Annotated in this window: 52 protein-coding genes, 5 tRNA genes, 2 pseudogenes and 1 riboswitch (2 of these 60 cut by a window edge); of the genes and pseudogenes, 45 read left to right on the top strand and 14 right to left on the bottom strand. The window is 42.0% G+C overall.

What is annotated here, in order from left to right; genetic code table 11:
* Window positions 1-368 carry the 5' portion of a sensor histidine kinase gene (locus F909_RS01255; protein WP_005154727.1) on the bottom strand. Its footprint begins 1,198 nt before the window's first position, so only the first 368 of its 1,566 coding nucleotides appear in the window; it begins with the start codon at window positions 366-368; its stop codon lies off the left edge, out of view.
* Window positions 369-386: 18 nt separating this feature from the next.
* Window positions 387-1,022 (bottom strand): response regulator transcription factor GacA, encoded by a 636-nt coding sequence (locus F909_RS01250; RefSeq protein WP_005154729.1) that lies wholly within the window; start codon window positions 1,020-1,022, stop codon window positions 387-389.
* A gap of 209 nt (window positions 1,023-1,231) precedes the next feature.
* Between F909_RS01250 and pbpG the strand changes: the two genes are divergently transcribed.
* The 3 genes and pseudogenes from pbpG (at window position 1,232) to F909_RS01240 (ending at window position 3,612) form a co-directional block, all read left to right on the top strand.
* Window positions 1,232-2,296, top strand: coding sequence for a D-alanyl-D-alanine endopeptidase PBP7/8 (gene pbpG, locus F909_RS01245; protein ID WP_157407617.1), 1,065 nt, complete (start codon window positions 1,232-1,234; stop codon window positions 2,294-2,296).
* Between the two features lie 151 nt (window positions 2,297-2,447).
* Window positions 2,448-2,795, top strand: a pseudogene (locus tag F909_RS21695) (DUF6915 family protein); the annotation flags it as partial.
* Window positions 2,796-2,841: 46 nt separating this feature from the next.
* Window positions 2,842-3,612 (top strand): hypothetical protein, encoded by a 771-nt coding sequence (locus F909_RS01240; RefSeq protein WP_005154733.1) that lies wholly within the window; start codon window positions 2,842-2,844, stop codon window positions 3,610-3,612.
* Between the two features lie 70 nt (window positions 3,613-3,682).
* Here F909_RS01240 and thrC read toward each other — a convergent pair whose 3' ends face one another.
* From thrC to xerD, 4 genes are all read right to left on the bottom strand, one after another.
* Entirely contained in the window at window positions 3,683-4,822 is a 1,140-nt protein-coding gene (thrC, locus tag F909_RS01235; RefSeq protein ID WP_005154735.1) for a threonine synthase, read from the bottom strand.
* Window positions 4,823-4,930: 108 nt separating this feature from the next.
* Window positions 4,931-6,232, bottom strand: coding sequence for a homoserine dehydrogenase (locus F909_RS01230; protein ID WP_005154736.1), 1,302 nt, complete (start codon window positions 6,230-6,232; stop codon window positions 4,931-4,933).
* A gap of 392 nt (window positions 6,233-6,624) precedes the next feature.
* Entirely contained in the window at window positions 6,625-7,440 is an 816-nt protein-coding gene (locus F909_RS01225; RefSeq protein WP_005154739.1) for a DsbC family protein, read from the bottom strand.
* A 134-nt stretch (window positions 7,441-7,574) separates the two neighbouring features.
* The gene (gene xerD, locus F909_RS01220; protein ID WP_005154749.1) at window positions 7,575-8,495 is read right to left on the bottom strand and encodes a site-specific tyrosine recombinase XerD; all 921 of its coding nucleotides are present in this window, start codon (window positions 8,493-8,495) and stop codon (window positions 7,575-7,577) included.
* A 204-nt stretch (window positions 8,496-8,699) separates the two neighbouring features.
* Between xerD and F909_RS01215 the strand changes: the two genes are divergently transcribed.
* The 6 genes and pseudogenes from F909_RS01215 to ftsW all read left to right on the top strand — a co-directional run bounded on the left by F909_RS01215 (window position 8,700) and on the right by ftsW (window position 14,138).
* Complete coding sequence (locus tag F909_RS01215; RefSeq protein ID WP_005154750.1) at window positions 8,700-8,960, top strand: FeoA family protein; 261 nt, start codon at window positions 8,700-8,702, stop codon at window positions 8,958-8,960.
* The gene (gene feoB / locus F909_RS01210; protein ID WP_005154752.1) at window positions 8,957-10,810 is read left to right on the top strand and encodes a ferrous iron transporter B; all 1,854 of its coding nucleotides are present in this window, start codon (window positions 8,957-8,959) and stop codon (window positions 10,808-10,810) included. Before F909_RS01215 ends, feoB begins: the two co-directional genes overlap by 4 nt.
* Window positions 10,811-10,864: 54 nt before the next feature.
* Window positions 10,865-11,116: a DUF6587 family protein gene (locus F909_RS01205; protein WP_005154753.1), complete on the top strand. Its 252-nt coding sequence runs from the start codon at window positions 10,865-10,867 to the stop codon at window positions 11,114-11,116.
* A gap of 66 nt (window positions 11,117-11,182) precedes the next feature.
* Window positions 11,183-11,475, top strand: a pseudogene (locus F909_RS0120470) (hypothetical protein).
* A gap of 99 nt (window positions 11,476-11,574) precedes the next feature.
* Window positions 11,575-12,927: a UDP-N-acetylmuramoyl-L-alanine--D-glutamate ligase gene (murD, locus tag F909_RS01200; RefSeq protein ID WP_005154754.1), complete on the top strand. Its 1,353-nt coding sequence runs from the start codon at window positions 11,575-11,577 to the stop codon at window positions 12,925-12,927.
* Window positions 12,928-12,944: 17 nt separating this feature from the next.
* Window positions 12,945-14,138 carry a putative lipid II flippase FtsW gene (gene ftsW, locus F909_RS01195; RefSeq protein ID WP_005154755.1) on the top strand — a complete coding sequence of 398 codons (1,194 nt, stop codon included), beginning with the start codon at window positions 12,945-12,947 and terminating at the stop codon, window positions 14,136-14,138.
* 50 nt (window positions 14,139-14,188) lie between these two features.
* Here the strand turns inward: ftsW and gluQRS are convergent, their stop codons facing one another.
* The 5 genes from gluQRS to thiC all read right to left on the bottom strand — a co-directional run bounded on the left by gluQRS (window position 14,189) and on the right by thiC (window position 19,322).
* Entirely contained in the window at window positions 14,189-15,052 is an 864-nt protein-coding gene (gene gluQRS, locus F909_RS01190; RefSeq protein WP_005154756.1) for a tRNA glutamyl-Q(34) synthetase GluQRS, read from the bottom strand.
* 129 nt (window positions 15,053-15,181) lie between these two features.
* Window positions 15,182-15,715: an RNA polymerase-binding protein DksA gene (dksA, locus tag F909_RS01185; protein WP_004802178.1), complete on the bottom strand. Its 534-nt coding sequence runs from the start codon at window positions 15,713-15,715 to the stop codon at window positions 15,182-15,184.
* A 189-nt stretch (window positions 15,716-15,904) separates the two neighbouring features.
* Window positions 15,905-16,717: a 3',5'-cyclic-AMP phosphodiesterase gene (gene cpdA / locus F909_RS01180; protein ID WP_005154758.1), complete on the bottom strand. Its 813-nt coding sequence runs from the start codon at window positions 16,715-16,717 to the stop codon at window positions 15,905-15,907.
* A 22-nt stretch (window positions 16,718-16,739) separates the two neighbouring features.
* Window positions 16,740-17,351 carry an NUDIX domain-containing protein gene (locus tag F909_RS01175; protein WP_005154760.1) on the bottom strand — a complete coding sequence of 204 codons (612 nt, stop codon included), beginning with the start codon at window positions 17,349-17,351 and terminating at the stop codon, window positions 16,740-16,742.
* Between the two features lie 75 nt (window positions 17,352-17,426).
* A complete protein-coding gene (gene thiC / locus F909_RS01170) occupies window positions 17,427-19,322 on the bottom strand; it encodes a phosphomethylpyrimidine synthase ThiC (RefSeq protein ID WP_005154762.1) in 1,896 nt (631 codons plus the stop codon).
* 85 nt (window positions 19,323-19,407) lie between these two features.
* Window positions 19,408-19,528: riboswitch (TPP riboswitch) on the bottom strand.
* A 147-nt stretch (window positions 19,529-19,675) separates the two neighbouring features.
* Between thiC and phoU the strand changes: the two genes are divergently transcribed.
* On the top strand, window positions 19,676-20,398 hold the full coding sequence (phoU, locus tag F909_RS01165) for a phosphate signaling complex protein PhoU (protein WP_005154764.1): 723 nt from the start codon (window positions 19,676-19,678) through the stop codon (window positions 20,396-20,398).
* A gap of 294 nt (window positions 20,399-20,692) precedes the next feature.
* On the opposite strand, the gene F909_RS01160 is transcribed toward phoU, so the two are convergent.
* Both F909_RS01160 and argH read right to left on the bottom strand, forming a co-directional pair.
* Window positions 20,693-20,965, bottom strand: a complete 273-nt coding sequence (locus tag F909_RS01160) for an oxidative damage protection protein (RefSeq protein WP_005154766.1) — start codon at window positions 20,963-20,965, stop codon at window positions 20,693-20,695.
* A gap of 9 nt (window positions 20,966-20,974) precedes the next feature.
* On the bottom strand, window positions 20,975-22,408 hold the full coding sequence (gene argH / locus F909_RS01155) for an argininosuccinate lyase (protein ID WP_032878335.1): 1,434 nt from the start codon (window positions 22,406-22,408) through the stop codon (window positions 20,975-20,977).
* Here argH and F909_RS01150 point away from each other — a divergent pair.
* The 30 genes from F909_RS01150 (at window position 22,399) to F909_RS01005 (ending at window position 51,856) form a co-directional block, all read left to right on the top strand.
* Complete coding sequence (locus F909_RS01150) at window positions 22,399-23,541, top strand: sensor histidine kinase (protein WP_005154769.1); 1,143 nt, start codon at window positions 22,399-22,401, stop codon at window positions 23,539-23,541. The two genes, argH and F909_RS01150, sit on opposite strands and share 10 nt — an antisense overlap.
* Window positions 23,542-23,598: 57 nt before the next feature.
* Window positions 23,599-24,339, top strand: a complete 741-nt coding sequence (locus F909_RS01145; protein ID WP_005154770.1) for a LytR/AlgR family response regulator transcription factor — start codon at window positions 23,599-23,601, stop codon at window positions 24,337-24,339.
* A 111-nt stretch (window positions 24,340-24,450) separates the two neighbouring features.
* A complete protein-coding gene (hemC, locus tag F909_RS01140; RefSeq protein ID WP_005154773.1) occupies window positions 24,451-25,368 on the top strand; it encodes a hydroxymethylbilane synthase in 918 nt (305 codons plus the stop codon).
* The gene (locus F909_RS01135) at window positions 25,368-26,144 is read left to right on the top strand and encodes a uroporphyrinogen-III synthase (RefSeq protein WP_005154776.1); all 777 of its coding nucleotides are present in this window, start codon (window positions 25,368-25,370) and stop codon (window positions 26,142-26,144) included. Before hemC ends, F909_RS01135 begins: the two co-directional genes overlap by 1 nt.
* Window positions 26,141-26,968 carry a hypothetical protein gene (locus F909_RS01130; protein ID WP_005154778.1) on the top strand — a complete coding sequence of 276 codons (828 nt, stop codon included), beginning with the start codon at window positions 26,141-26,143 and terminating at the stop codon, window positions 26,966-26,968. The genes F909_RS01135 and F909_RS01130 overlap by 4 nt, the downstream gene beginning before the upstream one ends.
* 6 nt (window positions 26,969-26,974) lie before the next feature.
* The gene (locus F909_RS01125; RefSeq protein WP_005154782.1) at window positions 26,975-28,168 is read left to right on the top strand and encodes a hypothetical protein; all 1,194 of its coding nucleotides are present in this window, start codon (window positions 26,975-26,977) and stop codon (window positions 28,166-28,168) included.
* An 8-nt stretch (window positions 28,169-28,176) separates the two neighbouring features.
* The gene (locus F909_RS01120; RefSeq protein ID WP_005154784.1) at window positions 28,177-28,614 is read left to right on the top strand and encodes an acyl-CoA thioesterase; all 438 of its coding nucleotides are present in this window, start codon (window positions 28,177-28,179) and stop codon (window positions 28,612-28,614) included.
* A 389-nt stretch (window positions 28,615-29,003) separates the two neighbouring features.
* On the top strand, window positions 29,004-29,330 hold the full coding sequence (locus F909_RS01115) for an H-NS histone family protein (RefSeq protein WP_005154792.1): 327 nt from the start codon (window positions 29,004-29,006) through the stop codon (window positions 29,328-29,330).
* A gap of 177 nt (window positions 29,331-29,507) precedes the next feature.
* Window positions 29,508-30,251, top strand: coding sequence for a type II secretion system protein N (gene gspN, locus F909_RS01110; RefSeq protein ID WP_005154795.1), 744 nt, complete (start codon window positions 29,508-29,510; stop codon window positions 30,249-30,251).
* Window positions 30,251-31,087 carry a type II secretion system protein N gene (locus F909_RS01105; protein ID WP_005154797.1) on the top strand — a complete coding sequence of 279 codons (837 nt, stop codon included), beginning with the start codon at window positions 30,251-30,253 and terminating at the stop codon, window positions 31,085-31,087. Before gspN ends, F909_RS01105 begins: the two co-directional genes overlap by 1 nt.
* Window positions 31,088-31,128: 41 nt before the next feature.
* Window positions 31,129-33,387: a type II secretion system secretin GspD gene (gspD, locus tag F909_RS01100; protein ID WP_005154798.1), complete on the top strand. Its 2,259-nt coding sequence runs from the start codon at window positions 31,129-31,131 to the stop codon at window positions 33,385-33,387.
* 63 nt (window positions 33,388-33,450) lie between these two features.
* Window positions 33,451-34,068, top strand: coding sequence for an FHA domain-containing protein (locus tag F909_RS01095; protein ID WP_005154800.1), 618 nt, complete (start codon window positions 33,451-33,453; stop codon window positions 34,066-34,068).
* A gap of 70 nt (window positions 34,069-34,138) precedes the next feature.
* Window positions 34,139-34,804 carry a phosphoglycolate phosphatase gene (locus F909_RS01090; RefSeq protein WP_005154802.1) on the top strand — a complete coding sequence of 222 codons (666 nt, stop codon included), beginning with the start codon at window positions 34,139-34,141 and terminating at the stop codon, window positions 34,802-34,804.
* Window positions 34,805-34,913: 109 nt separating this feature from the next.
* Window positions 34,914-36,407, top strand: coding sequence for an anthranilate synthase component I (gene trpE, locus F909_RS01085; protein ID WP_005154804.1), 1,494 nt, complete (start codon window positions 34,914-34,916; stop codon window positions 36,405-36,407).
* A gap of 99 nt (window positions 36,408-36,506) precedes the next feature.
* Window positions 36,507-36,582, top strand: a tRNA-Thr gene (locus tag F909_RS01080).
* A gap of 53 nt (window positions 36,583-36,635) precedes the next feature.
* Window positions 36,636-36,719: transfer RNA gene (locus tag F909_RS01075), tRNA-Tyr, on the top strand.
* Window positions 36,720-36,752: 33 nt separating this feature from the next.
* A tRNA-Gly gene (locus F909_RS01070) sits at window positions 36,753-36,828 on the top strand.
* A gap of 11 nt (window positions 36,829-36,839) precedes the next feature.
* Window positions 36,840-36,914 (top strand) — tRNA-Thr (locus F909_RS01065).
* A 162-nt stretch (window positions 36,915-37,076) separates the two neighbouring features.
* On the top strand, window positions 37,077-38,267 hold the full coding sequence (tuf, locus tag F909_RS01060) for an elongation factor Tu (protein WP_004802222.1): 1,191 nt from the start codon (window positions 37,077-37,079) through the stop codon (window positions 38,265-38,267).
* Between the two features lie 56 nt (window positions 38,268-38,323).
* A tRNA-Trp gene (locus F909_RS01055) sits at window positions 38,324-38,399 on the top strand.
* Window positions 38,400-38,475: 76 nt separating this feature from the next.
* Complete coding sequence (gene secE, locus F909_RS01050) at window positions 38,476-38,916, top strand: preprotein translocase subunit SecE (RefSeq protein ID WP_004802225.1); 441 nt, start codon at window positions 38,476-38,478, stop codon at window positions 38,914-38,916.
* Between the two features lie 7 nt (window positions 38,917-38,923).
* Entirely contained in the window at window positions 38,924-39,457 is a 534-nt protein-coding gene (gene nusG, locus F909_RS01045; protein WP_005154809.1) for a transcription termination/antitermination protein NusG, read from the top strand.
* 111 nt (window positions 39,458-39,568) lie between these two features.
* Complete coding sequence (gene rplK / locus F909_RS01040) at window positions 39,569-39,997, top strand: 50S ribosomal protein L11 (RefSeq protein WP_004637639.1); 429 nt, start codon at window positions 39,569-39,571, stop codon at window positions 39,995-39,997.
* Between the two features lie 3 nt (window positions 39,998-40,000).
* Complete coding sequence (gene rplA / locus F909_RS01035) at window positions 40,001-40,696, top strand: 50S ribosomal protein L1 (RefSeq protein ID WP_004656290.1); 696 nt, start codon at window positions 40,001-40,003, stop codon at window positions 40,694-40,696.
* Window positions 40,697-40,947: 251 nt separating this feature from the next.
* Complete coding sequence (gene rplJ, locus F909_RS01030; RefSeq protein WP_004802230.1) at window positions 40,948-41,454, top strand: 50S ribosomal protein L10; 507 nt, start codon at window positions 40,948-40,950, stop codon at window positions 41,452-41,454.
* A 48-nt stretch (window positions 41,455-41,502) separates the two neighbouring features.
* Entirely contained in the window at window positions 41,503-41,868 is a 366-nt protein-coding gene (rplL, locus tag F909_RS01025) for a 50S ribosomal protein L7/L12 (protein WP_004802232.1), read from the top strand.
* Window positions 41,869-42,177: 309 nt separating this feature from the next.
* The gene (gene rpoB / locus F909_RS01020; RefSeq protein WP_005154810.1) at window positions 42,178-46,266 is read left to right on the top strand and encodes a DNA-directed RNA polymerase subunit beta; all 4,089 of its coding nucleotides are present in this window, start codon (window positions 42,178-42,180) and stop codon (window positions 46,264-46,266) included.
* Between the two features lie 153 nt (window positions 46,267-46,419).
* A complete protein-coding gene (gene rpoC, locus F909_RS01015) occupies window positions 46,420-50,613 on the top strand; it encodes a DNA-directed RNA polymerase subunit beta' (protein ID WP_032878338.1) in 4,194 nt (1,397 codons plus the stop codon).
* 164 nt (window positions 50,614-50,777) lie between these two features.
* Window positions 50,778-51,143 (top strand): hypothetical protein, encoded by a 366-nt coding sequence (locus tag F909_RS01010; protein ID WP_004774021.1) that lies wholly within the window; start codon window positions 50,778-50,780, stop codon window positions 51,141-51,143.
* A gap of 353 nt (window positions 51,144-51,496) precedes the next feature.
* Window positions 51,497-51,856 (top strand): YMGG-like glycine zipper-containing protein, encoded by a 360-nt coding sequence (locus F909_RS01005; protein WP_004774022.1) that lies wholly within the window; start codon window positions 51,497-51,499, stop codon window positions 51,854-51,856.
* Window positions 51,857-51,918: 62 nt separating this feature from the next.
* Here the strand turns inward: F909_RS01005 and F909_RS01000 are convergent, their stop codons facing one another.
* Entirely contained in the window at window positions 51,919-52,404 is a 486-nt protein-coding gene (locus F909_RS01000) for a DUF4442 domain-containing protein (protein WP_005154814.1), read from the bottom strand.
* Window positions 52,405-52,517: 113 nt separating this feature from the next.
* Here F909_RS01000 and F909_RS00995 point away from each other — a divergent pair, with 113 nt between their 5' ends.
* From F909_RS00995 to htpG, 5 genes are all read left to right on the top strand, one after another.
* Entirely contained in the window at window positions 52,518-53,393 is an 876-nt protein-coding gene (locus tag F909_RS00995; RefSeq protein WP_005154815.1) for an alpha/beta fold hydrolase, read from the top strand.
* Between the two features lie 121 nt (window positions 53,394-53,514).
* The gene (locus F909_RS00990; protein WP_005154818.1) at window positions 53,515-54,936 is read left to right on the top strand and encodes a Na+/H+ antiporter family protein; all 1,422 of its coding nucleotides are present in this window, start codon (window positions 53,515-53,517) and stop codon (window positions 54,934-54,936) included.
* 418 nt (window positions 54,937-55,354) lie between these two features.
* Complete coding sequence (locus tag F909_RS00985) at window positions 55,355-55,939, top strand: OmpW/AlkL family protein (protein WP_005154823.1); 585 nt, start codon at window positions 55,355-55,357, stop codon at window positions 55,937-55,939.
* A gap of 132 nt (window positions 55,940-56,071) precedes the next feature.
* Window positions 56,072-56,425: a lysozyme inhibitor LprI family protein gene (locus F909_RS00980; RefSeq protein WP_005154828.1), complete on the top strand. Its 354-nt coding sequence runs from the start codon at window positions 56,072-56,074 to the stop codon at window positions 56,423-56,425.
* Window positions 56,426-56,538: 113 nt separating this feature from the next.
* On the top strand, window positions 56,539-57,671 hold the 5' portion of the coding sequence (htpG, locus tag F909_RS00975; protein ID WP_005154837.1) for a molecular chaperone HtpG. It continues 787 nt past the right edge of the window; the window shows 1,133 of its 1,920 coding nt (coding positions 1-1,133); it begins with the start codon at window positions 56,539-56,541; its stop codon lies off the right edge, out of view.

The raw sequence follows: 57,671 nt of genomic DNA on the forward strand, positions 1-57,671 counted from the left end.
GCATTTAATAATATCGCAGAAGAAAAAATAATAATGACGTAAAGCAAGCTCAGTTGCAGATTTGGACCACCCGCAGAGAAGGTGATTAAACTTAAACAAATGACATCAATCAGAAAGATAAAAATCAGTTGCTTGGAGGTTTGTATCGGAAGCAGTTGCAGTAAAAAAAGCTGAAAAATATTGAGTGCGATATAGCAAATCAGCGTATAGAAATATAAAAAAGGGTAAATATAGTTGCTAGACAGCTGTTCAGCAGTCAGTAAATAAATTAAAAGCAGGCTAATTGAAATAATGAGCCGATAGCCACTATACCAAACGCCGAGCCGATAGACTGTCTGTGAAACTGATGACGCAATTTTCCCTAACATAGGCGCTTACTGTTATTTTTAAGGTTTAATGAGCCCATAGCGAATTGCAAGATGGGTGAGTTTGACATCACTATCAATCGCTAGTTTTTCAAAAATACGATAGCGATAGGTGTTTACAGTTTTAACGCTTACGAACAATTTGTCAGCAATCTCTTGAGCACTGATACAGTTCACCACCATCATGGCAACTTGCATTTCACGCTCTGAGAGCGCATCAAAAGGAGATTGTTGTGTATCAGAGAGATATGAGCTGGCCAGTTGTTCAGCAATATCTGCACTAAAGTATTTTCCACCTTGCATCACTTTATTGATAGCTCGAACCATTTCCGTAATTGGAGCACCTTTGGTGATATAACCTTTTGCACCAGCTTTAAGTAAGAGCGATGGATACGGCTCTTCGGCAAGACCACTGACAGCAATGACTTTGGTTTCAGGCGCAGTCTGTAACAAACGGCGTGTGGTTTCTACGCCGCCAATGCCTGGCATATTCACATCTAATAGCACCACTTGAGGGTGTTTTTGACGCACCAAAGCAATCGCTTCCTCTCCTGATTCTGCTTGTCCGATGACTTCAACATCAGGGTGGTCTTCCAACATACGACAAATTCCTGTGCGTACGAGTTCATGATCATCAACAACGAGAACAGTGATCAAGAAGACCTCCTTTTTTCAAAAAACTGGTTTTTTGTTACATAAAGCAAAATTAGCTTGCAATGAAACGACAAAATTAGCAATCCTATTCTTCGTTTTTAGCGAATAGTTGTACACAATTGTGTCTATAAAAGCTTTACCCGATTTGTTCAAATGTAAGGCATAATGGTATTAAGCGCAAATGTGCAGCGTCCTGAGTTGAGTATTGTGTCGTGAAAAATTCTAAAAAATCTATCATGCATGTTTTAAGCATGTCTATCTTGTGGGCTTTAAGCTCAACAAGTTTTGCAGAACTGGTTGTGAATAACAATCCAGCTTCTTCGCGTGTGAATGGTTCGGCTTCAATGAATTGGTCTGCAAGTGATGCAAGCCAGTTGATGGAAGATGATGAACCATTGGAAATTGGTCCACAAGGTTCAACCTCTGTTACTACTACATTACGTAATGGTGGTTCGGCCACGATTAGCTCTTCTACTGCACAGCAATCAACGTCGCAGATTCGAGATACTTTTGGTTACAGTAGTCAGCCTTCTGTCAATGCACGCGCTGCTTTGGTGATGGACGCACAGACAGGCGAAGTGCTGTACAGTAAAAATAGTAATATGTCGGTGCCAATCGCATCGATTACCAAATTAATGACGGCTGTGGTCACGGCGGACGCTCGTTTGAACATGTCGGAAGAAATCACGTTACAGGCGATTGATTTTGCGGGTGCAGGAGGTAAGAACTCAAGTTCAACCTTACGCGCTGGTGATACCATGAATCGTGCAGAAGCACTTCTATTTGCATTGATGAAGTCTGAAAATCCAGCAGCTGCTGCTTTAGCGCGTACTTACCCAGGTGGTCGTTCAGCCTTTATTGCTGCGATGAATGCAAAAGCGAGGCAATTAGGCATGACTGCAACACGTTATGCTGAATCAACGGGCTTAGACCCACACAACGTCTCTTCAGCGCGTGATTTGGGCATTCTCGTTAGTACTGCTTCACAATATGGCTTGATTCGTCAATTTTCTACGACACCAACCTATGATTTCAATTTAGGCTATCGTGTACTGAAATCAAATAATACCAATGCGTTGGTGCGTAATGGTGGCTGGAACATTAACTTGTCAAAAACAGGTTATATCAATGAAGCAGGTCGTTGTGTTGTCATGCATACGACAGTAAATTCACGTCCAGCAGTGGTGGTGTTATTGGGCGCACCAAGTTCGCAAGCACGTAACAGCGATGCGACCAATCTATTAAGCTGGTTAAGTACTTTACCAAAACGCGTTTAGTTCTTTATAGTCAAAAAACTCCTCTTTATGGGGAGTTTTTTTATGCCTGAATAATGCGACACAACTTGTCTTATTTCAATAAATTATGTTCGTTTTTTAAGCTAAAATCGGCTAATGTGTGCATACATCAAAGAAATGATGATAGACCATTATGAATGCGATGCAACATGCACGGATTTCTGCAAAACGCTGAGGTGGGGAACCCAAAGACTACGATGAATTACATGCATTCATAGATAGTAGCAAAGGCCTATGCAGTGATGCGCGACACCGAATTTTACAGACCTTGTTGGGCATAAATTCGGTTGTGGTCCCTGTGTTTGGACATAGCTTTCAAAATAGCGCAGGCAAATCGATTGATCTGAACGGTTTGTGTGCACGTGATCATTTATTGATGGATCACCAACAGCGCTTTATTTCGACATTCAATGACTTTGTAAATGTGATAGATGCAAGACAATTGCCTAAAAACTTTGAACAGCATTTAGAACAATTACATCAAATAAAAAAAACAACTCAATGATAAATGAACGAAGGGGAACAACATGACGACTTACGTGATTCGTGCCAAATACTTTGGTTATAACGATGAAGTTTTTTACGTGGCAGGTAATCGTATTGCCAATGTTTTTGGTGATAAAGCTCAAGCCGAGGCCGCATATAAAAAGCTAGAAATTGATGGGGCGCGAGATTTTGCTCTGTATGAAGTGGAATCCCTTTTTGATGCAGATGAAGCTTTGTTAAAACAACTGGATGATTTTGTATTCTCACGTTGTGGTGAACATGTCTGTGAAGATGGGGATATTTCAGATGATGTGTTACCTGAAAGCTTAAGCGATGAAGATACTTTTGAATTTATTCAATTGGCAGGAATGCAAAAATTTCAACTGGTACAGTTTGAACATGAGGCTCGGTTTTATGCGCTTTGGTCAGTCAAAAAACAGAAATGGGTGGAAGAGCATGACGAGTTTTTTGCCAGTCTAGCTTATGCAGATCAACCTGAACAATTAAAAACGAATGTAGGAACTATTTTTGCAGATTATGACTATGGCGATATTCAGCTTAAAGGCTCACTTGATGAGTTGTCTGATCAGCCTGTGCTCTTACAGGCAATGATCACAGCGCAATCGGGTTTGAAATACGATCAGAAAAGCCAAGTTTTAACGATTATGCAGGGTTGGGAAGAAGAAGCTTTATATGCGGTTAATCCTTTACTCAAACAGCCATTATTTGAAATCAAAGAAATTGAGCTTGAAGAAATTCAGAGGATTGAAAAAGAATTAACTGCACAATATAGCTATGATGATTACGAATAACTTTTTCTTTCTATGATTACCAATAAAAAACCAGTTGCAGGCAACTGGTTTTTTATTTCAGTATGTATGCTTACATATTTGAAAGAATAGAATCTTTTACTTGATCCATGGTCGCATCAATCGACAACATCACGGCATCAGCACATTGCTTGATTGCAGTGTCAGGATCTTTTAAGCCATTGCCTGTCACTGTACATACAATCACAGAACCTTCAGCAATTTTACCTGCTTTAAGATCGCGGATTGCACCACCAATTGATGCTGCTGAAGCTGGTTCTACGAATACGCCTTCATACATTGAAAGTAAGCGTTGCGCTTCCAGGATTTCAGCATCAGTCAGTTCATCAAACCAACCTTTAGAATCACGGACTACGGCTTTGGCATGGTTCCAGCTTTGTGGATTACCAATACGAATTGCTGTTGCAACTGTTTCTGGATTCTCCACCGGTGCGCCACGTAAGAATGGCGCAGCACCAGATGCTTGATAACCGACCATTGTTGGTAAGCCTTCTGGTTTAGGACCTGTGAATTGATCAGTTGTAGCATCATAAATCACTTGCTCAAACTGATCCGCTGGTTGATTGGCAACCGCTTCGGTATAACCCATCCAGTGTGCGGTGATGTTACCCGCATTACCGACAGGCAAGCAGTGATAATCAGGTGCGCGGCCCAATGCTTCTACAATTTCATAAGCAATGGTTTTCTGACCTTGCAAACGATACGGGTTGATCGAGTTTACAATCGTTACAGGTGCTTGATCAGCGACTTCTTTGACCAGACGCATACCGTCATCGAAGTTACCGCGAATTTGCATGGTGATCGCGCCGTACATCATTGCCTGCGCCATTTTACCCATCGCAATTTTGCCTTCTGGGATCAATACGAATGCTTTGATACCTGCACGTGCTGCATAGGCTGCTGCTGCTGCTGAAGTATTCCCTGTAGATGCACAGATAATCGCTTTAGAGCCTTCTTCAACTGCTTTTGTCACCGCCATGGTCATACCACGGTCTTTAAATGAACCTGTTGGGTTCAGACCTTCGTATTTCACATAGATTTCTACGTTTTTGCCAATAATACGTGGAATGTTCTCTAGTTTAATCAGTGGGGTATTCCCTTCACCTAAAGAAATTGCGCGTGTAGTTGCAGACACAGGTAAACGGTCACGATAACGATCTACAAGACCAGTATAACGATTGGCATTCGACATGATGGTGTTCCAATATGAGGTAGAGAGAAAATCCCTCCCAACCTCCCTTTGGAAAAGGGAGGAGTTCCCCCTCTTGAATAACGAGGGGTGAGGGGAGATTTAAACTGATTAACTATCGAGCGATTCTAAACGAATTCTTACGATTTCGCCACGAATTACAGGTAATGCTTGAATTTGTGCTAGTGCTTCATCCATTTTAGATTCAACGATCGGATCGGTTAAAATCACGATAGGAATCAAGTCTTTTAAGCGTGATTGCTGCATGATGGCATCAATACTGATTCCAGCACGGCTGAGAATCGTAGTGACATCAGCCAATACGCCAGTCTGATCTTCAGCATTGAGACGGATGTAATAACCAGTGGTCATTTCTTCACGACTCAAGATTGGCACATTGGTCAATGCTTCAAAAGCAAGCTGAGGAATTGTTCCAGCGCCATCTTCGGTATATGAAATATCACGCACGATATCAATCACGTCAGCAACCACAGCAGAAGCTGTTGGACCTGCGCCAGCACCAGCACCATAATATAAGGTTGGGCCAACGGCATTGGCTTGAACCAAGACGGCATTTTTAACGCCATTTACATTGGCAATCAATTCTTCTGCAGGGATCAGGGTTGGATGTACACGTAACTCAATGCCTTTGTCAGCACGGCGTGCAATGCCTAAATGCTTGATACGGAAACCAAGTTCTTCTGCATATTTCACATCTTGAGCTGTGATTTTGCTGATACCTTCGGTATAGACCTTATTAAATTGCAATGGAATACCAAAAGCACATGACGCCAAAATCGTCAGCTTATGGGCCGCATCAATCCCTTCAACATCAAAGGTTGGGTCAGCTTCGGCATAACCAAGTTCTTGCGCTTCTTTTAAAACGTCTTCAAAGGCACGGCCTTTTTCACGCATTTCAGTCAGAATGAAGTTGCCTGTACCGTTAATGATGCCGGCAAGCCATTCGATATGGTTGGCTGCAAGACCTTCACGGATCACTTTAATGATTGGGATACCGCCAGCAACCGCTGCTTCATAAGCAATCTGAACGGCATTGTCTTCTGCTGCCTTAAACAGTTCATTACCATGTTCAGCCAGTAAAGCTTTGTTTGCAGTGACAACCTGTTTACCATGCTTAATGGCTTCCATGATGACTTCATAAGCAGGATGAATGCCACCCATGACTTCGACCACCATATCAACATCTGGTTGACGGACGATCTCCATCAAGTCATCGCTTTGTTTAATGCCTTCGAGTTGTAAATCTGGACGTGGACGGCGTGTGCCTACGTGTGTAATTTGAATTTCTCGACCGGTACGGCGTTTAATTTCCGCAGCATTTTCTTGTAGTAATTTAAGGGCTCCACCACCTACAGTACCAAGACCGAGTATCGCCAGACGAACTGGTTTCACGTCACACTCCATTTTATTCAATCATTTTAATGAAGCTTGATCATAGCTAAAAAAATGCACATACACTAGGGTCTGTTGTCACTTTATAAATGAATTGCGTTGAAGGCTGAGAATCCATCAGACTAGGCATGAAACGTAGGGAATGGCATTCCCTTGCCAAGTTTCATAACGACGTATGAGGGAGTTTTAGCCACAACCCAGTGGGACAGGGAGATTTTTGGCGCTTCTGCGTTATGTCTTGTTTATTTAGAATGACTAAATTTCACAATCCATGCCTTGTATCGCCTAAAAATCTCCTCTGTCGCAATCATAGATAAAGTGGTAACAGACCCTATTACGATCATCTTTAATCTGTCGCCCGAGTCTTAGTCATTTTGAGGAGATGTTTTCGGTTATTTGTTTAAGCGTTGAGCGATTTCTTCAGGGGTCATATAACCACCTAAATACTCACCTTCGACGTTATAAATCGCTGGTGTACCATTCACACCCATGTTCAGACCCAACTGATATTGGTCACGTACTGGATTCTTACATTCAGCTGCAGATACAGGTAAACCCTTAGCGGCTTGATCAAAAGCAGCTTTACGATCTTGGCTACACCAGATTGCCTGCATGGTTGGCATGAACTGTTCACCACGCGGCCAAGCGATATAACGTACTTCAATCCCTTTGGCATTAATTTCAGCAAGGTGCTCGTGCAGTTTATGGCAATATGGGCAGCTTGAATCTGTGAAGACGTAAATGACATGCTTCGCTTTACCACCTTGCGCTGGATAAACGATTAAATCTTCAGTCTTGAGTGAAGCCAGATGTTTTTTATTTTCGGTTGCTTGAAGTGCCTCGCTGACATTGTGCAACTGTTTGTCACCTAAACGAACCACATCCCCTTGAATAATGTATTGTCCATCCGCAGTGGCATAGACTGAACCCATCCCTTCTAGGCTAACCCAGTAAAGGTTTGGAACCTCAGTTTTCTTGATTACAAGAATTTTGGCATTGATGTTTGCCGTTTTAAAATGCTTTTCTAAAGTTGAAACCAAGCGCTGTTGCGTATTGCGTTCATTTAATGTCGATGCTTCACCTGTCGCAGGCGCACTTGCTGTGAGTGCATCTTGTTTTTGTGCTGAATTTTCTTTTGAGCAAGCACTTACTAATAATGTTGATGCTAATGTACAAGCAATTACAAGCTGAGACCGAGTAAACAACATAGAGAACCTTTTTTGTACGAATTCATTTGTATAAGGGGCTTAGCATAACAAAAAAAATGAATCACTTCGTTAAATCTTGCATAGGCTCTGTGAACAGAATCAAGTTTTAGCTGAATCCTAGATAAAAGGTGGTTTTAACCCCGTGGATGGTATTTGCCATGCAACTCCTGCATCCGCTGCTGAGCGACATGGGTATATATTTGAGTAGTAGAGAGGTCGCTATGCCCAAGCAGCATTTGCACGACGCGTAAATCTGCACCGTGATTAAGTAAATGGGTGGCGAAAGCGTGACGCAACGTATGGGGTGATAACTCCGCTTGAATATTGGCTTGTAAGGCATAACGCTTAATTGCATACCAAAAATTCTGGCGACTCATGATACCGCCATGTTGGGTAAGAAACAGATAATCGGTGCTGCTTTTATATAATTGCGGGCGTGATTCGACTAAATATTTTTCAATCCAGTCACAGGCAAATTGCCCGAGTGGCACCAGACGTTCTTTATTGCCTTTACCTGTAACGCGTAGAAATCCCTGTTTTAAATTGATCAGTTCAAGTTTTAAGTTGAGTAATTCCGAAACACGTAGACCACATGCATATAGCACTTCGAACATGGCACGGTCGCGTAGACCCAAAGCAGTGGTAATGTCTGGTGCATTGATCAAAGCCTCGACATCTTGTTCAGATAAATCCTTGGGTAAGGCACGACCAATTTTAGGGGAGTGGTGGGTGGCAACAGGATTGTCATCCCGAAGTTTTTGCTCTCTTAAAAATTTATAAAACTGTCTGAGCGCGGATAAGCAACGGGCAATCGAACGGGGACTTTTCCCTGCTTTGGTGAGGGCGATAAGAACATCAGCAATGTCATCACTGGACCATTCTGGTAATGCTGAGCTTTGATGTAATTCGCTACATTGAATCAGATCGGATAAATAAGCATTTCGTGTATGTGGACTGACGGTTTGTGCGACAAGATAATCTCGAAAACCTTGTAAAAAACTGAGTTGGGCTGGAATAGTAATCGCAGCGGGGATGCGTGGCTTTTTATTGAGCATAATGGGCCTAAAACGATAATCTATGAAAAAGTACATGTGCTTTTTAGGCGTGATATACCCTAATTTATCCTTGATTTCATTGCACTGTAAAAGAAAATTGAATTGTTGTCGATCTGTCACAAAGCTAAATGCCATTGAGATTGTTTTTGGTAATTATTCTCATTTGCTTGTATACTATCATAAAGAGAGTAAAGGGTTAGAGCGGTGCGATTGTCAGCATTAAAAGTCAAGCAAATAGCGGTGATCACGAAAGTGAATCGCTTGGTCGATGAGACAGAACAGCCAGATTTAGTTGCAGTTCGTTTAGAAAGTTTAGGCTTTGTGCCTGGTACGCAAGTGCAAGTGATTACCAAAGGTATTTTTGGTGGTGATCCGATTCTAATCCAGCTCGGTTTTACGCGTTTTGCATTACGAAAAGCTGAAGCGGATAAAATTGAAATTCAACTTGAAGGAGCACCTGCATGAGTGATGCGTTACGTGTTGCCCTTGTGGGAAATCCAAACTGCGGTAAGACATCTTTATTTAACCATTTAACAGGTACGCGCCAAAAAGTTGCCAACTATGCTGGAGTAACAGTTGAGCGTAAGGTTGGACATTTTCAGCTGCCGTCTGGAAAGTCTGTACGTGTCTTGGATTTACCAGGGACTTATAGTCTACAGGCGACTAGCCCAGACGAAGAAATCACTCGTGACGTCTGCCAAGGTAAAATTGCAGAAGAAGGTCAACAAGATGCTTTCTTGTGTGTGGTCGATGCAACCAACTTAAAACTACATCTTGGTTTGGTGTTGGAAATTATTGAGCTTGGTCGTCCGATCCTTGTTGTTTTGAACATGATGGATGAAGCGCGTCGTCGTGGTATTCAGATCAATACTCAAAAGCTTTCTGAGCGTTTGGGTGTACCTGTTGTTGAAACTGTGGCGGTACGTAATTCAGGTATCGAGAACCTGTTGCACGCATTAGATCAGGAAAAATATACGGTTCCACAAACAGAGTTGAGCGGCTTGAAGGGCGACCACCATCAGAAAATCGAAGTGATTTTTAAAGATGTGGTGAACTTTGTCGATCAAGAAGATAAGCGTACCGATTTCCTCGATAAGATTTTCTTACATCCAGTTCTCGGTTTACTTAGTCTTGCGATTATGATGTTTATCGTATTCCAAGCCGTATTTGCTTGGGCTGCACCGTTTATGGATGGGATTGAAAGCTTCTTTGCATGGTTTGGTGAGAAGCTCGGAGAGTATATCTCACAACCCTTGCTGCATAGTTTGGTTGTCGATGGGATTATCGCAGGTGCGGGGAGTGTGGTTGTGTTCTTGCCACAAATTTTGATTTTATTCTTCTTTATTTTGGTTTTAGAAGAATCAGGTTATTTACCGCGTGCAGCCTTCTTGCTTGATAAATTGATGTTCAAAGCAGGTTTAAGTGGCCGAGCGTTTATTCCATTACTTTCAAGCTTTGCCTGTGCAGTTCCTGGGATTATGGCAACACGTAGTATTAGTGATCCACGTGATCGTTTTACCACGATCATGGTTGCGCCATTGATGACCTGTTCTGCACGGTTACCCGTTTATGCCTTATTGATTGCTGCCTTTATTCCAAGTCAAACGGTCTGGGGCATTTTCAACCTACAAGGTCTGGTTTTATTTGGCTTGTACATGTCTGGTATTGTCAGCGCACTTTGTGTTGCGATCGTGATGAAATTTTTGCAAAAAGATAAATCACAACATGCACTTTTGCTTGAGCTACCAAGTTACCGTATTCCTGATTTGAGAAGCGTTGGGATTGGCTTGCTTGATCGCGGTAAAATCTTCTTAAAACGTGTCGGTGGCATTATCTTTGCCCTGTCGATTTTGCTTTGGTTCTTATGTACGTTCCCACAAGCACCAGAAGGGGCAACCATACCTGATATCGATTACAGTTTTGCTGGGATGTTGGGGCATTTGTTACAACCGATTTTTGCACCAGTAGGCTTTAACTGGCAGATAGTGGTTGCACTTATTCCTGCGATGGCAGCACGTGAAGTTGTAGTTGCAGCTTTAGGTACCGTCTATGCACTATCCGGTGCCGATGATGATGCAATCTCGCAGGGACTTTCTCATTTAATTAGTGCGGATGGCACAGGTTGGTCATTAGCAACAGGTTTATCATTGTTGGTATGGTTTATCTATGCGCCGCATTGTTTGGCAACGTTAGCAACGGTACGCCGTGAGACAGGTTCATGGAAACATGTTGCTGTGATGACTGCGTATTTATTTGGTTTGGCGTATTTAATGTCTTTCTTGACCTATCAAATTGTATCAAGCATTTGGGGTTAAGAAATTCCACCTAGCCTCCCTTTAAAAAGAGAGGCAATCATTGGAGAGACGGTTATGTTTGAGTACTTGATTGTTGCTGTATTGGTACTGTGGAGTGCTGTTGTCGTATTCAAAAAGGTGTTCCCTCAAACATCAAATTCAGCCTTTCTGAGTTTGTCGAATTTTTGCCAGCGTTTAGGTTGGCAGCGTTTGGCGGGCTGGTTAAAACCTAAAATGGCTGTGGGGTGTGGCGGTGGCTGTGGTTGTTCGACCGATGAGGCTGAGAACAAAAAAGTAGAACCCATTCAAACGGTTAAATGGCGTTAATACAATTCAAAATGCCCATCTCAAGATGGGCATTTTTGGAAAAAAGAAAAAGTGAATCAGACTTAAATAAGCAAAAAACAATCATTAAGTTCAAAGCATAAATTGATTGCACTGGGTTTCATGCTGGTGATGACGCTGCTTTATCTCTCTACTTTGTCTAAAGGTCTGAATATTTATAAAGAAGCCCTCTCTTGGCTTATCTCATGTTTAATCTTGATTTATCTGTGATTGAGACCTCTGAATTGATCGCACTTAAAATCAGGCAATATGCATTTAAATCTGTAGATTGGTTAGGTGCTGTGATCTTGGCTTTATTAGGGATGAGCTTTTTTATACCTGCTGAAGCTTTTACGCACTGACACAAAAAAGATTGAATAAAACCAAAACTGAAAAAGCATTTAAAACAGTAAAGTGCTAACATTTTTGCCATTCTGTAATCTGCAAAAAATGGGGCGAAAATGTTAATACAACGTGGTGGATTAAAAGTTGTTGCTGGCTTGGGTATTTCTGGTGTGTCAGCAGTCAATTTTCTACATGAGCAGGGCTACCAAGTTGCAGTAACAGATTCGCGAGCCACCCCGCCAGGGCATGATCAGATTCCAGCAGGTGTGCGTACCAGTTTTGGTCAATTGGACAGTGAGCTTTTATTGCAAGCAGAAGAAATTATTCTTAGTCCAGGACTTGCACCCCAACTTCCAGAAATTCAACAAGCAGTTGAAAAAGGCATCCCAGTGGTCGGTGATATTCAATTATTACGCCGTGCTACAGAAGTGCCAATCATTGCGATTACAGGATCAAATGCAAAAAGTACAGTCACCACGTTAATTGGCTTGATGGCACAAGAGGCGGGCAAAAATGTGGCTGTCGGTGGTAACTTAGGTCGTCCAGCATTAGATTTATTAAAAGATAAACCTGATTTAATTATTTTAGAGTTATCGAGCTTCCAGCTTGAAACCACATCACACTTGAATGCAGAAGTTGCTGTGGTGTTGAATATGAGTGAAGATCATTTAGATCGTCATGGTGATATGTTGGGTTATCACAAAGCCAAACATCGTATTTTTCAGGGCGTGAAAAAAGTCGTTTATAACCGTGACGATAATCTAAGCCGTCCATTGGTTCCAGATGTTACCCCAATGCAAAGTTTTGGTTTGAATGCACCTGATTTAAATCAATATGGTGTGCTGCGTGATGCCGATGGCAGCATGTGGTTAGCTCGAGGAAGAGAGCGTTTGCTTAAAACCTCTGAGATGTATATTCAAGGGATGCACAACGTTGCCAATGCATTGGCGTGTTTGGCATTGGGCGAAGCAGTTGGTTTACCCCCAGCTTCAATGTTTGAAACGCTTAAGCATTTTAAGGGCTTAGAACATCGTTGTGAATATGTCGAAACCATTGATGGTGTGCGCTATTACAATGACTCCAAAGGAACCAATGTTGGGGCGACGCTGGCTGCAATTGATGGTCTTGGTGTCGCAATTGAAGTGAAAAAAGGCAAACTGGCTTTGATTCTTGGTGGTCAAGGCAAAGGGCAGGATTTCAAACCTCTCCGTGATGCGATTCAAAAATATGTGAAATCAGTGGTTCTCATTGGTGAAGATGCTGCGGTGATTGAACAGGCGATTCAAGGTACAACTGTGATTCAGCATGCAACCAGTTTAAAAGAAGCGGTAGCACTGGCTCAAAAAGCCACTCAAGCAGAAGATGTGGTTTTACTTTCACCCGCCTGTGCGAGCTTTGATATGTTTAAAAGCTATAATGATCGTGGGCATCAATTCGTGGCATGTGTAAATGCCTTGAATGAAAAATAAGAACTGGGAATAGAACTATGGCTGACTTAGCCCAAAATACGGTACAGAAGATTTCGCAATTGCTGAATCGTTTACCTAAGCTACCCGCGGAAATGACGGCACGAAATATCCTGATTTTTTCTGTGATTTCGTTGCTATGTTTCGGTTCAATCATGGTTGCATCAGCGTCTATGCCGTACGCGGAATATATCCATGAGAGTCCTTTTTACTTTTTGATTCGTCATGGTATTTCAATTGTGGTTGCTGCGGTGGTGGCATTTTTAACCTATCGAGTTTCATTGAATCTTTGGTTTAAAAATGCATTTCCTTTATGGCTCATTACCATTGTTTTGCTCTTGGCGGTATTGGTGGTCGGTTCGGAAGTCAATGGTGCACATCGTTGGATTAAGGTGGGTGGTTTTACCCTACAGCCGACTGAAATTGCTAAAATTGTGATGGCGATTTTTACTGCGGATTATGTGGTACGCCGCGCCAAAGAAGTACGAACGCATTGGAAAGGTTTACTACGCTTAAGTGGTGTCATGGCCTTAACGGTTGGTTTTATTGTGGCTGAGCCAGACTTAGGTGCAACCGTCGTGATTGTATTAATGATGGTGGGTGTATTCTTTTTAGCAGGAGCGCCAGCAACACAGTTCTTGATCATGCTTGGTGCGATCTTTGCGGGTGTGAGTGCGTTGATTATCTTCGAGCCATTCCGCTTCCAACGTTTGATTTCCTTTACTAACCCTTGGGCAGATCCATTGGGAGTAGGCTACCAGCTCTCAAATGCATTGATGGCCTTTGGTCGAGGTGAGTGGTTTGGTACGGGTTTAGGACACAGTGTGCAGAAGCTTTCATACTTACCTGAAGCGCATACGGACTTTATGTTGGCTGTATTAGGTGAGGAATTCGGCTTCTTTGGTGTGTTTATTGTGATGCTGCTGTCATTTACCATGTTGGCCTGTTGTATTCGTATCGGTCATCGTGCCTTGCAACATAACTATTTGCGTGCAGGCTATTTAGCCTATGGAATTAGCATTATTTTTCTGATGCAGATTCTGGTGAATGCAGGCATGAATATGGGCTTGATGCCAACCAAAGGTTTGACTTTACCATTTATTAGTTATGGTGGTACATCGTTGATGATGTGTGCAGCGATGATTAGTTTGATTTTAAAGATTGATGCATCAACACAAGAGTTAAACCCATTAAAAGAAGAATCGAATTTCTAAATTGGTTTAGATTAAAAAAGCCCTGACAATGTTTAGGGCTTTTTTACGGCTTACTGAAAAGTTCCTGCCAAATGAATGCCGAGCGGGATTGAGTTTACATCCCATTGTTGCACGGCTTGTTGCAGCATGATGCGTGGTTGATCCAGTTCAACTTTGGATTGTCCTAAGGCTAAAATAGCCTGAAGCAGCAGTTCTGGTGCTTTGTTGATGTCCAATGCTTGGGCTAGATTTTGCTTAGATAGTTTTTGTCCTTGATCGTTCATGGCAAGAGGAAGGTGCATATAGCTTAAACTTGGATAATCAAGCAAAGAGCCCAACCAAATTTGTCGGGCTGTATTATCGAGTAGATCTGCGCCACGGACCACATGGCTAATGCCTTGCAGATAGTCATCCACGACCACTGCGAGTTGATAGCTGATAATGCCATCACGGCGTTTTAATACGAAATCACCGAGATCCTGTTGTAAGTTAGAACATTGCTGGCCTTGTAAGCGATCTTGAAAGCAAATGAGCTGGTCAGAAACTTTTAAGCGAATGGCTTGATCAACAAAATCGAGATTGAGGTCGCGGCAGGTGCCGATATAGATATAATTTGAACCCAACATCTTACGCGTACATTGACAAGCGTAAATCGCTTGTGATTGCTTGAGTTGCTCAAGCACCTGCTCATAAAGATTTAAACGATCTTTTTGAAAAATAATTTCTGCATCTGGCTCAAATTGAAAAGCATCAATACAAGCAAGAATGTGAGCTTCGCTGTTGGGATAAATGCGAGGAATGTCGGTATCTTCGATACGGACCAACCATTTACCTTGATTGGCTTTGGCATCACAATAACTGGCGACAGCAGTCAGTAAGGAACCAAAATGCAATGGACCAGTAGGCGATGGCGCGAATCGTCCGATGTAAGACATAAAGATTAAATGGTCGTGTGTTTTAATCCTCCCGAAACCCCTCCTTTATAAGGAAGGGAGTACTCGAACATTATAAATTTCTCAATTGTCAGTACTCCTCCCTTTTTAAAGGGAGGTTGGGAGCGATGATTAACCGTTGTTTTGCTTTTCTTTGATTTCTGCCAAAGTTTTGCAATCAATACATAAAGTCGCTGTTGGGCGAGCTTCTAAACGACGTAAACCAATTTCGATACCACAGGTTTCACAGAAACCATAGTCTTCGTTTTGAATTGCTTCGATCGATTGTTCGATTTTGCGAATGAGCTTGCGTTCACGGTCACGTGTGCGTAGTTCAATTGCAAATTCTTCTTCTTGCGTTGCTCGGTCATTGACGTCAGGAAGCGCACTTGATTCATCTTGCATGGTGTTCAAGGTGCGATCAACTTCAGACATTAACTCAGCTTTCCATGCATTTAAAATTTGGCGGAAATGCTCAAGTTGTCCTTCAGACATATATTCTTCATTTTTCTTTGGCTGATAAGGCGCAATTCCAAATAAGCTCGCAGTTGTACCGCTTTCTGAAGCTTTAGGTTTGGTTTTGCGTGTACGTTTCACAGCCAATTTTTGATCGTCGATCACTTCTGTCTGTTCGTCCAAGACTTGATTTTGGTTGTCATTCGCCATATAGGGCATTCCTCATCTTACACGTACTATCTATACGCAAAAAATATGGTGATATGCAAGTGTTTTTATAGAAACCTAAGATGGTTTTTTCCATCAAGGGTCGACATCATATAGAGTTTTTGGACAAGATGGTAGTCATTCCCGTCCAGATTTTGTGAGAAATCGACAATGTAATTTGTAATCAAAAGTTTAGTCATAGCCTAAAACTTCAGAACTGTTCATTCGCTGCGAAGTTGAGAGACGATAGACCTGAGTTTCCAGTTCACCGTTGGCTTTTAGGCGAATATAGCGGTAGCCAGGATGTTCCTCATCCAAGGCAAACTTATCGCTTTTGGGCTTGAACTGAATACAGGTGGACGGAGTCGATAAAAACTCAATGCCTTGCCATGTATTGATTGAGTCTTGATGCACATGACCACATACGATTGCTTTGACATTTGAAAAAGGCTGGATGGTTTCCAGTAAGTCGGATGAATTTTTAAGTTTATGCTGATCAATCCACGCAGATTGCATGGCAAAAGGATGATGGTGACACGCAATAATGACATGGCGATCATGGTGTTGTGTCAGCAACTGGGTGAGCTGTTGCAATTGTGCTTCAGCAATTTTTCCATCAATCCGCTTTGGCTGTGCGCTATTGAGTAGGATAATGCACCATTGACCTAACTCAATCACGGTCGGTTTCTGATCTTTTTCATGGAATGGAAAATGCGTTACATCGTCATGGTTGCCAGGGGTATGAAAAAAGGGGATTCCCAAGCTTTGCATATGTTGTACATAGCGTTTATACGTCAAAGGTGTTGGCGATTGAGCTAAGTCACCTGTGTGTACAATCAAGTCAATATGAGGATGTTGCTGGCGCATCAAGTCGATTACAGCATGAAAACTTTGTTCGGGTTGCATCCCGACAAACTCTAAATGTGGATACTCTAATAAATGTGTATCAGTAATCTGTATCATCACAAAATCTTGTTGCGATAATGATGAGACTTGGAAAGTCACCGTCTTTAGCCCCTTCAGATTTTTATCTTTGTTGTATGTGTTGAGACAACCACTGTAATGCCATGATTACAGGTGCATTTCTCAACCGCCCGTTAATTAATAATGCTTCTAATTCGGAATAGGCAAATAGATGAAGCTGAATATTTTCACCTTCATCTGGCATCCCAAAAACGCCCCCGTCCTTTGGTAAATCAACTTCTGCAACATATAAGTGAAAAAATTCAGAACATGCGCCCACAGAAGGGTAGAAGCTAAATAAGTGTTTTAATTCAGTGATCTTACAACCAGACTCTTCTAAGCTTTCACGGCGGATACAACTTTCTGGAGATTCATCTCCATCGAGTACTCCGGCAATAACTTCGAGTTGCCATGGTGAAACTGGATCATTCAATGCACCGACACGAAATTGTTCAATCAGTGCAAATCGTTGTTGTTGGTCATTATAAAGTAAAACGCCAGCAGCTTCTGGACGATGAACCAATTCACGCTGAATTAAAGGTGAGTAATCTTCTCGATGAAATAATCGATGTTTTAAGCTCACTTTCTCAACTTGAATGAACCCTCGAAACAAAGGCTCTCGAGATTCTATCGTAACGTCGGTTGCTGAGTAGCTGGCGTGGTCAAGAATAGTCATCTTCAATCAGGATGAGATTGTACATATCTCATCCTAACCGAGAATGATTCGCAGGAAAATCTTTTTTTAGTCGATTTACACCTTGTGGTACAATTTTTGACCATGTTCCTGATAAGCGGTTTTCATGGCATTGAGACCTGCTTCAACTTCTTTTTCAGCATCATTTGACTGTTTGGCATTGTGCTGGTTTTGCGCATAATCTCGCACATTCTGGGTGATTTTCATTGAACAGAATTTTGGACCGCACATTGAACAGAAGTGCGCTGATTTATGGGCTTCTTTGGGAAGCGTTTCATCGTGCATGCTGCGTGCTGTGTCTGGGTCTAAGCTGAGATTGAACTGATCATCCCAACGGAATTCAAAGCGTGCTTTAGAGAGGGCATTGTCGCGAACTTGTGCACCTGGATGCCCTTTGGCCAAGTCAGCCGCATGTGCTGCAATCTTGTAGGTGATGATACCGTCTTTAACATCTTTTTTGTTTGGCAGGCCTAAATGCTCTTTCGGGGTGACGTAGCAAAGCATCGCCGTGCCGTACCAGCCAATCATTGCAGCACCAATCGCAGAGGTGATATGGTCATAACCTGGTGCGATATCTGTGGTCAGTGGTCCAAGTGTATAGAATGGTGCTTCTTTACAGACTTCGAGTTGAAGATCCATATTTTCTTTAATCATATGCATTGGCACGTGACCAGGCCCTTCAATCATGACTTGTACATCATGTTCCCAAGCGCGATGTGTCAATTCACCTAGTGTTTTAAGCTCGCTAAATTGTGCTTCGTCGTTGGCATCTTGCACACAACCTGGACGTAGCCCATCACCTAAGCTAAATGACACGTCATAGGCTTTCATGATTTCACAAATTTCGTCGAAATGCGTATATAAAAAGTTTTCTTCATGATGCGCCAGACACCATTGCGCCATGATTGAACCACCACGAGACACAATGCCCGTTAGACGGTTTGCTGTCATGGGTACGTAACGTAACAGTACGCCTGCATGAATGGTGAAATAGTCAACACCCTGTTCAGCTTGTTCAATCAATGTGTCTTTAAAGATTTCCCAAGTTAAATCTTCAGCCACGCCATCAACTTTTTCCAGTGCCTGATAGATGGGTACAGTACCGATTGGCACAGGCGAGTTGCGGATAATCCATTCACGGGTTTCATGAATGTTCTTACCTGTTGATAAATCCATGATGGTATCGGCACCCCAACGGGTTGCCCAAGTCATTTTTGCCACTTCTTCATCAATCGATGAACCGAGCGCAGAGTTACCGATATTGGCATTAATTTTCACCAAGAAATTGCGACCAATGATCATCGGTTCACATTCTGGATGATTAATGTTGGCTGGGATAATGGCACGGCCCGCAGCAATTTCCTGACGTACAAATTCAGGGGTAATTTCTCGTAAGTTTTGTGCGCCAAAGTTTTGCCCTGGATGCTGACGCATATCGACATTTTCGCGTTGGCGCTGGTTTTCACGAATGGCAATATATTCCATTTCAGGCGTAATCATACCTTGTTTGGCATAGTGCATTTGCGTGACATTTTTGCCTGTTTGTGCACGACGTGGATTTTGAATATGGGCAAAACGAATTTCGGCTGTACGAATATCTTTTAAGCGAGCTTGACCAAACTCCGAACTAAGACCAGAAAGTACATCGGTGTCTTGGCGTTCTTCAATCCATGTTTGACGAACGGAAGGTAGGCCTTTGTTTAGGTCGATTTGTATATTGGGGTCAGTATAAACACCAGACGTGTCATAAACCATCACTGGTGGATTGTGTTCACCACCCAAGCCAGTTGGCGTTTCGGTTAAGCTAATTTCGCGGAAAGGGACTTGGATATCAGGGCGAGAACCTTCAACATAGACTTTTCGAGATGCAGGTAATATTCGGGTTAAATCTTTTGCAGCTTGCTCATGTTGAGCAGAAATATCAGCAGGGGAAAGATTCGTTAATTGGTTCATGGCATGATCCTTATGTATGGCATTAACGAATCAAGCACGACCAAAAAGCATGGCGGATTTATCTCTACGATAAATAGAAGCTAAGTTTTTTGCTGGGCTTGATTCCTACGCAGGTGTTAACCTGATCAGGTTCAACGGTACTTGCCTTTAAATTCTGTAATTAAGACAATCTCAGCAGTTTGTTAACTGCGCTCCGTCAAGCGACGCATTTAGCGTAACAGATTTTTAAATTTTTGTTGTAGCAATTCACACCAATCAACTACGGGCCAATCCGTGCTATTGTCATAAAAGTTTCATCATTTCTATGTTTTAATCACCAATCATTTTTTCCATGTATTTAGTGGAGGCATACTGTGAGCCCAAGCAATCCTGTGTTAAGTCATCATATTTCTTCACAATTTAATGAAGACTTGCAAGATGTGCACACCAAGTTTATGACCATGGGTGGATTAGTGGAGCAACAAGTCGCAAATGCGATTCATGCTTTATTAGACACAGATGCTAATTTAGCGATTGATGTACAGTTTAAAGACAATGCAGTGAATCAATTCGAGCGTGATATTGATGAAGGTTTGACATTGATTTTAGCTCGCCGTCATCCAGCAGCGATTGATTTACGTATGGTGATCGCAATGAGCAAAGGTAATACAGACCTAGAGCGTATTGGCGATGAAGCTGCGAAAATTGCACGTATTGCACAAACCCTGTGTGAAGAAGGTGAGTCACCACGTGGTTATATGGAAACCCGTCATATTGGCAATCAGGTTCGTGTCATGATTCATGATGCCCTAGATGCTTTTGCGCGTTTAGATGTTGAGCAGGCATTGAAAGTCGTCATGGCAGATGTGGATATTGACCGTGAATATCAATCAGCCACCCGTACCTTAATGACCTATATGATTGAAGATCCGCGTCATATCTCACGGGTTATTAATGTGATGTGGGTACTACGCTCTTTAGAAAGAATTGGTGATCACGCGCGTAATATTTCAGAACAGGTGATTTATATGGCGAAGGGTACCGATGTGCGTCATACCAGTATTGAAGAGATTGAGCAAAAAGTGCATCAAAAATAATGGTAAAAGTAGAATAATATATCGCCGCTCTAACTAGAGCGGCTTTTTATTTTGAGGGAATTGCAATAAAAAAATCCCAGACTTCGGGGGAAAGTCTGGGAGAGAAATATCATGCGTTACGTGAGATATCAACGTATCTCTTTGTCCTTCTGAATACAACTATAAACACCGTGCTGTAACGTGTCATGTAGACAACTGTGTATACTCTGTAAGGCTTTATTACTTATGTAAATATCATGTAAAAAGAGAGCTGAAAAACAGCTCTCTTTTTACGGTAGGATGAGACAAAACTACTTATTTTTGCTCAGTCCAACCTTCAGCTTTTTCTACACTTTCATCGTTATTAAAGAACTTCTCACGTTGTTCTTCGAGGAATTTTTTCGCATCAGGTTCAAATACATTCAAACGTTTTTCATTAATCAAGGTGGTTTGATGTTTTAACCATTCTTGCCATGCCTGTTTTGAAACGGTTTCAAAGAACTCTTGGCCTTTGGCACCAGGAAATGGTGCAAAATCCAAGCCTTCAAGCTCTTGTTTGTATTTGCGGCAAAGTACTTGTCTAGTCATCATAAATCCTTAAGCGTATAACTGTTCTAGGCGAGTGTGCGCACGGGCAATCGCAGCTTCAACTTGTTTTGGTGAGGTACCACCAATGTGATCACGTGCATTGACAGAGGCTTCTAGGGTCAATGCTTTGTCAAATACATCTGCGGTAATCAAATCAGAGAACTGTTGCAGTTGTTCAAGCGTCAATTCAGATAAATCTTTTTCTTCTGCAACGCCTAAAGCAACTGCTTTACCAACAATTTCATGGGCATCACGGAAAGCCACGCCTTTTTTGACGAGGTAGTCTGCAAGATCGGTTGCAGTTGAGAAACCACGTAAAGCTGCTTCACGCATAATTTCGATATTTGGCACTAAGGCTGGAACCATATCGGCAAATGCCATTAATGAACCACGAACAGTATCAATTGCATCAAACAATGGTTCTTTGTCTTCTTGATTGTCTTTGTTATAAGCCAATGGTTGGCCTTTCATTAAAGTTAATAGGCTCATTAAGTCACCAAAAACACGACCTGACTTACCACGAACAAGTTCTGGTACATCTGGATTTTTCTTCTGCGGCATGATTGAAGAACCTGTGCAGAAGCGGTCTGGAATATTCACAAATTTGAACTGTGCAGAAGTCCATAAAATCAGTTCTTCAGACATACGTGATAAATGCATCATGATCAAAGATGCAGCTGCATTAAATTCAATCGCAAAATCACGATCAGAAACGGCATCGAGTGAGTTTTCTGAAACTGCTTCGAAACCGAGGAGTTCCGCTGTGTAAGCACGATCAATTGGGTAGGTCGTACCTGCCAAAGCTGCTGAACCAAGTGGCATACGATTAACACGTTTGCGACAGTCTTGTAGACGCTCTGTGTCACGCACTAACATCTCAAACCAAGCCAACAAGTGGTGACCAAAAGTCACAGGCTGAGCAGTTTGCAGGTGAGTAAAGCCAGGCATGATAGTGTTGGTGTTTTTACTTGCCAGACCCAGTAAGCCTTTTTGTAGACGGAGTAATAAACCTAAGATATCGTCAATTTCATCGCGCAAATACAGGCGGATGTCGGTCGCAACTTGGTCATTACGGCTGCGACCTGTATGGAGTTTCTTACCTGTGATACCAATACGTTGAGTCAAACGTGACTCAATGTTCATGTGTACATCTTCTAAATCAATACGCCATTCGAAGTTGCCTGCTTCAATTTCAGCTTGAATGGTGCTTAGACCTTGGATAATGTCATCACGTTCAGCTTCAGTCAGGACGCCAACTTTGGCAAGCATGGTTGCATGTGCGATTGAACCTGCAATATCTTGTTTATAAAAACGTTGGTCAAATTGCACAGATGCGGTAAATTCTGCAACAAAAGCATCTGTTGCTTCAGAGAAGCGACCGCCCCACATTCCAGAGGTTTGATTTGGGCTTGCTGTAGAAGAGGATTGAGAAGATGTGGTCATGGCGGCTCAGCAAAATAAAAAAGAGTATAGCAAATCCAAACGCAGTTGCCGAAACTCGACGTAAGAAGTTATCGCAAACTCGTCAGGGGAATCCATCAGGCTCCTATTTTTTTACGAAAATTGGGCAATGGCAATACTTATTAGAATTAATTGTTGCAAGTAATGTTTTAGCGATGGTGTTGGCTTTGGCTGAAGCACGTTCATGGCAAGCCTTAGATGGCTTTCGCGTATTGCAATATATGTTCTTTATTAATTGGGTGATTTTATCATTTGCGACACTGGTGGATTACTTTCAAGGTTTTTTTGCCAAGTTTAGTCAGAAAGTGGCATTAATACTCGGTTTTGTTTTACTTCAATTAATTGTTTTATTGACCACCTGCGCGGTCAATGTTATTCAGTATTGGGCTGCACGTTCAGGCGCATTTAGTGAAGAGGTGCTGTTTCAGGGGACGAGTCTGCATCTGAGCTATGGTGTTTTACTCGGTGCATTCTGTTTGCGTTATTTATATATGCGTGAACAGTGGATGAGCCAGCAATACAGTGAACTGAATGCTCGAATTCAGGCGATGCAAGCGCGAATTCATCCGCATTTCTTATTTAATAGCATGAATAGCGTGGTGAGTTTAATTACGATCGATCCTGAAAAAGCTGAAAATATGCTGATTAATCTGTCACGACTTTTTAGAGCGAGTTTTCAGGAACTGAAGTTGGTGAGTCTGGCAGAGGAAATTGACTTGTGTCAGCAATATTTAAGTATCGAAAAAATGCGTCTAGGTGAGCGTTTAAATGTAGAATGGAACATACAGGCGACACCAATTGAATTAAAACGCGTGACGATTCCGTTATTAACGTTGCAACCTTTGCTTGAGAATAGTATTTTTCATGGGGTGGAAAAAATTTTGCAGCCATCAACCATTAGCGTATTGGTTGAAATATTGCAAAATCAAGTCAGTATAGTCATTACCAACCCTTATTCTCACGATACAATAAAATCGAGACAGGGAAATGGTATTGCGATAGACAATGTGAAGCAGCGCTTGAAAGCTTATTATGGGCCAACGGTTAAGTTTCAGATTTATGGGGGAGCGTCGTTATATACGACGGTGGTGAGCTACCACTATCGAGTAAAATAATAAGTCAAGTTAACCATAAAAAATATGGATGAAGTTAACGGTGACAAGGAGGAGAGGATGAGAGTTCTGATTGCTGATGATGAGCCTCTCGCTGTAGAGCGTTTGTCACGTTTAGTGACCCAGATGGGACACGAAGTCATTGCGACGGCCCATCATGGTCAGGAAGTGTTAAATCATATTGAAAACGACTCGCCTGATGTCGTTTTATTAGATATTCAAATGCCAGGGATGAATGGTTTGGAGTGTGCTGAACAACTCAGTCAGCTCAACCCTCGTCCTGCGATTATTTTTTGTACGGCATATGATCAACATGCATTGGAAGCATTTAAATTTCAAGCACAAGGATATTTACTTAAACCTGTTGCACAACAAGATTTACAGCAGGTGTTTAATCATTTAACTCACCTTACACAAGCACAAATGACTGGTTTAAAACAACAAGACGATATGTACGATACCAAAACACAACGCCATCAAATTGCTGCGAAAACTTATCGCGGAGTTGAGCTGATTCCATTGGAAAATGTTTATTATTTCTTGGCGGATCAAAAATATGTCACTGTTCGCCATAAAAATGGCAGTGTGCTAATTGATGAAACCCTGAAAGACTTAGAATTAGAATTTGCAGACCGTTTTATCCGCATTCATCGTAATGCTTTGGTCTCGCTCGACTATCTTGAAGGGCTAGAATTGGTCGCAGCAGGACAATATCAAGTACGTTTGCGTGAACTGGAGGAGCGTTTATCCGTCAGTCGCCGTCACTTACCGAGTTTAAGAGAGTGCATGCATCAATTATAAAACTCAGCTTTTCAGCTGAATGATTGATCACTTTATGATTTTTTACTTGCAATTTCAGGTGATCAAGTTAAGTTTGGAACAATTGCTTTGATCAATACTTAACTTGAATTTATGAAAACCTTAAAAATTGCGACTCGACAAAGCCCTCTTGCACTTTGGCAGGCGGAACATATTCGTTCTCGTTTAAATGCGCTTTATCCAGATTTAACGGTTGAATTGGTTAAGTTTGTCACCCAAGGCGACAAGATTTTAGATACACCGTTAGCCAAAATTGGTGGTAAAGGTTTATTCGTAAAAGAGCTGGAAGCAGCATTGCTGGATGGTCGTGCGGATTTGGCTGTACATTCAATGAAAGATGTGCCGATGCATTTACCTGAAGGTTTAAGTTTGGCTGTGATTTGTGAGCGTGAAGATCCTTTGGATGCATTTGTTTCGAATCATTATGCGCATTTCGATGAGCTACCACAGGGTGCAAAGGTGGGGACTTCTAGCCTGCGTCGTAAGTGCCAAATTTTACAGCAACGTCCCGATTTAGAAATTGTTGATTTACGCGGCAATGTGGGCACACGGTTATCCAAATTGGATGATGGTTTATACGACGCCATCATTTTGGCCAGTGCTGGATTAAAACGTTTAGGTTTGGCTGATCGAATTCGCCATTGCTTAATGCCTGTTGTGAGTTTACCAGCGGTGGGGCAAGGTGCACTTGGTTTAGAGTGTCGTACGGATGATGTGGAATTATTAAGATTGATCCAACCGTTACAGCATGAAGAAACCTCGATTTGTGTCCGTGCAGAACGTGCTTTCAATGCTTATTTGGAAGGAGGTTGCCAAGTGCCGATTGCAGGTTACGCAACTTTAGCCAATGATCAGATTCATATCGAAGGGCGAGTGGGGAGTGTTGATGGGAAAACCTTACTGAAAGAACAGTTGGTTGGAGCACCAGCAGATGCTGAACAACTTGGTGAACAGCTGGCTCAGCGACTGTTAGCGCAGGGTGCAGGTGAATTGCTGAAAGCGCTGTATTAATGCTGTTTATTAATACGCGGCCTGATGACCGTGCTTCTGTTTTAACCCAAGCATTGGGAGAGGTGGGTTATCAGGTCGAGGCATTGCCTTTACTTGAATTGGTTGCCGAGCCATTTTCTAAAACTTTACAGCAACTCTACTTCGCGTTGCTTGAGACCCAAGTGATCGTGGTGGTTAGTCCGACAGCCGTTGATATTGGGATGCGTTATTTGCAGCAAGCAGGATTGCAACTTGATCAGCTCAAACATATTCAATGGGTTGCAGTAGGGCAAGCCACAGCACAGGCTTTAGCTCAATTTAAAATAACGAGTGTTGTCCCTGAGGTGGAAAGCTCAGAGGGAATGCTGGAGCTTCCCCTTCTAAAACAGCAGATGCAATTAACCAAAATTGCATTCTGGCGAGGTTTGGGGGGGCGACAGTTTATGATGCAGCAATTGCAGCAACAAGGTGTCGAGATTCTGAATTTTGTGCTCTATCATCGCCAATGCCCAGAACAAAGTTTTGCTATATTTCCTGAAATTGTAAAAAAAATAAGTTTAAATCAGCCTGTTGCGGTGTTGATTAGTAGCGAAGCGAGTTGGAACTATTGGCAACAGCTATGTGGTCAGTATCCATGTGCAGCAGCGTGGGTTTATTTGGTTTTAGGCTCACGTTTGGTCCAGATTCTGAGACAGGTGCGGGATCAGACTGCTCAAGGATTTAACATTATTCAGCTTGAAAATTTATCTGCATCAGAGATCATTCAACGCATGAGTGATTGGCAAGGACATGTATGAGAAAAATTGGTTATCTAATATTAGGATTGAGTTTATTGTGGTTAGCTAAACTCAGTTACGATGTTGCGCAATATTCTCAAACTGTACCTCAATTGCAACAGCAATTAAATCAAACCGAGCAGCGTTATGCTTTATTGAATGATCAGTTCGTTGCTGTGCAACGCCAGTTGCAAAATACTAATCCAGTAGAGCCTACGGATAGTGTCGCCATCCCAACTACGGTGACGGGGATTGCGCCAGTTGTTTTGATTAAGCAGCAAATGCAATTGGTGCAATTTGCATTGGATCAGCAACAATTTATTTATGCATTAGATCAATTGAATCAAGTGCAGCAGCATGTTGTGCAATCCGCAGTCTCTCCTGCATTGCAGCATAGTCTGGTGAAATCGATTGAGCAGGATAAACAGATTATTCAGCAATATGTTTTAAGCCAAACGCAACAGCAGCAGCAACTCGATAATTTATTGCAGCAGCTAGACCAAAAGATTCAACAAGAAATTCAGAACCCGAAACTAAGCATGGCAAACAATGAAAGTACGTCTTGGTGGCATTGGTTTACATTGGAAAAAATCCAACGCAATTCTCCTGATTTACTGAGCCGTAATATCACTTTGAAAGAAGCTCAACTGCGTTTATTGCTTGCCTCTGAGGCTTTACAGCAAGGCCAGTTGGTTGAATATCGAAAATCAATTTTGGAAGTCATGCAGTTGTTTGCGGAATTGCCCGATCAAGCTAGCCAGCAGATGAAACAGAAGTTAGAGAAAATTGTCAATTTACCGGTAATGCCTACACCAAAACTCACCACATTGGGTTTATTGGGGTAACGCATCATGAAATATTTACTACTCACTTATTTGCTTCTAAGTTTAGTATTATTCGCACTGTTTGCTGTGTTGAGTTATGGCTATGGAAATGGCTATGTTTATATTTATTGGCGAGACTGGCAGTTTCAAAGTGGTGTTTGGGGGCTGATTGCACTTTTTATTGTGCTGAGTTTACTGGCACAATCAGCATGGCTGATCGGTAAACGTTATCTTGCCCGAGAGCAGCGTAAAAAAGAGACGATTCTGCATTTCAAAGATTTACACCCTTATGAGCAGCTCGGCATTGTCTGGTTGTTAGAGGCTGCAAAAGATCAACAGGTTTTTATTGAGCGTGTTTTTACACAATCAGGATTGCTGAATAATATTGTCGATGCGCAGTTTGATTATAAAAATGGTGATTATGAAACAGCATTACAGAGCCTAGAAAGCTCTGCACCGATGGCATTTGAACTGGCTGAATTGCAGCGTATTGATATTTATTTAGAACAGCAACAGACTGAAAAAGCACTTACACATTTAGAGTTTCTCGCTCAACACCAACTTTCTCCGTGGTTGGCTGAAATTGAAACCGCTTATCAGCAACGTATCACTGCTTTATGGGGCAAGCTTGCCTTGCAAAAACCCTGGTTATTTCTACAGGCGATTCAATTCGGGTTATTAGATGCAGAGCATCGTGATTTATGGTTGCAGCAGTTATTAATACAATTTGAGCAAGCATCAGTGGATGATCTGACTGCTTTGCAGCAACGTTACTTGGCTTTGCAGAGTGAAATACAGGGTCGCCCTTATAGCAGTAAAGTACTTTGGTTAAAGTTATTGGCGCGGATGCCAGAAATGAGTTTGCAGCATGAAGATCTGGCTTTGCATTTATTGCAAGAGCAGTTTGATCCAGAAGTATTTTATCTGTGGTTCCAGCAACAGTTATTAAAGCAAATCCCCGATTATGCTTATGTTGAACAACGGATTATACAACTGGAACAGCGCTATACCAGTGTGCCAATGTTAAGCTTTGCTAAATGGCATATTTATGTCGCAACACAACGTCAGCAAGAAGCGGAGCAATTATTAACTCTATATCCAGATAACATTTTAATGAGTTATTTAAGGATTAAATCTACATTAGGGGATAATCCTGATTTAATCAGACAGTTAAATTTAATATTTGAAAATGATGTGAATTTTCTTAATTTTAAGATATGAGTGTAAATATGAAGGAACTGTCTGTCTACCCTGTAATACATACGCAAACGGTGGCATGGGGAGATATGGATGCTTTTGGGCATGTTAATAATGTGCAGTATTATCGCTATATGGAAAGTGCACGAATTGCCTATTTAATGGCATTAAATATCTTTGATGAGGATATATTGACAGTGGTGGCTTCCAGTCAATGTAAGTATTTAAGTCCTGTATTCTATCCTGATGTGCTGCATATTGGTGCGCGCATTGAAGAGTTACGAAATAGTGCTTTTCGTATGCATTATGTTTTATGGAGTGAAACACAGAGCCAAATGGTCGCGACAGGCGAAGCGGTTATGGTCTGTGTTGATAAAGAAACATCTAAAAAATTAAATATCCCTGAGATGGTTAGACAGAAAATTATTCAACTGGAACAAAGTGTGGGGCACCCGTTAATATCTAACTAATTATTATAAAGACGATTATGTCTATTTTTGGTCGATTATATAGTAAATTTATATAATATGGTTCAAATACCAAGCTCATATGTCTTGGAGGTATTTGAACCATGATAAAGCCTATGAAATTAGATTTTTTTAGATAAAATTAAGAATAAATTAATATAAACGTGTTGTTGTTCCTCCCAGATATTGTCTTTGCAGAATATGTTTTTATATAACAGGTCTACTTTTTAAGGTTTATTGTAAATAAAATGCGATTTTGCGCCTGATATACGATTAACTGAGCTATTCTTATATTGATTATTTAATCATTTATAAATTAATATTGAATCGAATTTGAAATTCATTTTATTTTTTGAGTGATATATTTCCCCTATTAAGTTGGAGTGGTTCTAATGAAACCAGATATTAGTGATTTATCGGTAGAAGATTTAAAGCGTTTACAAGCAGAAGCGGAAGCTTTAATTGCAAGTAAAAAAGATCAAGCAATCGAAGATGCATATAATCAAATTGTTGCAATTGCAGATGCGCTTGGCTTTAGCGTTGAAGAATTATTGGAAGTTGGTGAGCAAAAGCGTAAGAAAACAACGCGTAAAGCAGTAGAACCACGCTACCGTAACAAAAACAATGCTGAGGAAACTTGGACTGGTCGTGGTAAACAACCACGTTGGTTAGTTGCTGAATTAGAAAAAGGTGCAAAACTTGAAGATTTCTTAATCTAAGCAAGTTTTAAAGTCATCGTTTTGTCATACGACGACTTTATCCTTTATTAAAAGCCAAGCTCAAAAAGCTTGGTTTTTTTATATGAGAGAATTGGCGATGTTGAAAAAGTATGCATAATGTCATTCAGGGGCGAGTGTCTCAAGAAGGATGATATTTGGCATGTTGGTAAGGGTAGAATGAAGAAAAATACCAAGCAATGGAGATGGTGGATTTTCGCCATTTTTGCATTTTTAATTTTTATTATTTTACAAATTCCAGCAACTTGGTTAATTGCGAAATTTTCAAAAGATAATCAAATATTACATAATGTCAGCGGCAATATATGGCAGGGGCAAGCGGATTGGCAGCGTGGTCAATTGCGTGGATCAGTGCATTGGAAAACACGTCCTCTCGACTTGTTGTTACTGCGTCTGGGTGCAAATCTCGATATTCATAGCGGTAATACCCAGTTCAATGGAATTTTTGCTTATGGTTTTGGCAAAAAAATCATGATCAAAGACCTGCAAGGCAAAATCTCGCCTGAAACATTAAAGTATTTTGCAAACTGGCAGTGGCCTGAAAATTCAATTCAATTGAAAGATGTGCAATTCAATTATCAAAAAGAAAAAGGCTTTAGCGCGACAGAAGGTCAACTCAATTGGGGTGGTGGTGAGTTGAGCTATACGTTTGGCCAACGACAGGACCGCATGAATATGCCTTCTTTGGCTGCTGAGCTGAAAGATGAAAACGGACAATTACAAATCGATGTTCGCGACCAACGTAGCCAGAAAATGGCAAATCTGAGTTTAGATGCAAATCTGATGTTGGATGTGCAGTTAACCCAACGGATGTTGCTGAACATTCCATCCTATCAGGGTAAAGCTGGACTCGACACTTATGTGATTAGCTCACGTCAACCGTTACTGCAAGGTGGTTTCTAATGAAAGCAATCACTCAAAAATTGCAGCAACTGCGTTGGCAAAAAGTTGATAAGCTCAGTGGCTTGGTTCTCGCTTTATTGATTTTGTGGTTGTGCTGGAAATTGGCTTCCTTGTTTTGGTGGGTGCTCGCACCGCCTCAACCGATGCAGTTTGATCGGGTGGAGCTGGGTTCGCAACAAGCACAAGTGCCTAATATCAGTTCCTTTGCTTTATTTAATGAGCCAGCAGCGACCTCCGCTGATGATAATGTCAACTTGGAGTTGCAAGGTGTATTGTTGGGTCAACCAAATTACTTGTCTTCTGCGGTGATTAAGTTGAATGATACGGCTGAACGTTATCGTGTAGGAGAGACCGTTGGTTCGACTTCATATCAACTGGCAGAAGTGTATTGGGATCATGTGATCTTGAGACAAGGCAATGGCGCAACTCGAGAAGTAAAGTTTAAGGGGTTGGATAAAGGCCTATATCAACCCATTGCACCAGTATTGAATAGCAACAATAGTGTGCCGCCTGCTGCTGCACCAACTCAGAACTCACCACAATCCGCTTTAGGTCAGGCGATCCAGCAAATGCAGGATAACCGTGAACAGTACATGAAGAATATGGGGGTAAGTGGCGGTGGTTCAGATGGTTATGAAATATCAGATAAGACCCCATCGAATTTAAAAAATACCTTGGGTTTGCGTGCTGGCGATCGTATTCTATCGGTCAATGGTCAGAGCGTCGGGCAGGGGCTCAACGAAGTACAATTATTAGAGCAAGTACGTCGTGAAGGGCATGCCAAAATAGAAATAAAACGTGGTGATCAAGTGATGACCATACAACAAAGTTTTTAGTGATCACACGTCACCATATTAGTTAGGAATAAGTGCAGGTTATGGCTTTTTTAAATCATCAACGTCCACTTTGGGCATTACTTGCCGCAGCACCTTTGATTGCGACAGTCAGTACCCATGTGCAAGCACAAACATGGAAGATCAATCTACGTGATGCAGATTTAACGGCATTTATTAATGAAGTTGCAGATATTACAGGTAAGAACTTTGCGGTTGACCCTCGTGTACGCGGTAATGTAACGGTTATTTCTAATAAGCCGCTGAATAAAGATGAGGTATATGACCTATTTTTAGGTGTGCTTAACGTCAATGGTGTGGTTGCGCTTCCTTCTGGCAATACGGTTAAGCTTGTGCCTGATAGTAATGCCAAGAATTCAGGCATTCCTTATGATGCACGGAGTCGTGCAGGTGGCGATCAAATTGTGACACGAGTCATTTGGTTGCAAAACACCAATCCCAATGATTTGATTCCTGCTTTACGTCCACTTATGCCGCAATTTGCTCATTTAGCAGCAGTTGCAGGAACCAATGCCTTAATCGTTTCTGATCGTGCAACCAATATTTATCAGCTCGAAAATATTGTGCGTAATCTGGATGGTACGGGTCAAAATGATATTGAAGCGATTAGTTTACAGTCGAGCCAAGCAGAAGAAGTGATTGGCTTGTTAGAAACGATGAGCGCAACAGGTGCTTCGAAAGACTTTATTGGATCACGTGTTCGGATCATTGCCGATAATCGTACCAATCGGATTCTGATTAAAGGGGACCCTGATTCGCGTAAGCGTTTACGTCAAATGGTTGAAATGCTAGATGTGCCATCAGCAGATCGATTAGGCGGCTTAAAAGTTTTTCGCTTGAAGTACGCCAGCGCAAAAAATTTAGCTGAAATTTTACAAGGTTTGGTGACAGGCCAGTCAGCGTCATCTTCATCGTCGTCGAATAGTAATAACAGATCAAATTCGATCAACACCCTGACGTCGAATAATCAAAATTCAAGTTCATCTATAGGTTCATCGGTTTCTACGCCTTCGATTAATTTAAATAGTAATTCAAACAATAGTCAAAATTCGGCAATTACCAGTTTTAATGGTGCAGGCATCAGTATTATTGCTGACCCAACTCAAAATGCATTGGTGGTCAAAGCTGATCCACAGTTAATGCGGGAAGTTGAAGCGGCCATTCAACAATTAGATATTCGTCGTCAACAAGTCTTGATTGAAGCCGCAATTATTGAAGTCTCAGGGGATGATGCAGATCAACTGGGAATTCAATGGGCATTGGGTGATTTAAGTAGTGGTGTAGGTTTGCTTAGCTTTAGTAATGTAGGTGCAAGTCTGGCATCCATTGCTGCAGGTTATGCTACAGGTGGCGCAAGCGGTGCAGCCGCAGCGATTGCTGGAGATGCCAATAAAGGGAATGGCGCGACGCTTGGGTTGGGGAATTTTGAAAACTCACGTAAAGCATATGGCGCACTGATACAGGCATTGAAAACCAACACCAAATCAAACTTCTTGTCTACACCTTCGATTGTCACCATGGACAATGAGGAAGCTTATATTGTCGTAGGTCAAAACGTTCCATTTGTCACGGGTTCTGTATCGACGGGAACGTCAGGTACAGTTAACCCTTATACAACGGTTGAACGTAAAGATGTGGGTGTTACCTTAAAAGTGATTCCGCATATTGGTGAAAATGGTACGGTTCGCCTTGAAGTTGAACAAGAGGTTTCGGATGTCCAGAACAATAAAGGTCAGGCAACAGATCTCGTGACCAATAAGCGTGCTATCAAAACAGCGGTGCTTGCTGAGCATGGGCAAACTGTCGTATTAGGTGGTTTGATAGCGGACAATACTTCATTGTCACGTCAAGGCGTTCCAGGGTTGAGTAGTATTCCATATCTTGGGCGTTTATTCCGTGCCGATGCGCGTAGTAATATCAAGCGTAATTTGTTGGTGTTTATACATCCTACAATTGTCGGGGATGCGGATGATGTGCGTCGCCTTTCTCAGCAACGTTATAATCAGCTTTATAGTTTGCAACTCTCCATGGATAAGAATGGTAATTTTGCAAAGCTCCCTGAAAATGTGGCAGATATTTATAATCCGCGACCTGTGGTCCCTAGCTCTCCTTATCAGAAGGTTCCAACTGCAACGCAAAACAAAGTTGTTGTGGTTACGACGCCTGTTGCTGTTGAAGAACCGCAAGTTCAGCAGAAAACAGTGCAGCTTCCAGCAAAATCTACAGAACGTAGTAAAAATACTGTGACCACCACCACAATTCGCCCTGTGTCTTCACAGTAGAAGCACAGAAGCGCTTATGTCACAATGTTATGATTGCAAGAAATTATATAAGGATATGCATCTATGACTTGGAAATTACAAGCCATTACAGGTGAATTTACGGGGCAAGAACTGAATATCGAGCGCGACATGTTGGTGGGTAGACACCAAGATGCCGATATTTTGTTGCAATCAGCAGATATTTCACGTCGTCATGCCGCTTTGTTGTTGAAAGATCAGCAGCTTTGGGTGCAAGACCTCAATTCGTCAAATGGTACCTTCATTAATGATGCGCGTGTCGAGCAAGAAACCGAATTGCACGATGGTGATATTTTACAGTTCGCAAGTTTTGTCTTCTCTGTGCTTGCACCGGCAGCAACTGATGCTGAATTACCTGAAATCGAAATTGAACCTGTGACCTCGACTACACATGATCAAGGTATGCCAAGTATTGCTGAGCGTGCGGTTGAAACACCAATCACGCGCGATGGTATGCCGCAACAGGTCTCGATTCCAAAACCAGCGCCTATTCCTGAAGGGGTGAGTGTTCAGGCTGTACCTGAGCCACAACCTGTTGCGATTGATGAACCAGTATCGCGTGTCGCTCAGGAAAAAGAGCAACAAAAGAATGCTTCTGTTGGTTTGATTTCGATTATCGTACTGATCATTTTAGCCGTGATTGCCTGGCTGTTCTTTAAATAATCGGGCGAAGCTTCTACAATCAAGGCATGCCCACGTTGGTATGCCTTTTTCATTTCTTGGGTCGAAATATATGTCTGTTGCTCAATTACAAAGCCGTAGTTTAGTGTTATTTGATCTGGATGGGACACTGGTCGATTCCGCTGCTGATTTATATCGGGCGATGAACCTGAGTTTGCTGAAACTGGGTTTGGCGACCGTAACCGAAGCGCAAGTTCGAGTTTGGGTTGGAAAAGGTGCAGCTAAACTGTGTGAGGCTGTGCTGGAACATTTGTTTGGACAAGTAGAAGCCCAGCAGCAAGAACAACTTCTCAGTACATTTGTTGAGGTCTACGCTCAGGAACTCTGTGTAAATACCCAAGTGTATGAGGGTGTTTTGCCATTTCTGGATTATTGTCAAACCCATAATATTACCATGGCATGTGTCACCAATAAGCCTGAGCATTTGGCGAAAGGGATACTGGATATTCTGCAATTGAGTCCATATTTCAAAATAGTGATTGGTGGTGATAGTTTGCCAGAACGGAAACCGCATCCACTACCGCTGCTGCATTGTGTGGAGCTGGAAGGCACATCTATAGCCGAAACCTTAATGATTGGTGACTCAAGTAATGACGTAGAGGCGGCAAGACGTGCAGGTATTGATTGTATTGTGGTCAGCTATGGCTATAATCATGGAGAAAGTATCTATGACTGCCACCCCCAGCAAGTGGTCGATCGTTTGGCAGAATTAGTTTAAAAGATTCAATAAGGAGATAGGCATGAAGATTGTTATGGTTTTTCGATGGCGGGCTTGAAATAGCACTAAAGAAAAAACGCACAGAAATTAAAAACCATAGAGATGATTCATGACCACTTTAGTACAATTTGAGCAATTAAAATCAGCAGGCTATAACACTGTTCCTGTGTATCGCCAACGTTTAGCGGATACTGAAACTCCACTTTCAGTTTTTGCACGTTTTAAACACCACAAACAAGCTTATCTATTTGAGTCTGTCGAAGGTGGGGAAAACTGGGCGCGCTACTCCATGATTGGTTTAGGTGAGTCGACCGTTTTTTCCTGCAATGCAGGCGTACTCACCGTTCAGCACGCAGATGGTGCCGTGACTCAGCAAGATTGCACTGATCCATTTCAATATATTCGAGAGTTTCAAAGCCAATTCAAGGTGCCTACGCAGATAGAATTACCCGATTTGCCTAATTTTACTGGTGGTTTAGTGGGTTATTTAGGCTATGACGCTGTGCGTTATATTGAGCCAAAACTCAAGAATGTACCGACTGCCGATCCTGTGACGCTGCCTGATCTATGGTTAATGCTGTCTCAAACAGTGATCGTTTTTGATAATTTGAAAGATACCTTATTTTTAATTCATCATGCAGATGCAAATCAGCCTGATGCCTATGCTCAAGCTCAGCAAAAGCTAGATCAACTTGAACAATTACTGGCGACACCTGTCAGCCTACAAGCAAAACCACATACTGCGCCACATTTTGAATCGATTACAGGAAAGGAAAAATTTCTAGAAACGGTGGAGAAGGTGAAGGAATACATCCGTGCAGGCGATGTGATGCAGGTTGTGCCTGGTCAACGTATGGTATCTGACTTTGATGGTGAAGCTTTGCAGGTGTATCGTGCGCTACGTCATTTAAATCCATCGCCGTATTTGTTTTTGGTGCAAGGCCAAACTCTAGGTGATAAAAAACCATTTCATATTGTCGGTTCATCACCAGAAATCTTATCTCGTCTGGAAAATGGGATTGCGACGGTGCGTCCATTAGCGGGGACGCGACCACGTGGTAAAACCAAAGAAGAAGATCTTGCTTTGGAACAAGATTTGCTTACAGATGAAAAAGAGATTGCCGAACATCTCATGTTGATTGATCTAGGCCGTAATGATGTGGGGCGTGTCTCTAAAATCGGGAAAGTACAAGTCACTGATCGTATGGTGATCGAGCGCTATTCGCATGTGATGCATATTGTCTCCAATGTGCAAGGTGAAGTTCGTGATGATGTCGATGCTTTAGATGTTTTTAAAGCGACATTCCCAGCAGGGACACTTTCAGGTGCACCAAAAATTCGTGCCATGGAGATTATTGATGAAGTTGAACCCGTAAAACGTGGTGTATTTGGTGGAGCTGTTGGATATTTAGGCTGGCATGGTGAAATGGACATGTCAATTGCGATCCGTACCTGTGTTATCCGTGATAAAAAAGTCTATGTACAGGCTGGAGCGGGGCTGGTTGCGGACTCAAATCCTGAGTCTGAGTGGAATGAAACCCAAATAAAAGCTCGCGCAGTGATCAAAGCGGTTGAATTATCGTCAAACGGATTGATTTTATGAGTTTTTAGCGATTTTTTTGAAAAAAGCACTTGCATCGATTCAGAGTTTTGCTAAACTGCACACCGTTCCGATACGAAACGTACGAAACACTAAGAAAGAGCCGGCATAGCTCAGTTGGTAGAGCAACTGACTTGTAATCAGTAGGTCCACAGTTCGAATCCGTGTGCCGGCACCATCTTAAAAGTGTGGTAGTATAGTGTAAAGAACAGCACTGTGTAAGTGTGATATGGTGAGATTCCCGAGCGGCCAAAGGGGGCAGACTGTAACTCTGCTACGAAAGTTTCGAAGGTTCGAATCCTTCTCTCACCACCATCTAACTTCGATAGAAGTGGTAAATACCAATATGCGGGAGTAACTCAGTTGGTAGAGTGGCAGCCTTCCAAGCTGCATGTCGCGAGTTCGACCCTCGTCTCCCGCTCCATCGAAGATGTCGCTCTTATAGCTCAGTGGTAGAGCACTCCCTTGGTAAGGGAGAGGTCTCGAGTTCAAATCTCGATAAGAGCTCCAGATATAAAACTTAGTAGAATTTCTACAGATTTTAAAGAAGCAGGCTATTATAGTCTGCTTTTCAAGTATTGGGTGTCTAGTTTTTTAGGCGATTGTCGATAAGTAAGGTTTTTCAGGGTTGTTTTTCTCTAAACTTGTGTCGACGTAAACGAGGAGAATCAAATGGCTAAGGCTAAGTTTGAACGTAATAAACCACACGTAAACGTGGGTACAATTGGTCACGTTGACCATGGTAAAACAACTTTAACTGCTGCAATTGCAACGATCTGTGCAAAAACTTACGGCGGTGAAGCGAAAGATTACTCACAAATCGACTCAGCTCCTGAAGAAAAAGCACGTGGTATTACAATTAATACTTCACACGTAGAATACGATTCTCCAATCCGTCACTACGCTCACGTAGACTGCCCGGGCCACGCCGATTATGTTAAAAACATGATTACTGGTGCTGCTCAGATGGACGGCGCGATCCTTGTATGTGCTGCGACTGATGGTCCAATGCCACAAACTCGTGAACACATCCTTCTTTCACGTCAGGTTGGTGTACCTTACATCATCGTATTCTTGAACAAGTGTGACCTTGTTGATGATGAAGAATTACTTGAATTAGTAGAAATGGAAGTTCGTGAACTTCTTTCTACTTATGACTTCCCAGGTGATGATACTCCAATCATCCGTGGTTCAGCTCTTCAAGCATTAAACGGTAACGACGGTCCTTATGGCGAGAAAGCTGTAATCGATTTAGTTGCTGCACTTGATTCTTACATTCCAGAGCCAGAACGTGCTATCGATAAAGCATTCTTGATGCCAATCGAAGACGTATTCTCTATCTCAGGCCGTGGTACAGTAGTAACTGGTCGTGTAGAAGCTGGTATCGTAAAAGTTGGTGAAGAAGTTGAAATCGTAGGTATCAAAGATACGGTTAAGACAACTGTAACTGGCGTAGAAATGTTCCGTAAATTGCTTGACGAAGGTCGTGCAGGCGAGAACTGTGGTGTTCTTCTTCGTGGTACTAAGCGTGAAGATGTACAACGTGGTCAAGTACTTGCTAAACCAGGTACAATCAAGCCGCACACTAAATTCGATGCAGAAGTATACGTACTTTCTAAAGAAGAAGGTGGTCGTCATACTCCATTCCTTAACGGTTACCGTCCACAGTTCTACTTCCGTACAACTGACGTAACTGGCGCGATCAAATTACAAGATGGCGTAGAAATGGTAATGCCTGGTGACAACGTAGAGATGTCAGTAGAATTAATTCACCCGATCGCAATGGACCCAGGTCTACGTTTTGCGATCCGTGAAGGTGGTCGTACTGTAGGTGCTGGTGTTGTTGCTAAAGTAACTGCATAAGCCCAATACCGTATGTTACACTCAAATCGAAAGCTCCGGCTTTCGATTTGTACGTTAGGTCAGTAGTTCAATTGGTAGAGCGTCGGTCTCCAAAACCGAATGTTGGGGGTTCGAGTCCCTCCTGGCCTGCCACTTTTTTTAAATAAAAAAGCTTAATTCTGGCTGAGTTGTCATATAATAAGTCGCGAATTCTACGACGAGTAAAAAAATGTCGAATGATAAATCGCGTGACGCATTAAGCGACGCGCCAATCCCTCAAAGAAATAATGTTGCAGAAGTTGTAAGCTCTGGTTCACCGCTAGATGTTGTCTTATGGTTGATTGCTATAGCTTTATTAGTCGGTTCAGCATTGGTAAACCAGCATTTACCTGCCTATTGGGCACCAGCAAATGATATTTGGGTGCGTGTTGGGGTGATTTTGGCTTGTGTCGTAGTCGCTTTAGGTTTATTATACGCCACCCATCAAGGCAAAGGCTTTGTGCGTTTATTGCAAGATGCGCGAATTGAACTGCGTCGAGTGACCTGGCCAACAAAACAAGAGACGATCACGACATCGTGGCAGGTTCTTTTGGTTGTACTTGTTGCATCATTGGTTTTATGGTGTTTCGACTACGGCTTAGGTTGGTTTATTAAGTTAATTATTGGGTAAGAACGCGATGAAACGTTGGTATATTATTCATGCCTATTCAGGCTTTGAAAAACAAGTGATGCGTTCGCTTAATGATCGAATTCAGCGTAGTACTGTTGCTGAAAGCTTTGGTGAAGTCCTTGTCCCTACTGAAGAAGTAGTGGAAATGAAGGATGGTAAGAAGCGTAAGTCTGAACGTAAATTCTTTCCTGGCTATGTGTTAGTCGAAATGGAAATGAATGATGATACTTGGCACATCGTAAAAGAGTGTCCAAAGGTTCTTGGTTTTATTGGTGGTACACCAGAGAAGCCAGCACCGATTTCACAACGTGAAGCTGATGCGATCCTTGCTCGTGTACGCAATACTGGTGAAGCGCCTCGTCCTAAGACGATGTTTGAACCTGGTGAAGAATTGCTCGTTATAGATGGTCCGTTCACAGACTTTAAAGGAGTCGTGGAGGAAGTGCTATACGAAAAGTCACGTTTAACGTTGACGATTAATGTATTTAATCGACCAACTCAAGTTGAACTCGAGTTTCGCCAAGTCGAAAAAACAGTTTAATTTGAATAGGTTGTGAAGCGCCCGATCTGATCGGGCATTGTTGTTCTAACACTTCGGTGTTGTTTAATTTTTGGGGAGCCTAACGGCGTCTGTACCCAGAGGTAATTTTCAATGGCTAAGAAGATTGACGGCTATATCAAGCTGCAAGTTCCAGCTGGTAAAGCAAATCCATCTCCACCAATTGGTCCTGCTTTAGGTCAACGTGGTGTAAACATCATGGCATTCTGTAAAGAATTCAATGCTGCTACACAAAAACTTGAAGTTGGTTTGCCAATTCCTGTCGTGATCACTGTGTACAACGATAAGTCGTTCACTTTCATCATGAAAACTCCACCTGCATCTATTCTTCTTAAGAAAGCTGCTGGTATCCAAAAGGGTTCTTCTGTACCTAACAAAACTAAAGTTGGTAAGTTGACTCGTGCTCAGTTAGAAGAAATCGCGACTACTAAAGAACCAGATTTAACTGGTGCTGATTTAGACGCTCGTGTGCGTACCATTGCTGGTTCTGCACGTTCTATGGGCTTGGAAGTGGAGCTATAAGACATGGCAAAGTTAACTAAACGTCAAAAAGCCATTGCTGCTGCTGTTGAAGCAAACAAAGTTTACACTTTGGAAGAAGCAGTACAAGTTCTTAACAGCCTTCCAGCTGCGAAGTTCAAAGAATCTTTAGATATCGCTGTAAACCTTGGTGTAGACCCACGTAAATCTGATCAGGTTGTTCGTGGTGCTACAACTTTACCTGCGGGTACTGGTAAAACTGTACGTGTTGCAGTATTTGCTCAAGGTGCTGCTGCAGAAGCTGCGAAAGCTGCTGGTGCTGATATCGTTGGTTTTGATGACCTTGCTGAAAGCATTCAAGGTGGAAACCTTGATTTCGACGTAGTAATTGCTGCTCCTGATGCAATGCGCGTTGTTGGTAAGCTTGGTACAATTCTTGGTCCACGTGGCTTAATGCCAAACCCTAAAGTGGGTACAGTAACTCCTGATGTTGCTAACGCGGTTAAGAATGCTAAATCTGGTCAAGCACGTTACCGTGTAGACAAAGCGGGTATCATCCACGCTGCGATCGGCCAACTTGGCTTTAGCGAAGAAGCTGTACGTCAAAACGTTGAAACTTTAATTGCAGACTTGAAAAAGTTAAAGCCTGCAACTTCTAAAGGTGTATACGTTAAAAAGATCACTTTGAGCTCTACTATGGGTCCTGGTTTGATCGTTGACGTAAGCAACGTTTCTAAGTAATTAGAAAGAATTTTGAAGCCTTAGATTTTTTCGTTGAAAAAATCTAAGCAAACTTTGAATTGATAAATGAATGTTTATCAGCGTCAAAGACCTCAGGCGAAGTGATTCTTTTTAGATGATCTTCTTAATAACCCAGTCTGAGTAGACGCGGTGGTGTGATTTTTTGCTCCTCCGCGTGTAAGTCTGAATAGGGCTTACGAATTGGGAGTGCGCTCGTATGAGTGCATAAATCACCGTTAGGAGGTTTTACGATGGCTCTTCTTATCGAAGACAAAAAACAGATCGTTGCTGAAGTAAGTGAAATTGCTTCTACAGCGTTCGCTGCCGTTGTTGCTGACTACCAAGGTTTAACCGTTGAGCAATTAACTGCTCTCCGTGTTGAAGCTCGTAAACTAGGTGTTGCTACACGTGTTGTACGTAATACTTTAGCTAAACGTGCGCTTCAAGATACGCCATTTGCTATCTTGAATGATGACCTTGTTGGTCCAACAATCTTAGCATTCTCAACTTCTGAAGACGACATGGGTGCAGCTGCACGCTTGTTCGAAGAATTTGCTAAAACTAATAAAGCATTTGAATTAAAGGCTGCTGCATTTGAAGGCAAACTTTATCAAGGTGCTGACGTTAGCGTTATCGCGAATCTTCCGAACCAAGAAAAAGCGCTTACTATGCTTGCCTCTGTTCTTCAAGCTCCTATTTCGAAATTGGGTCGCTTACTTACAGCGCTTCAAGAGAAAAACGGGTCAGAAGCTGCTTAAGCTTAAATCTACTTTCACACCATTCAATATCCATTTGGAGTTACTCTCATGGCTTTAACAAACGAAGAAATCTTAAACGCAGTTGCTGAAAAAACTGTTCTTGAACTTGTTGAACTTATTTCTGCTTTCGAAGAAAAATTCAACGTATCTGCTGCTGCTGTAGCTGTTGCTGCTGGTCCAGCTGCTGCTGCTGTTGAAGAACAAACTGAATTCAACGTAGAGTTGACTTCTTTCGGTGCTAACAAAGTTGCTGTAATTAAAGCAGTTCGTGAAGCTACTGGTCTTGGTCTTAAAGAAGCTAAAGATCTTGTTGAAGGCGCTCCTGCTGTTCTTAAGGAAGGCGTTTCTAAAGAAGAAGGCGAAGAGCTTAAGAAGAAGCTTGAAGAAGCTGGTGCTACAGTTACACTTAAGTAATTCTGTAGGGAGTCGATTTTTTGAAAATCGGCTCCAAAAAATGGCTGATGGCTCTTGGGTCATCAGCCTTTTTGCGTTACAATAATCGGCTCGTTTTTTGTTAGTTTTGCGGTTTTTGTGCGCGGAATTCAAACAAATAACACAATATCAAACGCTTACCAATATTTTTTTGCTTATAAAAATATTGTTAAGCGTTTTAATACCACTAAAAATTGCAGCATTTGTAAACAGTGGTGGCCATATCGGCCTGCGTAATTCCTTCTAAACCCGTTCTGCAGGCGGGTTTAGTTTACTTTCCGAGGACTCCAGATGGCATACTCATATACCGAAAAGAAACGGATTCGTAAGAATTTTGGTAAATTGCCCCACGTAATGGAAGCACCGTATTTACTTTCGATTCAGGTCGATTCGTACCGTACTTTCTTACAAGGTGGTAAAACTCCAAAAAATCGCGAAGATATCGGTCTCCAAGCCGCATTTCGTTCAGTTTTTCCTATTGAAAGTTATTCTGGCAATGCTGCTTTAGAATTTGTTGAGTATAGTCTTGGTAAGCCAGAGTTTGACGTGCGTGAATGTATTTTACGTGGTTCAACTTATGCGGCACCAATGCGCGTAAAAATTCGTTTGATCATTAAAGATCGCGAAACGAAGTCAATTAAAGACGTTCGTGAACAAGAAGTTTACATGGGTGAAATGCCACTCATGACAGATAACGGTACATTCGTTATCAACGGTACTGAGCGTGTAATCGTATCTCAATTACACCGTTCACCAGGTGTATTCTTCGACCATGATAAGGGTAAAACCCACTCAAGCGGTAAAGTGTTGTATTCAGCACGTATTATCCCTTACCGTGGTTCATGGTTAGACTTCGAATTTGATGCAAAAGATTTGGTATTCGTACGTATTGACCGTCGTCGTAAACTATTGGCGACTGTCATTTTACGTGCTTTAAATTATAGCAATGAACAAATCTTGAATTTGTTCTACGAAAAAGTACCTGTATATCTTGATATGGGTAGCTATCAAATTGACCTCGTTCCAGATCGCTTACGTGGTGAAATGGCGCAATTTGATATCTTGGATAATGATGGCAAAGCAATCGTTGAACAAGGTAAACGTATTAATGCGCGTCATGTACGTCAAATGGAAGCTGCGAACTTAGCCAAGCTTTCTGTACCTGATGAATATTTATATGAGCGTATTACTGCTGAAGACATCAAGTTGAAAGACGGTGATGTAATCCCTGCGAATACCGTTCTTAGCCATGACATCATGGTGAAGTTAGCTGAAGGTGGTGTTAAACAGTTTAACATCCTGTTTACTAACGATATCGATCGTGGTTCTTTCGTTGCAGATACATTACGTGCAGATACAACAACAGGTCGTGAAGAAGCACTTGTTGAAATCTATAAAGTAATGCGTCCAGGCGAGCCGCCAACGAAAGAAGCTGCTGAAAACTTATTCAATAACTTGTTCTTCTCATCTGAGCGTTATGACCTTTCTCCAGTGGGTCGTATGAAGTTCAACCGTCGTTTGGGTCGTCCTTACGAAGTAGGTACAGATCAGAAGTCTCGTGAAGTTGAAGGTATTTTATCGCACGAAGATATCATCGATGTATTGCGTACATTGGTTGAAATCCGTAACGGTAAGGGTGAAGTCGACGATATCGATCACTTGGGTAACCGTCGTGTACGTTCTGTTGGTGAAATGACAGAAAACCAATTCCGTGTTGGTTTAGTTCGTGTTGAACGTGCTGTTAAAGAGCGTTTAAGCCAAGCAGAAACAGATAACTTGTCTCCACAAGATTTAATCAACGCAAAACCAGTTGCTGCTGCAATCAAAGAATTCTTTGGTTCAAGCCAATTGTCTCAGTTCATGGACCAAAACAACCCATTGTCTGAGATTACACACAAACGTCGTGTATCTGCGCTTGGTCCTGGTGGTTTGACGCGTGAACGTGCGGGCTTTGAAGTACGTGACGTACATCAGACTCACTACGGTCGTGTATGTCCAATTGAAACGCCTGAAGGTCCAAACATTGGTTTGATCAACTCGCTTTCTGTATATGCAAAAGCGAATGACTTCGGTTTCTTGGAAACTCCATACCGTCGTGTTGTTGAAGGCCGTGTAACGGATACAGTTGAATATTTATCTGCGATTGAAGAAGTAGGTACTGTCATTGCACAGGCCGATTCTGCTGTAGATAAAGATGGCAACTTGACTGAAGAAATGGTTTCTGTACGTCACCAAGGTGAATTCGTACGTATGTCGCCTGAGCGCGTAACACATATGGACGTTTCTGCTCAGCAGGTTGTATCTGTTGCTGCATCACTGATTCCATTCCTTGAACACGATGATGCGAACCGTGCATTAATGGGTTCAAACATGCAACGTCAGGCTGTTCCGACCTTACGTGCTGACAAGCCGCTTGTTGGTACAGGTATGGAAGCAAACGTAGCACGTGACTCAGGTGTGTGTGTGATTGCAGACCGTGGTGGTGCGATTGAATATGTAGATGCATCTCGTATCGTTATTCGTGTAAACGAAGATGAAATGATCGCGGGTGAAGCGGGTGTAGATATCTACAACCTGATCAAATATACACGTTCAAACCAAAATACATGTATCAACCAAAACGTTATCGTAAACTTGGGCGACAAAGTTGCTCGTGGCGATATCTTGGCTGATGGTCCATCGACTGATATGGGTGAACTTGCGCTTGGTCAAAACATGCGCGTCGCGTTCATGACATGGAACGGTTATAACTACGAAGACTCGATCTTGCTTTCTGAGCGTGTACTTCAAGAAGACCGTTTAACGTCGATCCACATTCAAGAGTTGTCTTGTGTAGCGCGTGATACTAAGTTAGGTGCAGAGGAAATTACTGCCGATATCCCTAACGTTGGTGAAGCTGCACTGTCTAAGTTGGATGAGTCTGGTATTGTTTATATCGGTGCGGAAGTGACTGCGGGTGACATCCTTGTTGGTAAAGTAACGCCTAAAGGTGAAACTCAGTTAACACCTGAAGAAAAATTACTTCGCGCAATCTTTGGTGAAAAAGCAGCTGACGTGAAAGACTCTTCTTTACGCGTTCCGTCTGGTACTAAAGGTACAGTCATTGACGTTCAAGTCTTCACGCGTGATGGTTTGGAAAAAGATGAGCGTGCTCAAGCAATTGAAAAAGCTCAGCTTGACGCATACCGTAAAGATTTGAAAGAAGAATACAAAATCTTCGAAGAAGCAGCACGTGAACGTATTGTTCGTTTGTTGACTGGTCAAGAGTCTAATGGTGGTGGTTCAACCAAGCGTGGCGATAAACTTTCTGTAGATGTATTGTCTGGTTTAGAGCTGGTTGATTTACTTGAAATCCAACCGACTGACGAAGCAATTGCTGAGCGTTTAACTCAAATTCAAGTGTTCTTGAAAGAGAAGAGTTACGAAATTGATGAGAAGTTTGCAGAGAAGAAACGTAAACTTTCTACAGGTGATGAATTAACAACTGGCGTATTGAAAGTTGTTAAGGTTTACCTCGCAGTTAAACGTCGTATCCAGCCTGGTGATAAGATGGCAGGTCGTCACGGTAACAAGGGTGTTGTATCAAACATCTTACCCGTTGAAGACATGCCGCATGATGCCAATGGTGTACCAGTTGATATCGTATTGAACCCGTTGGGCGTACCTTCACGTATGAACGTGGGTCAGATTCTTGAGACTCACTTGGGTATGGCTGCTAAAGGTCTTGGCGATAAAATCGAAAAAATGTTGAAAGAACAGCGTACAGTGATTGAGCTGCGTGAATTCTTAGACAAGATTTATAACAAGGTTGGTGGCGAGCAAGAAGAGCTTGATAGCTTAACTGATGCAGAAGTCTTGGCACTTTCAGGCAACCTACGTGCTGGTGTTCCATTGGCAACACCTGTATTTGATGGTGCTGAAGAAAGCCAGATCAAAGACTTGCTTGAATTGGCTGACATTTCACGTACTGGTCAAACGGTGTTGTTTGACGGACGTACAGGTGAACAGTTTGATCGTCCTGTAACTGTAGGTTACATGTACATGCTCAAATTGAACCACTTGGTTGATGACAAGATGCATGCACGTTCAACAGGTTCTTACTCACTTGTTACTCAACAGCCGCTTGGTGGTAAAGCACAATTCGGTGGTCAGCGTTTCGGTGAGATGGAAGTATGGGCACTTGAAGCATACGGTGCAGCATATACACTTCAAGAAATGCTCACTGTGAAGTCGGATGACGTCGAAGGCCGTACACGCATCTATAAGAATATTGTAGATGGTAACCATTATATGGATCCGGGTATGCCTGAATCGTTCAACGTATTGACCAAAGAGATCCGTTCTTTAGGTATCAACATTGAACTGAAAAATGGTGACTAAAAAATCTCCCCCAACCCCTCTTTGAGAAAGCGGGGAGAAAGTCCTCCTTTGTAAAGGGGGATTTAGGGGGATTAGATATTCCCAAATTTCAGTAAAAACAATATTTGTGACCCAGTCGAGTGAGCTTAGCTCCTCGGCACACGGAGAAAAAAATTGAAAGACTTGCTCGATATCATGCGTAAGAAACCGGATTCAGAAGGTCATGCACCTGTTGAATTTGACCGTATCCGTATTGGTCTTGCGTCGCCAGAGATGATTAAGTCATGGTCTCACGGTGAAGTTAAAAAACCTGAAACCATTAACTACCGTACTTTTAAACCTGAACGTGACGGTTTGTTCTGTGCCAAAATTTTTGGTCCAGTAAAAGATTACGAATGCTTGTGTGGTAAATACAAGCGTATGAAATACAAAGGTGTCATTTGTGAAAAATGTGGCGTTGAAGTAACAACTGCCAAAGTTCGTCGTGAGCGTATGGGTCACATCGAACTTGCATCTCCAGTTGCACACATTTGGTTCTTGAAATCATTACCGAGCCGTATCGGTTTGCTTCTTGATATGACATTACGTGATATCGAACGCGTATTGTATTTCGAATCTTATGTTGTTACAGATCCTGGTATGACTCCGTTTGAAAAGTATCAACTTTTAACAGACGAAGAATACTACAATGCACTTGAAGAACACGGTGATGAATTCACTGCGAAGATGGGTGCAGAAGCGATTCAGGATCTATTAAAAGATATCGATCTTGAAGCGGAAATTGCGCGTTTACGCGAAGAGATCCCTCAAACAACCTCTGAGACGAAACTTAAGAAATCGTCTAAGCGTTTGAAATTGATGGAAGCTTTCAAAGATTCAAACAACAAGCCTGAATGGATGGTGATGAACGTACTTCCTGTACTTCCACCAGATTTACGTCCGCTTGTACCACTTGAAGGTGGTCGTTTCGCGACTTCAGACTTGAACGATTTGTATCGTCGTGTGATCAACCGTAACAACCGTTTAAAACGTCTTCTCGACTTGGCTGCACCAGACATTATCGTACGTAATGAAAAACGTATGTTACAAGAGTCTGTAGATGCGTTGCTTGATAACGGTCGTCGTGGTCGTGCAATTACAGGTTCGAACAAACGTCCATTGAAATCTTTGGCAGACATGATCAAAGGTAAACAAGGTCGTTTCCGTCAAAACTTACTTGGTAAGCGTGTAGACTATTCAGGTCGTTCGGTGATTACCGTTGGTCCTACTTTACGTCTTCACCAATGTGGTCTTCCGAAGAAGATGGCACTTGAACTATTCAAGCCATTTATTTTCGCGAAACTACAAGCTTCTGGCCAAGCAACAACCATTAAAGCTGCGAAGAAAATGGTTGAGCGTGAGACACCAGAAGTTTGGGACGTTCTTGCATCTGTGATTCGTCAACATCCAGTGATGTTGAACCGTGCGCCAACACTTCACCGTTTAGGTCTTCAAGCATTTGAACCTATTTTGATTGAAGGTAAAGCAATCCGTCTTCACCCACTCGTATGTGCTGCGTTTAACGCCGACTTCGATGGTGACCAAATGGCGGTACACGTTCCATTAACATTGGAAGCACAGTTAGAAGCGCGTGCCTTGATGATGTCAACCAACAACATCTTGTCACCTGCAAACGGTGAGCCAATCATCGTTCCTTCTCAGGACGTTGTCTTGGGTCTTTACTACATCACGCGTGATGCGGTAAATGCCAAAGGTGAAGGCATGGTGTTTGCGGATACACATGAAGTTAACCGTGCGTTAGCGACGGGTAAAGTTGCGATCCATGCACGCGTAAAAGTACGTGTACACCAAACTGTAATCGATGAAAATGGTCAGCGCGAAAAGCAAACTATTATTGTTGATACGACACCAGGTCGTTGCTTGTTGTGGGAAGTGGTTCCACAAGGTTTAAGCTTTGAATCGATCAACCTTGAGATGACCAAGAAAAACATCTCTAAGTTAATCAACTCTTGCTACCGTAAATTGGGCTTAAAAGATACCGTTATCTTTGCTGACCAATTGATGTATTTGGGCTTCCGTCAAGCGACGCGTTCAGGTGTATCTGTTGGTATGGAAGACATGCTTATTCCGCCAAATAAGCACACCATTATCGACAAAGCTGAAACAGAAGTTCGTGAAATCGAACAACAGTTTGAACAAGGCTTCGTAACTGCGGGTGAACGCTATAACAAAGTGGTCGATATTTGGGCACGTACCAATGACCAAGTTGCGAAAGCGATGATGGACAACTTATCTTATACCCTTGTGAAAAACAAACAAGGTGAAGACGAGAAGCAGAAGTCATTCAACTCAATTTATATGATGTCAGACTCGGGTGCCCGTGGTAGTGCGGCGCAGATCCGTCAGCTTGCTGGTATGCGTGGTTTGATGGCGAAACCAGATGGTTCGATCATTGAGACGCCAATTAAGGCAAACTTCCGTGAAGGTTTGACCGTACTTCAGTACTTCATTTCAACACACGGTGCGCGTAAAGGTTTGGCCGATACCGCATTGAAAACTGCGAACTCTGGTTACTTGACTCGTCGTCTTGTAGATGTAGCACAAGATTTAGTTATTACTGAATCTGATTGTGGTACAGCTGGTGGTCTCGTAATGACACCATTCATTCAAGGTGGTGATGTGATCGAGCCATTACGCGATCGCGTATTGGGTCGTGTAACTGCTGAAGATGTACGTCGTGCATCTGATGATGAAGTTGTGCTTGCACGTGGTACGTTAATTGACGAGAAAATTGCTGCTGAGCTTGAAGAAGCGGGTGTCGATGAAGTTAAAGTACGTTCAGTAATTGCATGTGAATCGACATTCGGTGTATGTGCACGCTGTTATGGTCGTGATCTTGCACGCGGTCACTTGGTGAATCCAGGTGAATCTGTCGGTGTAATGGCTGCTCAGTCAATTGGTGAACCTGGTACACAGTTAACAATGCGTACCTTCCACGTGGGTGGTGCTGCAAGCCGAACGTCTGCTGCAAACAGTGTTCAAGTACGTAATAAAGGTACTGTACGTTTCCACAACGTGAAAACTGTACAACATGCCAAAGGTCACTTAGTGTCAGTTTCACGTTCAGGTGAAATTGGTATTGCGGATGATTTAGGTCGTGAGCGTGAGCGCTATAAACTTCCTTACGGTGCAAGCATCTTGCTGAAAGATGGTGAAGCTGTAGAAGCGGGCGGTATCGTGGCGACTTGGGATCCACATACACATCCACTTGTTACCGAAGTTGCGGGTAAAGCGCGTTTCAGCCAAATTGCTGATGGCGTAACTGCAACGTCTAAGACAGATGATGCAACAGGTATGACCACTGTTGAAATCTTGCCTGTAACAGCTCGTCCTGCTTCTGGTAAAGATTTACGTCCTGCAATTGTGTTGGATACAACAGATGGCGGCGAACAATTCTACTTCTTACCACAAAATACGATCGTAACCGTTCGCGATGGCGCAACGATTGGTGTGGGTGATGTACTTGGTCGTGTACCCCAAGAAACTTCACGTACACGTGATATTACCGGTGGTCTTCCACGCGTAGCGGATTTATTTGAAGCACGTAAACCGAAAGAACATGCGATTCTTGCAGAAGTATCAGGTGTTGTAAGCTTCGGTAAAGAGACCAAAGGTAAGAACCGCTTAGTGATTACTCCGGATGATGGTTCTGAGATCTACGAAGAATTGATTCCAAAATGGCGTACCATTAACGTGTTCGAAGGTGAACATGTGAACCGTGGTGAAACCATTTCTGATGGCCCACAGAACCCACATGACATCTTGCGTTTGAAAGGTGAAGTCGCATTAACTAACTACATCGTGAACGAAGTTCAAGACGTTTACCGTCTCCAAGGTGTGAAAATCAACGATAAGCACATTGAAGTTGTTGTACGTCAAATGTTGCGTAAAGTTGATATCACTGATGGCGGTGATACAAGCTTCATCAAAGGCGAGCAAGTGGATTACATCCGCGTTGTTCAAGAGAACCAAGCTGTCTTGGCTCAGAACAAGTTCCCTGCGAAGTTTGAACGTCAGTTGATGGGTATCACGAAAGCATCGCTTTCTACTGACTCATTCATCTCTGCGGCATCGTTCCAGGAAACAACGCGTGTGTTAACTGAAGCGGCTGTAACAGGTAAAGAAGATGACTTACGTGGCTTGAAAGAGAACGTTGTTGTAGGTCGTTTGATCCCTGCTGGTACAGGTCTTGCGTATCATTTAGAGCGTCGTCGTCAAGAGTCAGAAGCTGCTGAATTTGAACTTCATAACGATTTCAGTGAAGTTGACCAAGCATTTAGTCAAGCGTTGAACTCAGACCAGTTCTAAGTTTTAACGAATTAAAAAAGGCACCTTCGGGTGCCTTTTTTTGTGGGAAAATGAAGCATTTGTTACAAAAACACATTACAGCATCAGTATTTGATTACTTAATCAAAGTAAACAGTTCATTAAACAATATTATTCTATGCACATCTGAGAGAGGAGTAGTTCTAATGAAAAAAATGATGATGATTGCTGGTGTCGGTTTAATGTCAACTACACTATTTGTGGGTTGCCAAAATGCGAGTCCAGAGAGTAAACGTATTGGTTCTGCTGCAATTGGTGGTGGTGCAGGTGGTGCGGTAGGTAAGCATGTTGGTGGTAATCTTGGTGCTGGTCTTGGTGCTGCAATTGGCGCGGGTGTTGCTGCAAATGCTAAAGGTTCAAATAGTAAAAATACACGTAATAGCGCAATCGGTGCGGGCTTAGGTGCCGTGATTGGTGGTGCTGTTTTAGGAGGTGACTCTGGTGCTGCTGTTGGTGGTGCGCTAGGTGGTAGTGCTGGTTCTGCTTATGGTGAGAAAAAAGGTAAGTACTAAGCCTGAATAGAAATCGCTCGATGGCTGATTATCTCTTTGAGCTTTAGCCATCGAACCGGTTCATTGAATAAAGTTGTATTTTCTCAGTAGGCATAAATGCATTCCTGAGAAAAGTTCCATAATAAAAACCTTATTTATAATCCAAATTTTAATTCATCCTAATTCTTTAAAGCACCCAGCGTTGAGCAAACTTATCTAGATCTTACTTATTTCATCTTCATCCAAATGTTTTTAAAAGCAGCCGCCTTTACAAAATATCAATCGATTGGGACAGTGTGATAACACAATGTGATCAAAATCCACATAAAAGAAGATTATGCTTTTTATTAGAAAGTATAGGAGTGAGTATAGTCATGAAAAAAACAATAGGTTTAGTTTCTACTTTGGTGTTATCTGCGGTAATGTTCACCGGCTGTCAAAATATGAGTGCCTCTGACCAGCGTATTGGTACAGCAGCCCTTGGCGGTGCTGTAGGTGGCGGTCTAGGTAACCATGTTGGTGGCGGATTAGGTGCGGGTGTAGGTGCTGCTGCCGGTGCTGGCGTGGGTGCCAATGCGAAAGGTGCAAATAGTAGCTCTACCACTAGTAGTGCCATTGGTGCTGGTATCGGTTCTGTCGTTGGTAAAGCAATCTTTGGTGGTGATTCAGGCGCTGCAATTGGTGGTGCAATCGGTGGTGGTGCTGGAGCCGCAATCCAAGAGAAAAAGAGATAATTTCTGATCATCAGCTTCAAAAATGCCTGCAAACGATTGCAGGCATTTTTATGTGAATTGTGTTAAGCACTAGCTTTGGGTTTTTTACGACGGATATAAAGAACTTTTTCAACTTCTGCGATTCGCGTTCCTGCATCATCAACAATATTCAATGTGTAATGGCGTAGAACTGGCTCATGGTTCTCAGCCAATTTCTTGATTTCAGTGATTTCACTTGCATTCAGCTGGATCTCTGCATAAACGGTATTCCGTCCTGGAGCAATAAAATTAATCGTGGCACTTTTGTCCCAGACAATATATTTGTGACCTAAATGATGAATCAGAATCAGCATATAAAAAGGGTCGACCATTGAATAAAGGCTACCGCCAAAATGTGTCCCGACAATATTGCGATTGCGTCTGGTTAGTGGCATTTTGACTCGAATGTAGTAATCATCCAGATCAATGCTTTCAATCTCGATTCCCGCGCCACGATAAGGTGAATAATGGTTGAGCATAAATTTCGATATCGCAGGAATGGTTCGAATTTTTTTGAAAAAGTCTTTCATGGTCAATTTTTTTTCTTGCAACTCTATTCATACTCCATAAGTATCATTTTTATTGCATCGCTGGCAATGGCTGTTTTATGAACAGCCGATAGAAAACAAAATGGGAAAGAATTATGCAAGCACAAGTAAAAACAGTAACGACGTCTGATCAGCAAACGCTTTGTGTCAAAACATGGGGTGAGGAGAAAAAAACACCTTTGGTTTTAGTACATGGCTATCCAGATAATCAGGAAGTGTGGGAGCCAATCATTGAAAAACTCGTTAATGATTACTATGTGGTGACTTATGATGTGCGTGGTGCAGGTCTATCTTCGATTCCTAAACGTATCAAAGATTATCGTTTGCCACGTTTGTCATTGGACCTTCAAGAAGTCGTTGATGCCGTGATCCCAGACCGTAATTTTCACATGGCAGCGCACGATTGGGGTTCTTTGCAATCTTGGGAGTCGGCGACTGAACCAAAATTAAAGGGCCGATTATTATCTTATACAACGATTTCAGGTCCTTGTTTAGATCATGCTTCTTTGTATCTGCGTGAAAAATTCAAATCTGCACCAAGCAATGTACTGAAAATGCTGACGAAATCTTGGTATATCGGAGCTTTCCATTTACCTTTAGTTGCGCCAACTGTGTGGACATTCTTTAGCCCTGAGAAATGGGGCAAGATTTTAAGTGGTTTGGAAAAGAAGAAAAATTTACCTTTAAATGCCAATATTGTGGCGGATGGTAAATACGGCATTAATTTGTATCGTGCCAATTTTATTCCTTCTTTAACTCAACCTCGCCAACGCTATGCACAATGTCCTGTACAAGCGATCGTATTACAGCGCGATGCTTTTGTGAGTACTGAGTACATTACTGAATCTATGCCAAAATGGGTGGAAAAATTTGAGTATGTTGAACTCGATGCCAACCACTGGGCGGTATTGAGCCAACCAGAAAAAATTGCTGAACTGATCCGTCAATTCGTGCAACGTCAAGCTGCTTAAGGCTTTAGTGGATTTATTAAGCTAAAAATCACTTAAGATTAGCGATAATACGGCGATATTTTCAGCTAGGTTTTCATGAATCTGCTAGAATATCGCCTTTTCTTTGCTCCTGAATTTGTTCATGAATGCTGTCGTAATTGCGATTGCCGTGATGTTTATCCTATCACTGGCACGAGTTTCTGTTGTTCTCACTTTGGTGATTTCAGCCATCATTGGAGGCTTGGTCGCTGGTCTAAGTCTTTCTCAAACTGTAGAAGCATTTAATGCTGGCTTAGGCGATGGTGCTGAAGTGGCGTTGGCTTATGCTGTATTAGGTGCATTTGCATTGGCACTTTCAAAGTCTGGATTACCCGATTTACTTGCCCATAAACTGATTGGTTTGTTAGGGATGGAAGCAGGTAAAAATCAGCAGAAAAAGGTGAAATATCTATTATTAACCATTCTACTGATCGCTGCTATTTTCTCTCAAAACCTGATTCCAGTGCATATTGCGTTTATTCCAGTATTGGTTCCACCTTTATTGAAAGTGATGAACCACTTGAAGCTAGATCGTCGAGCGGCAGCATGTGTGATGACTTTAGGTTTGGTCGGAACCTATATTTTTCTCCCTGTTGGCTTTGGTGCGATCTTCCTTGAACAGATTTTGATGGGCAATATCAACAAGATTGGCGCTGCTTATGGCTTGCATGTCGAGCGCGGCATGATGCCTATCGGTATGGCGATTCCAGTATTAGGGATGGTGATTGGTACACTGGTTGCGGTATTTATTAGCTATCGTAAGCCACGTATCTATGTTGATCGATCAATTACGCCAGTCAAAACGATTGATCTGGATAAGCCGCTGAAAGTCACCACGCAAGCAGAATATGATCTCAAAGCTGATGCTGAAGAGCTCAAACATGAAGCAGAGAATGTGCCTTATATCTCCAAGAAAACCATGTTCATGGCGGTGCTTGCGATCGGTTTAACGTTAGTTGCACAGCTGTATTCAGGTTCAATGATTCTCGGTGGTTTAGTTGGTTTTGCAGTGTTATCCGCGTCAGGTATTTTTAAATGGCAAGATGCTGATGACGTATTTGTACAAGGTATGCGTATGATGGCTTTGGTGGGCTTTATCATGATCTCTGCGGCAGGTTTTGCTTCAGTGATGACGCACACAGGCGATATTACTCATCTGGTCAATGGCGTAGTCCATATCATTGGCGATAACCATGCATTAGCTGCATTCCTGATGCTCTTTATCGGCTTATTCGTAACGATTGGTATTGGTTCATCATTCTCAAGTGTGCCTGTGCTGGCAGTGATTTACGTCCCTTTATGTGTACAGTTTGGTTTTTCACCGTTGGCAACCATCGCCTTAATTGGTACCGCTGCGGCACTAGGTGATGCGGGTTCACCTGCATCTGATTCGACCTTAGGACCGACAGCTGGTTTAGGTGTAGATGGTCAACATGATCACATTTGGGATACGGTTGTGCCAACTTTTATACATTTTAATATTCCTTTGCTTATTTTTGGCTGGATTGCCGCAATGGTTTTATAATAAAAATGGCTCGTTAAGAGCCATTTTTTATGCTTGTATATTTTTTAGAATTAAAATATAAAAATAATCAGTATTTGACATTTTTTGTCTCTTTTTTAATCTGGTTTTATAATATGATTTTAATATTAAGTTTTATATGATTATATTTTTAAATTCATCTAAATTGAATTTTTCTAAAAACTTTAATTGATATTTTAAAATATCTTATTCCGATAAAAATACTAGGTTTTATAGTAATTTAACTTGATTAAAATAGTCTGATTTAATGATTTTTACATATTTTAACAATTATATTTTATTAATATTCAATATATTACAAAATAGATTTAAAAGGTCGGAATTAATAAGTATTGCATAATGTAAAAACCCATGCTTATTATGTAGAACAAGAACATAAATTGTTAAAGAGGTTGTTTAAATGTTAAAGAAAGTATTGGTTGTTGCATTATTGGGGTTATCTTCAACTGCATTTGCAGGGGGCTTTCAAGTTAAAGTGGGAGCGAGTGTTATTAGTCCAACTGGAGATACGACTGTAGCACCTGGTGCAACGGTAAAAGGTGATAATGAATTTGCATTTACACCTTCGGTTGAATATTTCTTTGGTGAAACACCATTCTCAGCTGAAATTTTATTGGCGACGCCAATCAAGCATGATGTCTTATTAAACGGGGAAAAAGTTGCAAGTGTACGTCAACTTCCTCCGACGATTACTGCAAAGTATAACTTTAAAAACTCAACTCGCTTCACGCCATATATTGGTGTCGGTGGTACAGCATTCATCCCATGGCATGAAAAGGGTGTAGCGAAAGATGTAAAAGAAGCATTTGGTTTTGCCGGTCAGTTAGGCTTTAACTTCCAGCCAGCTGATGCGAAAAACTGGGGTGTTTATGTGGATGTGCGTTATGCTGACATTAGCCCAAAAGTAACCTTGGTCGATGGCACTAAATTTGATTTAGATCTCAACCCTGTGGTGTATACATTAGGTTATAGCTACAGATTCTAAGTCAGCGAAAGATTGAAGAACCTCACCTTGTGTGAGGTTTTTTATTTTTGCAATTTGAAATAAAACCGATACAGGCTTCAACACTTGAGTTTTGTATGCTGAGATATAAGCTTAAATAAAAGTGAATGGTCCATGATGAAAAAATTTATAAGTACAGCATTATTACTCACACCATTATTGTTTTTGTCTCAGGCTCAGGCAGCGAGTTTTTCTTGTAAAGCGGCGAAGCTAAAAGCTGAGCAACAGATCTGCAATGACCGCAGTTTAAACGATGCCGATGTAAAACTGGCGACCACCTACCAAATTATTCTGCACGCTTTACCAATGGGTGGGCGTGATGCAGAGAAAGATCAACAATTTAAATGGCTAAAACAGCGCAATTCCTGTGCTGCTAATAGCCCTTGTCTGAAGCGTGCCTATGCACAACGACAACAGCAACTTGATCAGCTGTTACAGACGCGTGTCTTGAGCCAAGGACCATTCTAATTTTCATTTTGTACAATTTTTAGCTGAAAAATAAAGCTGAAGGATTGAAAAATCCAAGATATGCACCATTCATAAATCATTCCAAAGATATAAGCACAGATAAGGAGTGATTTATGAGTGAGCAGGTCGCAAAAAATTATAGTTTCCAAGCTGAAGTTGCGCAGCTATTACATTTAGTGACGCATTCACTGTATTCGAATCCTGAAATTTTTCTACGTGAATTGATTTCAAATGCATCAGATGCTTGTGATAAGTTGCGTTTTGAAGGAATTAACCATCCTGAATATTATGAAAATGATCCAGATCTACGTGTTCGCGTTAGTTTAGATAAAGACAATAAAACCTTAACCATTTCAGATAATGGTATTGGCTTGAGTCAACAAGAAGCCATTGATAACTTAGGTACCATTGCCAAATCTGGTACCAAAGACTTTATGTCGAAATTGACAGGTGACCAAAAATCAGATGCCCAGTTAATTGGTCAGTTCGGCGTTGGCTTTTATTCAGGTTTTATTGTTGCCGATAAGATTACTGTTGAATCACGCCGTGCAGGTTTAGATACTGCTGAGGGCGTGCGTTGGATCAGTGGTGGTACGGGTGAGTTCGAAGTTCAAACGATTGAGAAAGCAACCCGTGGTACGGACATCATCTTGCATTTACGTGATGATGCACTCGACTATTTAGAGTCGTGGAAAGTTAAACAAATCATCAATAAATATTCTGACCACATCAGCTTGCCAATAGAAATGCAAAAAGAAGTGTGGCAAGAGGAAGAAGTCGCTGAAGGTGAAGAGCCTAAAGGCGGTCAAATGGTCAAGACTGATGAATGGGAAGCGATTAACTCTGCGAGTGCGTTATGGACACGTAACAAGAGTGAAATTAGTGATGAACAATACATCGAGTTCTATAAAAACCTAAGTCACGACTTTGCAGAGCCTTTGGCATGGGCACATAACCGAGTGGAAGGCAGTACCGAATATACTCAGTTACTTTATATCCCTAGTCAGGCCAAACAAGATCTATTTACCCGTGAAGCGAAAGCAGGTATCAAGCTATATGTAAAACGTGTATTCATCCTGGATGAAGCCGATAATCTGATTCCAAATTATTTACGCTTTGTTCAGGGCGTAGTGGACAGTGCAGATTTACCATTGAACGTCAGTCGTGAACTTTTACAAGAAAGCCGCGATGTGAAGACCATCCGTGAAGGTAATGCACGCCGTGTATTGACACTATTGGATGGTTT

Source organism: Acinetobacter sp. ANC 3929, from assembly GCF_000369405.1.
Taxonomy (GTDB): Bacteria; Pseudomonadota; Gammaproteobacteria; order Pseudomonadales; family Moraxellaceae; genus Acinetobacter.

Excerpts from the sequence above, each read along its gene's own strand:
- F909_RS01240 (WP_005154733.1), top strand. The coding sequence starts at position 2,842 with ATGACGACTTACGTGATTCGTGCCAAATACTTTGGTTATAACGATGAA.
- thrC (WP_005154735.1), bottom strand. The coding sequence starts at position 4,822 with ATGTCGAATGCCAATCGTTATACTGGTCTTGTAGATCGTTATCGTGAC.
- F909_RS01225 (WP_005154739.1), bottom strand. The coding sequence starts at position 7,440 with ATGTTGTTTACTCGGTCTCAGCTTGTAATTGCTTGTACATTAGCATCA.
- xerD (WP_005154749.1), bottom strand. The coding sequence starts at position 8,495 with ATGCTCAATAAAAAGCCACGCATCCCCGCTGCGATTACTATTCCAGCC.
- feoB (WP_005154752.1), top strand. The coding sequence starts at position 8,957 with ATGAGTGATGCGTTACGTGTTGCCCTTGTGGGAAATCCAAACTGCGGT.
- F909_RS01205 (WP_005154753.1), top strand. The coding sequence starts at position 10,865 with ATGTTTGAGTACTTGATTGTTGCTGTATTGGTACTGTGGAGTGCTGTT.
- murD (WP_005154754.1), top strand. The coding sequence starts at position 11,575 with ATGTTAATACAACGTGGTGGATTAAAAGTTGTTGCTGGCTTGGGTATT.
- ftsW (WP_005154755.1), top strand. The coding sequence starts at position 12,945 with ATGGCTGACTTAGCCCAAAATACGGTACAGAAGATTTCGCAATTGCTG.
- gluQRS (WP_005154756.1), bottom strand. The coding sequence starts at position 15,052 with ATGTCTTACATCGGACGATTCGCGCCATCGCCTACTGGTCCATTGCAT.
- dksA (WP_004802178.1), bottom strand. The coding sequence starts at position 15,715 with ATGGCGAATGACAACCAAAATCAAGTCTTGGACGAACAGACAGAAGTG.
- F909_RS01175 (WP_005154760.1), bottom strand. The coding sequence starts at position 17,351 with ATGACTATTCTTGACCACGCCAGCTACTCAGCAACCGACGTTACGATA.
- thiC (WP_005154762.1), bottom strand. The coding sequence starts at position 19,322 with ATGAACCAATTAACGAATCTTTCCCCTGCTGATATTTCTGCTCAACAT.
- F909_RS01160 (WP_005154766.1), bottom strand. The coding sequence starts at position 20,965 with ATGACTAGACAAGTACTTTGCCGCAAATACAAACAAGAGCTTGAAGGC.
- F909_RS01150 (WP_005154769.1), top strand. The coding sequence starts at position 22,399 with ATGTGGTCATGGCGGCTCAGCAAAATAAAAAAGAGTATAGCAAATCCA.
- argH (WP_032878335.1), bottom strand. The coding sequence starts at position 22,408 with ATGACCACATCTTCTCAATCCTCTTCTACAGCAAGCCCAAATCAAACC.
- F909_RS01145 (WP_005154770.1), top strand. The coding sequence starts at position 23,599 with ATGAGAGTTCTGATTGCTGATGATGAGCCTCTCGCTGTAGAGCGTTTG.
- hemC (WP_005154773.1), top strand. The coding sequence starts at position 24,451 with ATGAAAACCTTAAAAATTGCGACTCGACAAAGCCCTCTTGCACTTTGG.
- F909_RS01135 (WP_005154776.1), top strand. The coding sequence starts at position 25,368 with ATGCTGTTTATTAATACGCGGCCTGATGACCGTGCTTCTGTTTTAACC.
- F909_RS01130 (WP_005154778.1), top strand. The coding sequence starts at position 26,141 with ATGAGAAAAATTGGTTATCTAATATTAGGATTGAGTTTATTGTGGTTA.
- F909_RS01125 (WP_005154782.1), top strand. The coding sequence starts at position 26,975 with ATGAAATATTTACTACTCACTTATTTGCTTCTAAGTTTAGTATTATTC.
- F909_RS01120 (WP_005154784.1), top strand. The coding sequence starts at position 28,177 with ATGAAGGAACTGTCTGTCTACCCTGTAATACATACGCAAACGGTGGCA.
- F909_RS01115 (WP_005154792.1), top strand. The coding sequence starts at position 29,004 with ATGAAACCAGATATTAGTGATTTATCGGTAGAAGATTTAAAGCGTTTA.
- gspN (WP_005154795.1), top strand. The coding sequence starts at position 29,508 with ATGAAGAAAAATACCAAGCAATGGAGATGGTGGATTTTCGCCATTTTT.
- F909_RS01105 (WP_005154797.1), top strand. The coding sequence starts at position 30,251 with ATGAAAGCAATCACTCAAAAATTGCAGCAACTGCGTTGGCAAAAAGTT.
- gspD (WP_005154798.1), top strand. The coding sequence starts at position 31,129 with ATGGCTTTTTTAAATCATCAACGTCCACTTTGGGCATTACTTGCCGCA.
- F909_RS01095 (WP_005154800.1), top strand. The coding sequence starts at position 33,451 with ATGACTTGGAAATTACAAGCCATTACAGGTGAATTTACGGGGCAAGAA.
- F909_RS01090 (WP_005154802.1), top strand. The coding sequence starts at position 34,139 with ATGTCTGTTGCTCAATTACAAAGCCGTAGTTTAGTGTTATTTGATCTG.
- trpE (WP_005154804.1), top strand. The coding sequence starts at position 34,914 with ATGACCACTTTAGTACAATTTGAGCAATTAAAATCAGCAGGCTATAAC.
- tuf (WP_004802222.1), top strand. The coding sequence starts at position 37,077 with ATGGCTAAGGCTAAGTTTGAACGTAATAAACCACACGTAAACGTGGGT.
- secE (WP_004802225.1), top strand. The coding sequence starts at position 38,476 with ATGTCGAATGATAAATCGCGTGACGCATTAAGCGACGCGCCAATCCCT.
- nusG (WP_005154809.1), top strand. The coding sequence starts at position 38,924 with ATGAAACGTTGGTATATTATTCATGCCTATTCAGGCTTTGAAAAACAA.
- rplK (WP_004637639.1), top strand. The coding sequence starts at position 39,569 with ATGGCTAAGAAGATTGACGGCTATATCAAGCTGCAAGTTCCAGCTGGT.
- rplA (WP_004656290.1), top strand. The coding sequence starts at position 40,001 with ATGGCAAAGTTAACTAAACGTCAAAAAGCCATTGCTGCTGCTGTTGAA.
- rplJ (WP_004802230.1), top strand. The coding sequence starts at position 40,948 with ATGGCTCTTCTTATCGAAGACAAAAAACAGATCGTTGCTGAAGTAAGT.
- rplL (WP_004802232.1), top strand. The coding sequence starts at position 41,503 with ATGGCTTTAACAAACGAAGAAATCTTAAACGCAGTTGCTGAAAAAACT.
- rpoB (WP_005154810.1), top strand. The coding sequence starts at position 42,178 with ATGGCATACTCATATACCGAAAAGAAACGGATTCGTAAGAATTTTGGT.
- F909_RS01010 (WP_004774021.1), top strand. The coding sequence starts at position 50,778 with ATGAAAAAAATGATGATGATTGCTGGTGTCGGTTTAATGTCAACTACA.
- F909_RS01005 (WP_004774022.1), top strand. The coding sequence starts at position 51,497 with ATGAAAAAAACAATAGGTTTAGTTTCTACTTTGGTGTTATCTGCGGTA.
- F909_RS01000 (WP_005154814.1), bottom strand. The coding sequence starts at position 52,404 with ATGAAAGACTTTTTCAAAAAAATTCGAACCATTCCTGCGATATCGAAA.
- F909_RS00995 (WP_005154815.1), top strand. The coding sequence starts at position 52,518 with ATGCAAGCACAAGTAAAAACAGTAACGACGTCTGATCAGCAAACGCTT.
- F909_RS00990 (WP_005154818.1), top strand. The coding sequence starts at position 53,515 with ATGAATGCTGTCGTAATTGCGATTGCCGTGATGTTTATCCTATCACTG.
- F909_RS00985 (WP_005154823.1), top strand. The coding sequence starts at position 55,355 with ATGTTAAAGAAAGTATTGGTTGTTGCATTATTGGGGTTATCTTCAACT.
- F909_RS00980 (WP_005154828.1), top strand. The coding sequence starts at position 56,072 with ATGATGAAAAAATTTATAAGTACAGCATTATTACTCACACCATTATTG.